Origin of the sequence: Streptomyces sp. NPDC005423 (assembly GCF_040606415.1) — a bacterium.
Lineage (GTDB): Bacteria > Actinomycetota > Actinomycetes > Streptomycetales > Streptomycetaceae > Streptomyces.
The window spans coordinates 56,779-114,449 of the sequence record NZ_JBEXET010000003.1 but is presented as its reverse complement, the minus strand read 5'-3'; the positions used below and the strand labels follow the sequence as shown (position 1 = coordinate 114,449).

At 72.6% G+C, this 57,671-nt stretch carries 49 protein-coding genes and 1 pseudogene (2 of these 50 only partly in view); 17 read left to right on the top strand and 33 right to left on the bottom strand.

Annotation, left to right across the window (positions count from 1 at the left end; translation table 11 throughout):
* From ABZT12_RS06780 to ABZT12_RS06745, 8 genes are all read right to left on the bottom strand, one after another.
* Positions 1-236 carry the 5' portion of a hypothetical protein gene (locus ABZT12_RS06780; protein ID WP_356378408.1) on the bottom strand. It extends 118 nt beyond the left edge of the window, so the window shows 236 of its 354 coding nt (coding positions 1-236); the start codon lies at positions 234-236; the stop codon falls past the left edge of the window.
* A complete protein-coding gene (locus ABZT12_RS06775; RefSeq protein ID WP_356378405.1) occupies positions 223-2,049 on the bottom strand; it encodes a hypothetical protein in 1,827 nt (608 codons plus the stop codon). Before ABZT12_RS06775 ends, ABZT12_RS06780 begins: the two co-directional genes overlap by 14 nt.
* Before the next feature lie 252 nt (positions 2,050-2,301).
* Positions 2,302-3,240, bottom strand: coding sequence for a hypothetical protein (locus ABZT12_RS06770; protein ID WP_356378403.1), 939 nt, complete (start codon positions 3,238-3,240; stop codon positions 2,302-2,304).
* A gap of 140 nt (positions 3,241-3,380) precedes the next feature.
* Positions 3,381-4,370 carry a malate dehydrogenase gene (locus tag ABZT12_RS06765; RefSeq protein ID WP_356378401.1) on the bottom strand — a complete coding sequence of 330 codons (990 nt, stop codon included), beginning with the start codon at positions 4,368-4,370 and terminating at the stop codon, positions 3,381-3,383.
* A 408-nt stretch (positions 4,371-4,778) separates the two neighbouring features.
* Positions 4,779-5,801, bottom strand: a complete 1,023-nt coding sequence (locus ABZT12_RS06760; RefSeq protein WP_356378399.1) for a DUF2690 domain-containing protein — start codon at positions 5,799-5,801, stop codon at positions 4,779-4,781.
* 108 nt (positions 5,802-5,909) lie between these two features.
* Positions 5,910-6,455, bottom strand: coding sequence for a helix-turn-helix transcriptional regulator (locus ABZT12_RS06755; RefSeq protein WP_356378397.1), 546 nt, complete (start codon positions 6,453-6,455; stop codon positions 5,910-5,912).
* Positions 6,456-6,713: 258 nt separating this feature from the next.
* The gene (locus tag ABZT12_RS06750) at positions 6,714-7,157 is read right to left on the bottom strand and encodes a DUF3017 domain-containing protein (protein WP_356379018.1); all 444 of its coding nucleotides are present in this window, start codon (positions 7,155-7,157) and stop codon (positions 6,714-6,716) included.
* Between the two features lie 61 nt (positions 7,158-7,218).
* A complete protein-coding gene (locus ABZT12_RS06745; protein WP_356378394.1) occupies positions 7,219-8,073 on the bottom strand; it encodes a bifunctional methylenetetrahydrofolate dehydrogenase/methenyltetrahydrofolate cyclohydrolase in 855 nt (284 codons plus the stop codon).
* A 233-nt stretch (positions 8,074-8,306) separates the two neighbouring features.
* On the opposite strand from ABZT12_RS06745, the gene ABZT12_RS06740 reads away from it, so the two are divergent.
* Positions 8,307-8,897, top strand: a complete 591-nt coding sequence (locus ABZT12_RS06740) for an RDD family protein (RefSeq protein ID WP_356378391.1) — start codon at positions 8,307-8,309, stop codon at positions 8,895-8,897.
* Positions 8,898-9,040: 143 nt separating this feature from the next.
* On the opposite strand, the gene ABZT12_RS06735 is transcribed toward ABZT12_RS06740, so the two are convergent.
* Both ABZT12_RS06735 and ABZT12_RS06730 read right to left on the bottom strand, forming a co-directional pair.
* Positions 9,041-9,217, bottom strand: coding sequence for a DUF397 domain-containing protein (locus tag ABZT12_RS06735; protein ID WP_356378388.1), 177 nt, complete (start codon positions 9,215-9,217; stop codon positions 9,041-9,043).
* A 1-nt stretch (position 9,218) separates the two neighbouring features.
* Positions 9,219-10,070 (bottom strand): helix-turn-helix transcriptional regulator, encoded by an 852-nt coding sequence (locus tag ABZT12_RS06730; RefSeq protein WP_356378385.1) that lies wholly within the window; start codon positions 10,068-10,070, stop codon positions 9,219-9,221.
* 127 nt (positions 10,071-10,197) lie between these two features.
* On the opposite strand from ABZT12_RS06730, the gene ABZT12_RS06725 reads away from it, so the two are divergent.
* Entirely contained in the window at positions 10,198-10,407 is a 210-nt protein-coding gene (locus tag ABZT12_RS06725; protein ID WP_356378383.1) for a hypothetical protein, read from the top strand.
* Positions 10,404-10,844, top strand: a complete 441-nt coding sequence (locus tag ABZT12_RS06720) for an ATP-binding protein (protein ID WP_356378380.1) — start codon at positions 10,404-10,406, stop codon at positions 10,842-10,844. Before ABZT12_RS06725 ends, ABZT12_RS06720 begins: the two co-directional genes overlap by 4 nt.
* Here the strand turns inward: ABZT12_RS06720 and purH are convergent.
* Positions 10,816-12,405, bottom strand: a complete 1,590-nt coding sequence (gene purH / locus ABZT12_RS06715; protein ID WP_356378377.1) for a bifunctional phosphoribosylaminoimidazolecarboxamide formyltransferase/IMP cyclohydrolase — start codon at positions 12,403-12,405, stop codon at positions 10,816-10,818. The two genes, ABZT12_RS06720 and purH, sit on opposite strands and share 29 nt — an antisense overlap.
* Entirely contained in the window at positions 12,402-13,031 is a 630-nt protein-coding gene (gene purN / locus ABZT12_RS06710) for a phosphoribosylglycinamide formyltransferase (protein WP_356378374.1), read from the bottom strand. The genes purH and purN overlap by 4 nt, the downstream gene beginning before the upstream one ends.
* Before the next feature lie 280 nt (positions 13,032-13,311).
* Here purN and ABZT12_RS06705 point away from each other — a divergent pair, with 280 nt between their 5' ends.
* Positions 13,312-14,175: a hypothetical protein gene (locus ABZT12_RS06705; protein ID WP_356378371.1), complete on the top strand. Its 864-nt coding sequence runs from the start codon at positions 13,312-13,314 to the stop codon at positions 14,173-14,175.
* Positions 14,176-14,202: 27 nt separating this feature from the next.
* On the opposite strand, the gene ABZT12_RS06700 is transcribed toward ABZT12_RS06705, so the two are convergent.
* Complete coding sequence (locus ABZT12_RS06700; protein WP_356378368.1) at positions 14,203-16,041, bottom strand: DUF6350 family protein; 1,839 nt, start codon at positions 16,039-16,041, stop codon at positions 14,203-14,205.
* Positions 16,042-16,137: 96 nt separating this feature from the next.
* Here ABZT12_RS06700 and ABZT12_RS06695 point away from each other — a divergent pair, with 96 nt between their 5' ends.
* Entirely contained in the window at positions 16,138-17,316 is a 1,179-nt protein-coding gene (locus tag ABZT12_RS06695; protein ID WP_356378364.1) for a sigma factor-like helix-turn-helix DNA-binding protein, read from the top strand.
* A 101-nt stretch (positions 17,317-17,417) separates the two neighbouring features.
* Here ABZT12_RS06695 and sucD read toward each other — a convergent pair whose 3' ends face one another.
* From sucD to ABZT12_RS06660, 7 genes are all read right to left on the bottom strand, one after another.
* Complete coding sequence (gene sucD / locus ABZT12_RS06690; RefSeq protein WP_356378361.1) at positions 17,418-18,302, bottom strand: succinate--CoA ligase subunit alpha; 885 nt, start codon at positions 18,300-18,302, stop codon at positions 17,418-17,420.
* Positions 18,303-18,323: 21 nt separating this feature from the next.
* Entirely contained in the window at positions 18,324-19,502 is a 1,179-nt protein-coding gene (gene sucC / locus ABZT12_RS06685) for an ADP-forming succinate--CoA ligase subunit beta (protein ID WP_356378358.1), read from the bottom strand.
* 438 nt (positions 19,503-19,940) lie between these two features.
* Positions 19,941-20,195, bottom strand: a complete 255-nt coding sequence (locus ABZT12_RS06680; RefSeq protein ID WP_356378355.1) for a hypothetical protein — start codon at positions 20,193-20,195, stop codon at positions 19,941-19,943.
* Between the two features lie 124 nt (positions 20,196-20,319).
* Positions 20,320-21,048, bottom strand: coding sequence for a hypothetical protein (locus ABZT12_RS06675; protein WP_356378352.1), 729 nt, complete (start codon positions 21,046-21,048; stop codon positions 20,320-20,322).
* A gap of 712 nt (positions 21,049-21,760) precedes the next feature.
* A complete protein-coding gene (locus tag ABZT12_RS06670; protein ID WP_356379015.1) occupies positions 21,761-22,939 on the bottom strand; it encodes a VWA domain-containing protein in 1,179 nt (392 codons plus the stop codon).
* A 244-nt stretch (positions 22,940-23,183) separates the two neighbouring features.
* Positions 23,184-25,742, bottom strand: coding sequence for a DUF5682 family protein (locus ABZT12_RS06665; RefSeq protein ID WP_356378349.1), 2,559 nt, complete (start codon positions 25,740-25,742; stop codon positions 23,184-23,186).
* A 262-nt stretch (positions 25,743-26,004) separates the two neighbouring features.
* The gene (locus ABZT12_RS06660; protein WP_356378346.1) at positions 26,005-27,159 is read right to left on the bottom strand and encodes an AAA family ATPase; all 1,155 of its coding nucleotides are present in this window, start codon (positions 27,157-27,159) and stop codon (positions 26,005-26,007) included.
* A gap of 133 nt (positions 27,160-27,292) precedes the next feature.
* Between ABZT12_RS06660 and ABZT12_RS06655 the strand changes: the two genes are divergently transcribed.
* The gene (locus tag ABZT12_RS06655; protein WP_356378343.1) at positions 27,293-28,645 is read left to right on the top strand and encodes an SWIM zinc finger family protein; all 1,353 of its coding nucleotides are present in this window, start codon (positions 27,293-27,295) and stop codon (positions 28,643-28,645) included.
* Positions 28,646-28,746: 101 nt separating this feature from the next.
* Positions 28,747-30,351 carry a DUF5691 domain-containing protein gene (locus ABZT12_RS06650; RefSeq protein ID WP_356378340.1) on the top strand — a complete coding sequence of 535 codons (1,605 nt, stop codon included), beginning with the start codon at positions 28,747-28,749 and terminating at the stop codon, positions 30,349-30,351.
* Positions 30,352-30,641: 290 nt separating this feature from the next.
* Here ABZT12_RS06650 and ABZT12_RS06645 read toward each other — a convergent pair whose 3' ends face one another.
* The gene (locus ABZT12_RS06645) at positions 30,642-31,058 is read right to left on the bottom strand and encodes a cobalamin B12-binding domain-containing protein (RefSeq protein ID WP_356378337.1); all 417 of its coding nucleotides are present in this window, start codon (positions 31,056-31,058) and stop codon (positions 30,642-30,644) included.
* A 467-nt stretch (positions 31,059-31,525) separates the two neighbouring features.
* Between ABZT12_RS06645 and ABZT12_RS06640 the strand changes: the two genes are divergently transcribed.
* A complete protein-coding gene (locus ABZT12_RS06640) occupies positions 31,526-32,392 on the top strand; it encodes an alpha/beta fold hydrolase (RefSeq protein ID WP_356378334.1) in 867 nt (288 codons plus the stop codon).
* A gap of 219 nt (positions 32,393-32,611) precedes the next feature.
* Positions 32,612-34,186, top strand: coding sequence for a M23 family metallopeptidase (locus ABZT12_RS06635; protein ID WP_356378331.1), 1,575 nt, complete (start codon positions 32,612-32,614; stop codon positions 34,184-34,186).
* 36 nt (positions 34,187-34,222) lie between these two features.
* Here ABZT12_RS06635 and pcrA read toward each other — a convergent pair whose 3' ends face one another.
* Positions 34,223-36,781, bottom strand: a complete 2,559-nt coding sequence (gene pcrA, locus ABZT12_RS06630) for a DNA helicase PcrA (RefSeq protein ID WP_356378328.1) — start codon at positions 36,779-36,781, stop codon at positions 34,223-34,225.
* Positions 36,782-37,279: 498 nt separating this feature from the next.
* On the opposite strand from pcrA, the gene ABZT12_RS06625 reads away from it, so the two are divergent.
* Positions 37,280-38,497, top strand: coding sequence for an NlpC/P60 family protein (locus ABZT12_RS06625; RefSeq protein WP_356378325.1), 1,218 nt, complete (start codon positions 37,280-37,282; stop codon positions 38,495-38,497).
* A 175-nt stretch (positions 38,498-38,672) separates the two neighbouring features.
* Here the strand turns inward: ABZT12_RS06625 and ABZT12_RS06620 are convergent, their stop codons facing one another.
* A complete protein-coding gene (locus ABZT12_RS06620; RefSeq protein WP_356378322.1) occupies positions 38,673-39,026 on the bottom strand; it encodes a hypothetical protein in 354 nt (117 codons plus the stop codon).
* 433 nt (positions 39,027-39,459) lie between these two features.
* Between ABZT12_RS06620 and ABZT12_RS06615 the strand changes: the two genes are divergently transcribed.
* Complete coding sequence (locus tag ABZT12_RS06615; RefSeq protein WP_356378319.1) at positions 39,460-40,539, top strand: C40 family peptidase; 1,080 nt, start codon at positions 39,460-39,462, stop codon at positions 40,537-40,539.
* Positions 40,540-40,660: 121 nt separating this feature from the next.
* On the opposite strand, the pseudogene ABZT12_RS06610 reads toward ABZT12_RS06615, so the two are convergent.
* From ABZT12_RS06610 to ABZT12_RS06600, 3 genes and pseudogenes are all read right to left on the bottom strand, one after another.
* Positions 40,661-40,753: pseudogene (locus tag ABZT12_RS06610) on the bottom strand (MarR family transcriptional regulator); the annotation flags it as partial.
* Positions 40,754-40,812: 59 nt separating this feature from the next.
* Positions 40,813-41,541 carry a response regulator transcription factor gene (locus ABZT12_RS06605; RefSeq protein WP_356378316.1) on the bottom strand — a complete coding sequence of 243 codons (729 nt, stop codon included), beginning with the start codon at positions 41,539-41,541 and terminating at the stop codon, positions 40,813-40,815.
* Positions 41,538-42,830, bottom strand: coding sequence for a PspC domain-containing protein (locus ABZT12_RS06600; RefSeq protein ID WP_356378313.1), 1,293 nt, complete (start codon positions 42,828-42,830; stop codon positions 41,538-41,540). The genes ABZT12_RS06605 and ABZT12_RS06600 overlap by 4 nt, the downstream gene beginning before the upstream one ends.
* Before the next feature lie 168 nt (positions 42,831-42,998).
* On the opposite strand from ABZT12_RS06600, the gene ABZT12_RS06595 reads away from it, so the two are divergent.
* Positions 42,999-44,384, top strand: coding sequence for a PspC domain-containing protein (locus ABZT12_RS06595; protein WP_356378310.1), 1,386 nt, complete (start codon positions 42,999-43,001; stop codon positions 44,382-44,384).
* On the top strand, positions 44,371-44,604 hold the full coding sequence (locus ABZT12_RS06590) for a hypothetical protein (RefSeq protein ID WP_356378307.1): 234 nt from the start codon (positions 44,371-44,373) through the stop codon (positions 44,602-44,604). The genes ABZT12_RS06595 and ABZT12_RS06590 overlap by 14 nt, the downstream gene beginning before the upstream one ends.
* A 115-nt stretch (positions 44,605-44,719) precedes the next feature.
* Here ABZT12_RS06590 and ABZT12_RS06585 read toward each other — a convergent pair whose 3' ends face one another.
* Complete coding sequence (locus ABZT12_RS06585; RefSeq protein ID WP_356378304.1) at positions 44,720-45,250, bottom strand: TQO small subunit DoxD; 531 nt, start codon at positions 45,248-45,250, stop codon at positions 44,720-44,722.
* A 742-nt stretch (positions 45,251-45,992) separates the two neighbouring features.
* Complete coding sequence (locus ABZT12_RS06580) at positions 45,993-47,270, bottom strand: hypothetical protein (RefSeq protein ID WP_356378301.1); 1,278 nt, start codon at positions 47,268-47,270, stop codon at positions 45,993-45,995.
* A 247-nt stretch (positions 47,271-47,517) separates the two neighbouring features.
* Between ABZT12_RS06580 and ABZT12_RS06575 the strand changes: the two genes are divergently transcribed.
* The gene (locus ABZT12_RS06575; protein WP_356378298.1) at positions 47,518-48,405 is read left to right on the top strand and encodes a DUF4429 domain-containing protein; all 888 of its coding nucleotides are present in this window, start codon (positions 47,518-47,520) and stop codon (positions 48,403-48,405) included.
* On the opposite strand, the gene ABZT12_RS06570 is transcribed toward ABZT12_RS06575, so the two are convergent.
* Positions 48,398-49,192: a class II aldolase/adducin family protein gene (locus ABZT12_RS06570; protein ID WP_356378295.1), complete on the bottom strand. Its 795-nt coding sequence runs from the start codon at positions 49,190-49,192 to the stop codon at positions 48,398-48,400. The two genes, ABZT12_RS06575 and ABZT12_RS06570, sit on opposite strands and share 8 nt — an antisense overlap.
* A 154-nt stretch (positions 49,193-49,346) precedes the next feature.
* On the opposite strand from ABZT12_RS06570, the gene ABZT12_RS06565 reads away from it, so the two are divergent.
* Both ABZT12_RS06565 and ABZT12_RS06560 read left to right on the top strand, forming a co-directional pair.
* Complete coding sequence (locus ABZT12_RS06565) at positions 49,347-49,820, top strand: hypothetical protein (RefSeq protein ID WP_356378292.1); 474 nt, start codon at positions 49,347-49,349, stop codon at positions 49,818-49,820.
* Positions 49,821-49,875: 55 nt separating this feature from the next.
* Positions 49,876-50,349 (top strand): pyridoxamine 5'-phosphate oxidase family protein, encoded by a 474-nt coding sequence (locus ABZT12_RS06560; protein ID WP_356378289.1) that lies wholly within the window; start codon positions 49,876-49,878, stop codon positions 50,347-50,349.
* A gap of 3 nt (positions 50,350-50,352) precedes the next feature.
* Here ABZT12_RS06560 and guaA read toward each other — a convergent pair whose 3' ends face one another.
* Complete coding sequence (gene guaA, locus ABZT12_RS06555) at positions 50,353-51,930, bottom strand: glutamine-hydrolyzing GMP synthase (protein ID WP_356378286.1); 1,578 nt, start codon at positions 51,928-51,930, stop codon at positions 50,353-50,355.
* A 248-nt stretch (positions 51,931-52,178) separates the two neighbouring features.
* Between guaA and ABZT12_RS06550 the strand changes: the two genes are divergently transcribed.
* Positions 52,179-53,228, top strand: a complete 1,050-nt coding sequence (locus tag ABZT12_RS06550) for a cell wall protein (RefSeq protein ID WP_356378283.1) — start codon at positions 52,179-52,181, stop codon at positions 53,226-53,228.
* A 139-nt stretch (positions 53,229-53,367) separates the two neighbouring features.
* Here the strand turns inward: ABZT12_RS06550 and ABZT12_RS06545 are convergent, their stop codons facing one another.
* The 3 genes from ABZT12_RS06545 to ABZT12_RS06535 all read right to left on the bottom strand — a co-directional run.
* Positions 53,368-55,173 (bottom strand): GMC family oxidoreductase, encoded by a 1,806-nt coding sequence (locus ABZT12_RS06545; RefSeq protein WP_356378280.1) that lies wholly within the window; start codon positions 55,171-55,173, stop codon positions 53,368-53,370.
* A 50-nt stretch (positions 55,174-55,223) separates the two neighbouring features.
* Positions 55,224-56,855, bottom strand: coding sequence for a succinic semialdehyde dehydrogenase (locus tag ABZT12_RS06540; protein ID WP_356378277.1), 1,632 nt, complete (start codon positions 56,853-56,855; stop codon positions 55,224-55,226).
* Between the two features lie 103 nt (positions 56,856-56,958).
* On the bottom strand, positions 56,959-57,671 hold the 3' portion of the coding sequence (locus ABZT12_RS06535; protein ID WP_356378275.1) for a serine/threonine-protein kinase. 556 nt of this gene lie beyond the right edge of the window; 713 of the gene's 1,269 nt are visible here — the last part of the coding sequence; the start codon falls outside the window, past its right edge; the stop codon is at positions 56,959-56,961.

The following is a 57,671-nucleotide window of genomic DNA, read 5'->3' as shown; positions in this document are numbered from 1 at the left end:
CGGGTGATCTCGTCCTCGGTGTCCGCGAGGGCGGTGGCCAGGGTCGCCGTGCCGTCCGTGCCGCGCACTCTCGCCAGATCGGCGCGGAGTTCGCGTACCGCCCTGAGCAGTTCCTCGGTGGCCTCGTCGCGCCGCGGGCCGGTGCCGTGATGGCTCTCGGCGTGCGCGTGGCTGCCGATCGCGAAGGTGCTCCGGGAGACGTCCCCGATGGAGACGTTCGGCTCATCCGTTGCCATCGTTGAGGGGTCCCTTCGTGGAGTCCACCGCGTAAGCGGGGGCGGCCGGAGTGGCGGGGGCGGCGGGGGGCGCGGCATCGGCGGGGTCCGTGTGGTGCGTCGAGGAGGCGGAGGCGTGGTCGCCGACCGCGAAGGTGCTGCCCTCCACGTGCTCCAGGTTCACCCCGCCGTTGCTGATGTTGACGATCTTCTGCACGAACTCGCCGGTGCGGTAGCCGGCTTCGGCCAGCGCGGTCGTCACCCCGTGGGCGACCCGGTCCTGCACGTTGCGCAGATAGCGGGAGACGTCCATCTCCTGGAACAGCGACCCGGCCGGCGCCGACCCCAACTCCCGTACGGACAGAGCGGGTCCGTCGGGCAGCGCGCCCGCGTAGCCGCCGGTCAGCAGCCGCCAGCCGTACCGCAGGGCCCTGCCGACGACGACCAGCGCGCCGATCGCGGAGCCGGGCAGCCGGGCGAGCGCCCAGGCGGTCTTGCCGAGGGCGTGGTTGTTGCGGAAGCGGTGGGCCGTACGGTCGGCGTCCTTGAAGTCCTCGCGGACCGGCAGCAGGACGTGCGGGGCGATCTCCAGGGTGAGCATGCGGCCCTGGGTGTGGACGCGCACGTAGACCGTGACGACCAGCTCCTCCTCCCAGCCGCCGACCCGGATGCGCAGGAAGTGCCGCCGTTTCTCGGCGCCCTCCTCGATCGCGCGCGCCCGGTGGTCCTCGAAGTCCTGTGGCCGGTACGGCGCTTCCTCGCGCCGCAGCAGCCCCTCGACGGGCAGGAAGACGCACTCGTCGATCTCCAGCCGGCGCAACCGGTCCCGTCCGGTGTGCTCGGCGTGCGCCGCGGGCAGCCGCAGCTGTTCGAGCAGCGGCCGGACGGTCTCCAGGACCGTGCGGTTGCTGAGCGGCCGGGGCTCCTTCCTCGCGGGGTCGGGCCGCAGTTCGACGGCGAGCACCCAGGTCTCGTAGGGCACGCCCGCCCCGCAGAACGGTCGCGCCTCGTGGTACATGACCAGCGGCGCGTGCTGTTCGATACGGATCCGGTTCTTCAGCCGCTGGAAGCGCCGGCCCTCGGCCCGCTCGGCGGGGTCGCCGGCCGCGTTCGGGAAGTGGACCGGCGAGAGTTCGGCGGTCAACGCCCGTGCGGACTGGGCGCGTTGGGCGACCAGGCAGAGCGTGATGAGCGCAAAGACAACCAGCGCGACCCCGGCCTGCCAGGGCCTGGCCAGATCGCCGAGGCTGCCGGAACCCGAGCCCGGCAGCAGGACGTCGGACGGCGAGGAGGCGTCCGAGAACCCGTCGCCCGTCGAACCGTAGGCCGGCGTGCCGCCGTCGCTCCCGCCGCCGAACAGCACGACCACCGTGACGATCAGCAGGAAGGCGAAGAGGAGCCGGCCTCCCCAGCGGAAGAGGAAGGCGAACACCAGGCGGTACAACGGCGGTTGCTCGGCCCGGCCCCTGATCCAGCGGCCGAGCGCGAGGTACACCCCGGCCACCATGAAGTACCCCACCAGGTCGTGGGTGAGGAGCGTGCCCACCACCCACAGGCCCAGGATCGCCCCGGCCCACTGGAGCTCCTGGCGCCGGGCCCGCAGCGCGTGCGCGAGCACCCGGGCGGCGTCGAAGCCGAGCGAAGGGGCCACGATCCGCTGCTCGTTGAGGTGCAGCTCCTCGATGACCCGGTCGCGGTAACCGGCGTCCAGATAGGTGCCCGCGCACAGCAGCCGGGTGGCCTCACTGGCGTGCGGATGGGCGGGCGGTAACGCGGGCGGCACGCCGTTGGTACCGGGCGGCGACGGTTGCGGCGGCACGAAAGCGGTACTCACGCGACTCCCCCGATGCGTGAAAAGGAACAGCTGAACAGCGCGCGGCCGGACGGCCGGTCCGATCCGGCGGACGAATTGCCCTGATCCGGGCGCCAGTTGACTGGTCATCAGCATAGGGGGGCGAGTGTGGCCGGGGAAAGCGGTTTGTCAAGAGGGCAGCGGTGTGACCCGGGCCGCTCCCGGGGGCGTACTGCGGTCCCCGGCCGGTACCGGGGTCCCGTCGTGCGGAGGAGGCCGTCGGGTGAGGCGGCGCTACGGGCAGTGCGTGTCCGCCGGGCAGAAGGAGCCGACCGCTGTGACGAGCGGTCCGCGCACCAGGGCGGCCGGGAGGGACTCGGGGCCGCTGGCACGGATCGCGTAGAGCGTGCCGTCCGGGGCGGCGAAGCGGTGGTCGACGACCTGGCGGGCGCCGTGGTCCCCGTCGTCGTAGCGGTAGGTGAGTTCGGCCCAGGTGGGGCCGTGGGCGCGGCCCAAGGGGCGGAAGCCGGGCCGGCGGGCGAAGCCGTAGCCGGGGTCGCGCTCGGCGAGGTCGAGGGAGGCGGCCGGGGTCGCTTCGGAGACCCGGAAGATCTGGAGCCGGCGGCCGTCGCGGGGGGACGTGTAGGAGACGAGCGGGGCCTTCTGGCCCTGCCGCTCGCGGCGGGTCCAGCCCCGGGGGACCTCGACGGTGTAGCCGACCGGGTCCCGGGCCGTGCGGTAACCCGCGGCGGAGGGGGACGCCGCGGCGCCGCTCGCGGGCGTCGCGCCGCCGCTGGCGCGGGCTCCGGCGACGGTGTGCGGGGCGCCGGTGTGGTCGCGGGTGACGTACCAGAACCCGCCGCCGGCGGCCGTTCCGAGCACGACCGTCGCGGTGAGCGCGGCGAGCAGGCGGCGGACGCCGTGCGGGGCGGCCGGTGCGGGGGCCACCGGCCGGTGCGGGGGCGGGGCGGCGGCGGGCGCCGGCCACGGCGGGAGGAAGCGCGAGGTCTGGGTCTCGGCCGACGCCCACGACGGCGGCGACGACGACGGCGATGGCGATGGCGACGATGGTGATGGCGACGGCAGCGATCCGGGCTCGGGCGCCGACCAGGAGGCCCGGCCGCGCTCCTCGCTCGGCTCGTGCCAGGCCCCGGAGCCGGAGCCGGAGCTGTGCCCGTAGCCATGACCGTGGCCGTGGCCGTCGTTCTCGCCGTGACCGTTCCCACCGTTCATCGCGAACCCCCCGATTCACCCCACCTGGTACCGCTTCCGACGGTAGGGGCGGAAAAGGGAACGGGCCCCGTCCCGGCGGAAACCGGAACAGGGCCCGAGCAGACTCGTGACGGGGCCGTCGAAAAGGGGCCGCGGACGGCTCAGATGAGGCCGAGCGAGCGGACCGCCTCGCGCTCCTCCGCCAGTTCCTTCACGGACGCGTCGATGCGGGCGCGGGAGAACTCGTTGATGTCCAGGCCCTGGACGATCTCGTAGACGCCGTCCTTGGTGATGACCGGGAAGGACGAGATGAGGCCCTCCGGGACGCCGTAGGAACCGTCCGACGGGATGCCCATGGAGGTCCAGTCGCCGTCCGCCGTGCCGTTGACCCAGGTGTGCACGTGGTCGATGGCCGCGTTGGCGGCGGAGGCGGCGGAGGACGCGCCCCGGGCCTCGATGATCGCGGCGCCGCGCTTGGCGACGGTCGGGATGAAGTCGTCGGCGAGCCACTGCTCGTCGTTGACGACCTCGGCCGCGTTCTTGCCGGCGACCGTGGCGTGGAAGATGTCCGGGTACTGGGTGGCCGAGTGGTTGCCCCAGATGGTGAGGCGCTTGATGTCGGCGACCGTGGTGCCGGTCTTCTTCGCGAGCTGGGTCAGCGCGCGGTTGTGGTCGAGGCGGGTCATCGCGGTGAAGCGCTCGGCCGGTACGTCCGGGGCGGCGGCCTGCGCGATGAGCGCGTTGGTGTTGGCCGGGTTGCCGACGACGAGGACCTTGATGTCGTCCGCCGCGTTGTCGTTGATGGCCTTGCCCTGCGGCTTGAAGATGCCGCCGTTCGCGGAGAGCAGGTCGCCGCGCTCCATGCCCTTGGTGCGCGGGCGGGCGCCGACGAGGAGGGCGACGTTGGCGCCGTCGAAGGCGACGTTCGGGTCGTCCGTGATGTCGATGCCCTGGAGCAGCGGGAAGGCGCTGTCGTCCAGCTCCATCGCGGTGCCCTCGGCGGCCTTCAGCGCCGGCGTGATCTCCAGGAGGCGGAGCCTGACCGGCACGTCCGCGCCGAGCAGCTGGCCGGAGGCGATGCGGAAGAGCAGGGCGTAACCGATCTGGCCGGCCGCGCCGGTGACGGTGACGTTCACGGGAGTGCGGGTCATGGCGTTCTCCGTATGGCAGCTGTCGGCGGGGCGTCCCTGCCCCGGATGCGGGACGTACAAATGATCGATCTCTTGGTGTCAAGAGAGATCCACCGGTCAGGCTATCGCGCATCCGGGATCCCGCACGGCCGCCCCCGTGTGGCCCGTCCCACAGAGTGATCCACAGGGTGACGCGCTGGGTGATCCACTGGGTGCCGCGCTAGGTGATCCGCTGAGTGATCCACAGGATGTCCCGGAGAAGGCGGCCGTCCGGTCCGGGGGAACCCGGGGGAACCGGTGAAAGGGGACAGGGCGGCCGCCGTGGGGGCCGGTACGCCGGACTCCCGTGGGGGTGGCCAGTGCCTGCCCCGGATCGGGGACGGCCATCCGCCTGCCCCCGATTCCTTCACATACTCCGCACCGTTGCGGCTACTTGGCGCACCCGTGGGCTCCGGAGGCCAGGGTCACGCACGCGGTCGCCCCGGCCGCGTCCCGCACGGCCAGCATGGGCGTGTAGGCGAGGGTGTCGCCGGCCGCGGTGACGCTCCCCGTCTCCTTGGCGCCGCCCGCGGTCACCTGGACGACGTCGCCCGGCGCGGCGCCGGTGATCCGGCCCCAGGCGGCCTCGCAGACCTTGCTGTAGCGGACCTCCACGACGGTGGTGCCGACGATGGCGGTCCGTACGGTGCGCACCGCGTCGGCGTCCTTGGCGCAGCCCATGGCCACCGCGTCCTTGCCGCTACAGCTCGCCCCGGCGCACCGCACCCCGGCCGGCTGAGCGGCGTCGGTACGTGCCGACGGCGTGGCCGAGGCCGCGGCATGGGCCCCTGTGGTCTTCGAGTCGTGGTGGACGCCGGTGAACAGGAGCAGGGCACCCACCACGACCAGCACACCGCCCAGCCCCGCCGCGAACATCGTCAGCCGGCGCCGGACACCGCCCGCTTCGCCCAGCCGTCCCGAGACCGCCGGGGGCGGGCCCGGCTCGTCGGCGGAGGGCGGCGCGGGGGTGGCCGTGGCAGCGTCGGCGCCGTTCCCGCGGGCCGGCCTGTTCCGCTTGACGTCGGCGGGGGGCGGGCCGTTGACGCGCGGCCCGGCGTCGGCCGGGGGCGGGCCGAACTCGCCCAGCGCGGCGCGCGCCTGCGAGATCCGGATCGCCTCCATGGTCGAGTCGTGGCGCAGTTCCGAACGGCTCCAGGCGCGCTCGGCCAGCTCCCACAGGGTGATCAGATGGACGGGGTGGGCGCCGGTGACCTCGGCCAGGGCGACGACCGCGCCCTTGGGGGCGAGGAGCCGGCCGTCGAGGTACCGGTACCAGGAGGTCCTGCCGTAGCCCGTGCGGTCGGCCAGCGCCGCGACGCTCAGGCCGCTGCGGTCCACGAGCCGGCGCAACTGGCCCGCGAACTCCCTTACCTGCGGATCGAGTTCATCCGGCAAGGCCTTCCAACGCGGCATCGTTCCCCCCTTTTGTCCGCGGCCTGTACCGCTCTTTCCCGCCTTTTCCGTCGCTCCGTGCCCCACCCCCGCTTTCCCCCGGTACGGGGCGGTCCACCCCGGTCCGGGTCAGCGGAGGGCGGTCACGGCGACGAGCGCCGCGAGCGCGAGGAGGATCGTCAGCAAGAGCAGCAGCGCGGCGAACAGGAGCAGCCGCCCGCCGGGACCGCGAACCGTCTCCCCGGTCGCGCCCACCTCCCCCGCCTTCTCCGCCTTCTCCGCCTTCTCCGCCTTCTCCGCCTTCTCCGCCTTCTCCGCCTTCGAGGTGTCCCACCACGGGAGCGTGGGGTCGTCCTGGTACCCGTCGTGCCCGTCCGTCCCCTCGGCCGGCCCCGGTACCGCTGCCGGTCGGGGCCAGGCCTGGACGGCCAACTCCCAGCGCACGCCGATCCGTTCGGGGTCGACGCCGGCGACCCGGCAGAGCGCGACGACGGCCTGCCGGGGCGGTGGCTGGGTGGCGTTGAGATAGCGCTGCCAGGACGACTTGCTGTACGCGGTCCGCGCGCCCAGCGCCACCAGACTGAGCCCCGTACGGTCTTTGAGGAGCCGCAGCTGCTCCACGAAGTGCCGTACCTCGGACGGCAGTTCGTCCGGCAGCGGCTGCCAGCCGCCCATCGCACCTCCAAGGCGCCGTCGGTTGCTGGGTCTGAGCGGAATGACGACGTCGGACGGGGAACGGTTCCGCGTCGGGGCGGGGTGCGGACTCCGTGGCGGAACGGTCACTTCCGTGCCACAGCGTTCTGACAGGCGTTGAAGCGCCCGCGCGCGGTGCAGCAGGGTGAGTGGCGACGGCGGTCCGTCCTCGCTCGGGGGAGAGGGCGGGCCGCCGTCGTGACAACGGCCCGGGGACCGCCTGGGTAGGGCTGGTTGCCGCTAGTTGCTGTTGACGGTGTAGTGCAGCGTGTCCTTGAGGAACGGGATCTCCAGCCACGGCCGGGGCTGCGCCATCATCGCCAGCAGGACGATCGCGAGGCCCAGTACGCCGTACGTGACGATGTCCGTGAAGCGGGAGCGGACGGCGAGCATGCCGACGTCCGGCATGAGCCAGCGCAGCACCGCGCCGGCCAGCAGCGCGGCCCCGATCAGCAGGGTGCCGAGGCGGACGACGTCGAAGGCGACGAACAGCAGGCCGAGTCCGACCGCGCCGAGCACGGTGAGGATGGGCCACTGCCGGGCGGGCGCCGGGGCCTCGCGCGAGGCGGCCCCGCCGCCGCCCTCGGGGCGCGCCGTGTCGCGGGTGAAGAGCGGGAAGCGGCGGGTGGTGCGGCGCGGCTTCCCGTCGGCGTCGGGCGCGCTGACCGGGTCGGTCACCTCGATCTCGTCCGGACCGGTCGGCCCGGCGGTGCCGGTGGTCTCCTCGGTGCTGCGGGGCTTCTTGTCAGTCGACACTGCGCTCCGCCGCCTCGACCACGTTGACGAGCAGCTGGGCGCGGGTCATCGGGCCGACGCCGCCGGGGTTGGGGGAGATCCAGCCGGCGACCTCTGCGACGCCCGGGTGGACGTCCCCGACGATCTTGCCGTCCGCGTTCCGCGAGACGCCGACGTCGAGGACGGCGGCGCCCGGCTTCACGTGCTCGGGCCGGACCAGGTGGGCGGAGCCGGCCGCGGCGACGATGATGTCGGCGCGCCGGAGATGTGCGGCGAGGTCGCGGGTGCCGGTGTGGCACTGGGTGACGGTCGCGTTCTCGCTGCGCCGGGTGAGCAGCAGCGGCATCGAACGGCCGATGGTGACCCCGCGTCCCACGACGACGACCTCGGCGCCGTTGATCTCGACGCCGTGGCGGCGCAGCAGGGTGAGCACGCCGTTGGGGGTGCAGGGCAGCGGGGCGGGCTCGTTGAGGACCAGCCGGCCGAGGTTCATCGGGTGGAGCCCGTCGGCGTCCTTGTCGGGGTCCATCAGCTCCAGGACGCGGTTCTCGTCGATGCCCTTGGGGAGCGGCAGTTGGACGATGTAACCGGTGCAGGCGGGGTCCTCGTTCAGCTCCTGGACGGCCGCCTCGATCTCCTGCTGGGAGGCGGTGGCGGGCAGTTCGCGCTGGATGGAGGCGATGCCCACCTGGGCGCAGTCCCGGTGCTTGCCGGCGACGTACTTCTGGCTGCCGGGGTCCTCCCCGACCAGGATCGTGCCGAGGCCGGGCGTGACGCCCTTCTCCTTCAGCGCCGCCACGCGGGCGGTCAGGTCGGACTTGATCGCGGCTGCGGTGGCCTTGCCATCGAGAATGTGGGCGGTCATGGACCCATCCTCGCGGATGACGCCCCTCGGGTTCCAATCCGGGGGGAACCCCATGATCAGTGAGGTTGCGCTTGCACAACACCTGGGGAATGCGGCTGGACAAAATATCGCCGCAGCTAGAACCATGAACTCGCAGTACCGCGGTCCGTGTTGGGGGGCAAACCGCTCATTTTCGTGCTTTACCTCCGCGCATACCCGCGTAGTCCCCGCAGTTGCCTCGGAGGAAGTCCGCCATGAGCTACGACCCGAACAATCCCTACGGCCAGCCGCAGCAGAATCCGCAGCAGGGGGGCTACGGGCCGCCGCCGCAGGGCCAGCCCGGTTACGGATACCCGCAGGCTCCGCAGGGCGTGCCGCCCCAGCAGGGCTACGGCTACCCCCAGCAGCAGGGCGGCTACCCCGGCTACCCGGCGCAGGGCGGCTACCCGGGCGCCGCCCCGTCGTACGCGAACTGGGGACAGCGCTTCCTCGGCACGCTGGTCGACGGGCTCATCTTCGTGGTGCCGTACGTCCTGATCATCCTCGGCCGCAAGGTGGCGGTGCTGATGGTGATCGGCGTCCTCGCGATCCTCGGTGTGGCCATCTGGCAGCTGATCCAGGAGGGCCGTACCGGCCAGACGATCGGCAAGAAGGCGTTGGGTATCCGCCTGGTGCGCGAGGCCACCGGCCAGCCGCTCGGCGTCGGCATGGCCTTCGTCCGCCGCCTGGCCCACTTCCTCGACAGCATCGCCTGCTACCTGGGCTGGCTGTGGCCGGCGTGGGACGCCAAGCGGCAGACGTTCGCGGACAAGGTGTGCGGTTCGATCGTGATCCGCACGCAGTAGCCGGTCTTCGCTGGTCGCCGATCCGGTCGGCGGGCGGGGTAGCCCTGCGTAGCTGAGAAAGCGTGACACTTTCGCGAGGAGTGTCACGCTTTTTTGGATGGGGGTCCCGCCGGAGGCGCCCGCGGCGGCTACCGACTCTCGGGTCAGCCGACCCAGTCGACGAAGGACGCCCAGGCAGGGGCGGGGACAAGAAGCATCGGCCCGTCGGCAACCTTGGAGTCACGGACGGGAACGACACCCGGGAGATCATCCCTGACCTCGACGCAGTCTCCGCCGCTGCTGTTGCTGTAGCTGCTCGTGCGCCAAAGCGCAGTGCTCATGTCAAGCCCTGTGCTGTCCATTTCTGTGCCCCTCCGCCGCCTGCTCGATCATGTGTAGTGACTCATCCGGTGGTAACGCCGCGGCCCTGAGCAGATCGTACGACCTGCGGTAGTCCTTCACGAGGGCTGGATAGTCGATCAGTTGGCCGCTGTGAAGGCCCTCCGTATACACCACGGGCGGTGCGTCCGGGAAGGTCATCACCTTGATCATGCCCATCATCAGCGGGTAGGCCGCAACAGTTTCCGGAAGGATTTGCAGAACACCCTGCGTGGAGCGGATCACGTGGGCGATGTGCTTCAGCTGGGCAGCCATCTCCTCGGGTGGCAGCAGCGGCTTGCGGATCAGCTCTTCGCGGACGATCGCCCAGAACGACGGGCGTTCCTCTCGTCCCCAGAGTTTCGCACGCGCGATGCGGGCCTTGACCTGCTTTTCCACGGTGTCGGACCGCAGCCACGGGCTGCCCGTCCGGACGACCTTCAGGGCGTACGACTCGGTCTGCAACAGCCCCGGAAGCAGGGCCGGCGCCCACTCCTCGATCGACTCCGCGTGCTGCTCCAACTCCGCCACATCCGCGAAGTACTCCGCATGCCCCGACTGCCTCGCCTTCCGGGCGTCTTCACAACGGCGCTCGAAAAAGCCGTCCGTGCCGAGCACCTTGTCGACGTGCCGGGACAGATCCAGCGGCATCCGCCGCTCACCCCGCTCGATCTGGCTCAGGAACGGAACGCCCCGATAGCTCCCCTCCGCCAACTGTTCGAGCGTGAGGCCGGCCGCCTCCCTCTTGAAGCGCAGCTCGGCGCCGTAGAAGGAGGGGACGTTCGCCGACGCGTCGGTGTCCTTGCGTGGAGGCACAACTCACCACCGTCTTTTGCCAGTTCCCGGGTGCAACCCGAACCACTGTCACGGTACGAGATTTCACGCCACTGTGTGAGCAATTCGTCACAGCGCGCACACGGCGCACAGGGAAAGGTGTACGGCCATGATCAGTCCCCGGTTCCCCGAGGCTTCCAGTGAAGTAGCCGATCTGCGGGCCGCGTTGGAGGCGAACGGGATCACCCTGCCGTCCCTCGGCCTCGACCTGCCCTCGGTCGTCCAGACCTACGGCGCCCCGCTCGTCGAACTCGGGAACTGCAACCTCGACACCGCCAGGGCCCTCACCACCGCCCTCCGCAAGGCGGCCATCCGGTGACTCCGCTCCACCTCGAACTCCTCGCCGCCGCCAAGGCGGTACCGGAAGCCCGCCGTGCTGTACGCGAACACCTCGGCGTCCCGTGCCCCGAAGTCCAGTTGTGCGTCAGCGAGTTGCTGACCAACGTGATCAGACACCTCGGCGAGGGCACCCCGGTGACCCTGCGGGTGACCCGCGCCGACGGCCGTACCCGGGTCGCCGTGACGGACCCGGAGCCGTACGCCTGGCTCGTCGTACGGCGGCCGGGACCGGACGAGGAGAGCGGGCGCGGCCTGCTGCTGCTCGACGCGCTCGCCCTGCGGTGGGGCGTGGAACAGGGACCGGAGGGCAAGACGGTCTGGTGCGAACTGCCACCGTCCGAGCCGGCCCCGGCCCCTGCTTCACCTCCCGCTCCCGCCCCCGCGGATCTCAGTGGAAGAAGTGGCGCGTCCCCGTGAAGTACATCGTGACGCCGGCCTTCTTCGCGGCCTCGACGACGAGTTCGTCGCGGACCGAACCGCCGGGCTGTACCACGGCCTTGACGCCGGCCTCGACCAGGATCTCCAGCCCGTCCGGGAACGGGAAGAAGGCGTCCGACGCGGCGAACGCGCCCCGCGCCCGCTCGGCACCCGCCCGCTCGACCGCCAGCTTCGCGGAGTCGACGCGGTTGACCTGGCCCATACCGACGCCGACCGAGGCACCGTCCTTGGCGAGCAGGATGGCGTTGGACTTCACCGCACGGCAGGCCTTCCAGGCGAAGGCGAGGTCGGCCAGCTCGGACGCGGAGAGCGCCTCGCCGGTCGCCAGCGTCCAGTTGGCCGGGTCGTCGCCCTCCGCCTGGAGCCGGTCGGTGACCTGGAGCAGCACACCGCCGTCGATCGCCTTGACCTCGACCGGGTTGGCCGGACCGCCCTCGGCCTTCAGCACCCGCAGGTTCTTCTTCCGGGCGAGCGCCTCCAGCGCGCCGTCCTCGTAGCCGGGCGCGACGATGACCTCGGTGAAGATCTCGGCGACCTGCTCGGCCAGCTCCCTGCTGACCGGACGGTTGACCGCGATCACACCGCCGAACGCCGACAGCGGGTCACAGGCGTGCGCCTTGCGGTGCGCCTCGGCGACATCCGAACCGACCGCGATACCACAGGGGTTGGCGTGCTTGATGATCGCGACGCACGGCTCGTCGTGGTCGTAGGCGGCCCGGCGGGCGGCGTCCGTGTCCGTGTAGTTGTTGTACGACATCTCCTTGCCGTGCAGCTGCTCGGCCGTGGCCAGACCGCCGCCGTCGGCGTCGACGTACAGGGCGGCCGGCTGGTGCGGGTTCTCGCCGTAGCGCAGGGTGTTCTCGCGCTGCCAGGTCGCGCCGAGGAAGTCGGGGAACGCCCCCACGGCGGAACCGCCCTGGGGTACGGCGTCCACGGGCGCGTAGCTGCTCGCGAACCAGCTCGCGACCGCCACGTCGTAGGCGGCCGTGTGCTGGAAGGCCTCGGCGGCGAGCCGCTTGCGGGTGGTGAGATCGAAGCCCCCGTCCTGGACCGCGCCGAGAACGTCGGCGTACCGGGCCGGGCTGGTGACGACGGCCACCGAGGGGTGGTTCTTGGCGGCGGCGCGCACCATCGACGGACCGCCGATGTCGATCTGCTCCACGCACTCGTCGGGAGAGGCGCCGGAGGCGACGGTCTCCCGGAACGGGTACAGGTTGACGACCACCAGGTCGAAGGGGGCCACGCCCAGCTCGTCGAGCTGCTGCCGGTGGCTCTCCAGCCGCAGGTCGGCGAGGATGCCGGCGTGCACCTTCGGGTGCAGGGTCTTGACCCGGCCGTCCAGGCACTCGGGGAAGCCGGTCAGCTCCTCGACCCTGACGACCGGGACACCGGCGGCGGCGATCCGCGACGCGGTGGAACCGGTGGAGACGAGCTCGACACCGGCCGCGTGCAGCCCGCGCGCCAGCTCCTCCAGACCGGTCTTGTCGTAGACGCTGACCAGCGCGCGGCGGATGGCTCGCTTGTTGCTCTCGGCGGTCACTGGATAACTACCTTTCGTCCCTCGATGCGATAGCCGTTGCGGGCGAGCCGCCCCACGACATCGACGAGCAGCCTTCGCTCGACTTCCTTGATGCGCTCGTGCAGAGCGCCCTCGTCGTCCTCGTCCCGGATCTCCACCACGCCCTGCGCGATGATCGGCCCGGTGTCGACGCCGTCGTCGACGAAGTGGACGGTGCAGCCGGTGACCCGCGCGCCGTACGCGAGCGCGTCCCGTACGCCGTGGGCTCCCGGGAAACTGGGCAGCAGGGCCGGGTGCGTGTTCACGAAACGCCCGCCGAAGCGGGCCAGGAACTCCTTGCCGACGATCTTCATGAACCCGGCGGAGACCACGAGGTCGGGCTCGTGGGCCGCGGTCGCCTCGGCGAGGGCCGCGTCCCACTCCTCCCGGCTCCCGTACTCCCTGACCGCGCGGACGAAGGTCGGCAGCCCGGCGCGCTCGGCGCGGGCGAGTCCCTCGATGCCCGCGCGGTCCGCGCCGACGGCCACGACCTCGGCTCCGTACGCCTCGGCGCCGGCGGTCGCGATGGCGTCGAGCAGCGCCTGCAAGTTCGTACCGGATCCGGAGACCAGCACGACAAGGCGCTTGGCCACGGGGTTGGCGGCCACGGCGGGGCCCTTTCTCGGGGAAGCGTCTGTACGCCGGCTCATATGTTCATACGAATGCTTCGCGCCCCGGGATACGGGGAACTCTACGAAGCGGCCGGCCGTCAGCAACGATACCGGCACACCGGACGGCCCCCACGGGACGGGGGCGGGGCCGGAAGGTAGCGTCTGCGGAGAACGGGCCCGGGAACGCGGTTGTCGTGCGGCGCGTTCACGGAGTGACAGCTCATGTCGGACAGAAGTGTCCACCAGGACATATCACCAAGGGGAAGACGCTCACTTGATGCCGGACCGCAGCCTGCGACTTGTCACGCTCTCCCCGCAGTCGGCGCGGGGAGGGGAGCGCGTCACCGTGCTGCTCCGCGAGCGGCCGGCGTCCGCGCCGGACGCGCCGTCCGATGACAAGGACGCGCCCTCGGACAAGGACGTGCCCTCGGACCGGAAGAACGGCGAGGGGCAGGACGGGACCCCCTCGGACGACAACCCGTTCGCGCCACCGCCCGAGGGGACCCCGGACCGGCCGTGGCAGCCCCGGCGCCCGGCCGGCGGCGAGGGTTCCGACGGCGGGCACGGGGACGGCGGGCACGGGGACGGCGGCCACTCCCCGTGGGGCAGCCAGTGGAGCGACCAGCAGCCCGGGCGTTCCTCCGGCGGCTTCGGCGAGCGCCCCGGTAACGGCGGCGGGCCGGGCGGCGGCCAGGGCGGACCCGAGGGTTCCGGCAACGGTTCCGGCCCGGGCATGCGCTGGGACCCGACGGATCCGGCACAGCGGCGCGCCCGTTACGCCCTGCTCTCCGGCATGTGGGCCTTCTTCTTCGCCCTGTTCGGCTGGGCACCGGTGGCGCTGCTGCTCGGCGCGCTGGCCATCTACTGGGGCGGCAGCGCCCTGCGCGCCAAGCCCCACGCCGCGACCCCGGACGCCCCGCCGGCCCCGGAGCCGCCGGGCCACCCGCTGACGACGGCCGCGATCAGCGGTCTGGTCACGGCGACCCTGGCGATCGTCCTGGTCGCGGGCCTCTTCGTCGCACAACTCGTCTACAGCGACTACTACACCTGCGTGAACGACGCCCTCACCAACGAGGCCAAGCAGTCCTGCGACCAGCATCTGCCGAACGACCTGCGGGGCCTGCTCGGCACCAAGAACTGACGGGTACCGCACGGCAGTTGGGCCGGTTCAGCCGGTCTCCGGCGGTTCCGGTTCGGCCGCCTCCCGCCGGGCCGTCGAGCGCGCCTCCCGGGAGGCGTTGCCGTACCGGCCGTCGTAGCGGGGGGTGTCCGCGGCCCCGGGGACCGGGTCGGCGGGGAGGAAGTCGTACGGGTCGAACGTGGAGTCGTGGTCGCAGGGGACGGCCGGGCCCTCGACGACGGGGAGCACGGCCGGGACCGGCTGGGCGGGCGGGACCGGATCACTCTTGATGCGCGGCTCATCCTGGGCCCACGCCCGACGGGGGAGGCGAAACCGTCCCTTCCCGACCAGGGACGGGAATCCGAACCCGCGGCGGGGCGACTCGGCACGGACGGCTTCGGAGGCGGGCGCGGGCTTGCGGGCGGACGCGGGGGCGGGCGCGGGGGCCGGCACCGCGGCGGACGGGACGCGCTCGCGGGGCTGCCGCAGCCGCCAGGCGCGCAGACCGACCGCCGTCGGTACGGCGACCACCGCGACCCAGACCAGCGCCGCCGCCCCCGCCTGCCACCACACCGGTCCGAAACGGGCGAGCGCGGCGACGCCGAGCGGCCCACCGGACCATTCGGCGAGCAACGCGAAGGCGAGCGCGCAGAGAAGGGCGGCCAGCGCCGCGTTGGCTGCGGTGCGGCCCGGGGTCCAGGGGTCCGCCGAGGGGTAACGGGCCTTCCTGGAAAGGGAGTTGGGGCGGCGCGGGACGAAAGCCGGCGGCCGGGTCGGAAGCGGGGCCGGGGTCGCGCGGGTCGCGGTGAACCAGCCCACCGTCACACCGGCCGCCAACGGCACCAGTCCCGCCAGCCAGTTCAGGGGCGTACCGGGCCCCGCGTCGGGGACCGCCGCCAGCAGCGGGAACGGCGGGAGCAGGGCACCGGGGGCCGAGGAGAGCGGGGCCGCCGCATGGCTCACACCGAGCGCGAAACCGGGGCCGAGACCGTACGAGGCAGCCCACACGGCCGCATTGGGGACCAGCGCGAGACAGAGCAGCAGCACGGCGAACCGGCCCGACACGCCCTCGGTCAGATGCTGGAAGGACGCCCGGGCCGCACCCCCGTGCCACAGCAGCGAGACCCCCAGCAGCAGCGCGCCGCCGCCGACGAGCACCGCCGTGCCGGCGCCCGCGGCCCGCGCGGCGGTGCCGAGCCGCAGCCGGGCTCGCTCTCCGCGGAGCAGCCGTCCGAGAAGCAGCCGTCCGAGCCCGGCCGGCAACAGGGCCAGCACGTTGCGCACCGGCTCGCTCGGCCGCCCGTACGCCGTCCACACCCCGGCTCCGGCCACGCCCGCCACCAACGACGGCAGGCACAGCACCGTCCGCCACGACGGACTCAGTGCACCGCCGGACGCGTAGAGCGCGGCGGCGGTGCCGACGGTGAGATAGCCGAGGGTGACGCCCGTCCAGGCGGTGCGGGCCGCGACCGGCGGCGGCCCCTCGGAGTCGTCCGCACCGCCCGCACCGCCCGCACCGTCCATGCCGGCCGTCGCCTCCCGGGCTGCCCGGTGCACCAGCCAGACCGGCGGCGCGAGGAGGAGCAGTGGGGTGACGCCCAGCGGCGCGGGGACACCGGAGGGGGTGTGGGTGCGGAGCAGTTCGACCCCGTGCGCGAGCAGCCACAGCGCGGCGGCGACGTGCAGCGCGCCGCCGAGCCCGCTGTCGGGGTACGGCGAGCTGATCCAGAGCACGATCACCAGGACGGCGAACGCGCCGAGCCCGAGCCCCGCCGCGACGGCGCCGCCCAGGAAGCTCGCGGACAGTCCGGGCGACCGGTCGCGCAGCCGGGCGAGCAGGGGCGACAACGACGGCCTGCGGTGGGTCATAGGGATCACGACCGCCATGCTCCCAACGACACGCGCTTTCTCGTCGTAACAGGCGAAGCTCGGAAGTGTCGATCAATATGCGTTTATGTTCTTTTTCGTACGAAGGGGTGTCCTGTGACGCTCAGCGCCCCGAACCCGCTCCCCCCACCCAAGGAACGCCGGCGCCTGCGCGAGGCCCACGCGCTGACCCAGGCCGAACTGGCCTCGCTGGTGGGCGTCACCCGCGAGACGGTGCGGGCGTGGGAGACCGGCCGCACCACGCCACGCGGCCGGAAACGGGAGACGTACGCGAAACTGCTGCTCACCTTCGCGACGGAGGCGAAGGCGGCAGCGAAGGCAGCCGCCGAGGCCGGCCCCCGGACGGCCGTCCGCCAGGAGGAGTTCGTGACCCACGCCGTCCCCGCCCCCCTCCCCGCCCCCGTCGACGCCGGCAGCCCCGTACCGACCGCGGAACCGGTCACCGGGGCCGGTCCCGAACCTGCCGGACCGACCGCTCCCTCGACGCCCACTCAGGCCTTCGACGCGCTGTACACGTTCTGCACGCCCGCCCTCGTACGTCAGGCGTACCTGCTCACCGGGCGGCGCGACCTCGCGCGCGAGTCCGTGGAGCGGGCCTTCCAACTCGCCTGGCAGCGCTGGCCCGAGGTGGCCGTCGACCGGGACCCGGCCGGCTGGGTGCGCTCGACGGCGTACGACTTCGCCCTCTCCCCCTGGCACCGCTTCCGCCCCCGGTACCGCCACCCGGAACCCCCGCCGCCCGACCCGTCCGACCGCGCCCTCCTCGACGTACTGCTGAAACTCCCGCCGTCGTACCGCCGCACCGTGCTGCTCTACGACGGGATCGGCCTCGGGCTGCCGGAGACCGCCGCCGAGACGGAGGCGAGCACCCCGGCCGCCGCGAACCGGCTGCTTCGCGCGCGCGAGGCGATCGCCGTACGGATCCCGGAGCTGGCGGAACCGCCCGCACTGAGCCGGCGGCTGGCCGAACTCGCCACCACGGAACGGCTCCGGGCCTCCAGCCCGCCCGCGGTACGGACCGACGGCGAGCGCCGCGCGCGCCGCTGGACCCGGGCCGCGATCGTCTGCACGGCCGGCATCATCGGCGCCACGTCCCTCACCCTGCGCACCGCCCCGACACACTACGAGCCCCCCGTGGCGCCCGGCGCCGCAGTGCAGGGGCTGCCGCGGCCGGTGGCGCAGGGCGCGCTGTCGGAGGAGGAGGCGGCCCTGCGCGCCAAGCTCCGCGCCGAGAGCCAGCAGGGTCCCGAAAGGGTGCTTCCCGTGCTCCGCTGAACGCACGGGGGCCCGCCCCTCTCGCGAGGTGCGGGCCCCTGTGATGGTGCGGAGACGTCAGCCGACGAGGCTGCGCCCAACTGCCGGGAACGGCACCCGGGTCAGCTGCCGAGAATGGCGCGCGCCAGCTTCGCCGTCTCGGTGGGCGTCTTGCCGACCTTGACTCCGGCGGCCTCCAGGGCCTCCTTCTTGGCGGCGGCCGTGCCGGAGGAGCCGGAGACGATGGCTCCGGCGTGGCCCATGGTCTTGCCCTCGGGCGCGGTGAAGCCCGCGACGTAACCGACGACCGGCTTGGTCACGTTCTTCGCGATGAAGTCCGCGGCCCGCTCCTCGGCGTCGCCGCCGATCTCGCCGATCATGACGATCAGGTCGGTGTCGGGGTCGGCCTCGAACGCGGCGAGCGCGTCGATGTGCGTCGTACCGATGACCGGGTCGCCACCGATACCGACGGCGGACGAGAAGCCGATGTCACGCAGCTCGTACATCATCTGGTAGGTCAGCGTGCCGGACTTCGAGACCAGGCCGATCCGGCCCGGCTTGGTGATGTCGCCCGGGATGATGCCGGCGTTGGACTGGCCCGGGGTGATGAGACCGGGACAGTTCGGGCCGATGATCCGGGTCTTGTTGCCCTGGGACACGGCGTACGCGTAGAACGCGGCCGAGTCGTGGACGGCGATGCCCTCGGTGATGACGACCGCGAGGGGGATCTCGGCGTCGATCGCCTCGACCACGGCGGACTTGGCGAAGGCCGGCGGCACGAAGAGGACCGACACGTTCGCGCCCGTCTTCTCGATCGCCTCGGCGACCGTGCCGAAGACCGGGATCTCGGTGCCGTCGACGTCCACGGTCGTGCCCGCCTTGCGCGGGTTGACGCCACCGACGATGTTCGTGCCGTCGGCGAGCATGAGCTTGGTGTGCTTCATGCCCGTGGAGCCGGTCATGCCCTGGACGATGACCTTGCTGTCCTTGTTGAGGAAGATAGCCATGGCTGTTTAGTCCCTCGTCCCTTACTTCGCAGCCGCGAGCTCGGCGGCCTTGTCGGCCGCGCCGTCCATGGTGTCCACGCGCTGGACCAGCGGGTGGTTGGCGTCGGAGAGGATCTTGCGACCCAGCTCGGCGTTGTTGCCGTCGAGACGGACGACCAGCGGCTTGGTGACTGCCTCGCCCTTGTCGGCGAGCAGCTGGAGCGCCTGCACGATGCCGTTGGCGACCTCGTCGCAGGCGGTGATGCCGCCGAAGACGTTGACGAAGACGGACTTGACGTCCGGGTCGCCGAGGATGATCTCCAGGCCGTTCGCCATGACCGCGGCGGAGGCGCCGCCGCCGATGTCGAGGAAGTTGGCGGGCTTGACGCCACCGTGCTTCTCACCGGCGTACGCGACGACGTCCAGGGTGCTCATGACGAGACCCGCGCCGTTGCCGATGATGCCGACCTCGCCGTCGAGCTTGACGTAGTTGAGGTTCTTCTCCTTGGCGGCGGCCTCCAGCGGGTTCGCCGCGTCCTTGTCCTGGAGGGCGTCGTGCTCCGGCTGACGGAACTCGGCGTTCTCGTCGAGGGAGACCTTGCCGTCGAGAGCGATGACGTCACCGGAGGCGACCTTGGCCAGCGGGTTGACCTCGACGAGGAGCGCGTCCTCGGCGACGAAGGTCTTCCAGAGCGTGACGAGGACGTTCGCGACCTTGTCGGCCACCTCGGCCGGGAACTTCGCCGCCGCGACGATCTCGCGGGCCTTCTCGGGGGTCACACCCTCGTTGGCGTCGATCGGCGTCTTGGCGACGGCGTCGGGGCGCTTCTCCGCGACTTCCTCGATCTCCATGCCGCCCTCGACGGACGCGATGGAGAGGAAGGTGCGGTTGGTGCGGTCCAGGAGGAAGGAGACGTAGTACTCCTCCAGGATCTCCGGGGCGGTCTCGGCGATCATCACCTTGTGGACCGTGTGGCCCTTGATGTCCATCCCGAGGATGTCCGTCGCGCGGGCGACGGCCTCGTCCGGAGTGGCGGCGAGCTTCACGCCGCCGGCCTTGCCACGCCCGCCGACCTTCACCTGGGCCTTGACAACGGACTTGCCACCGAGCCGCTCGGTGGCTGCGCGGGCCGCCTCAGGCGTGTCGATGACTTCACCGGCCAGCACCGGTACATCGTGCTTGGCGAAGAGGTCCCTCGCCTGATACTCGAACAGGTCCACGCGCTTCCGCCCCTATCAGTGATCTCGCGGTTCGTTGGATGCGTGGGCGTGCCGCGAAGGGCAACGTGACGTCCGCTAGTCACAGGGGAGGCGCACACGGTGTCCGAGCGCGCGGCATGTCCGCCTCGCAGGTTATCGCCGGTGACCGGGGGTCTCTAAATCGCGGGTCACACCTGAGCGGTGATACCTGTCACATGATGCCGGGATCGGTGACACGCAGTGCCGCCTGGGCGGGGGCCCCACCGGGTTGGGGTTGGCCCGGTGGGGCCCCTGGTTCAGCCCCTCGGGGGCTCGGGGCGCACGGTCCACCCGAAGGGGGGACCGTGCGCCCCGTCCGCGAGGCTCGGCCCGGACAGCCGACGGCTTTCGGCCGTCCGGGTCCGCCACCTCACGAAGTCGTGCACGGGACGGTGCGAGTGGGGCGCGTCGCGGCGGCGCTCAGACGCGGTGCGCGCCACCGCCGCCGTGCGCACCACCGCCGTACGCGCCGCCGCCATACGCGCTACCGCTGTGCTGCGGGGTGCGGACGGGGGGCGCACTCTGCCTGTTCCGTGCGCAGGCGATACGGGCGGCCCGGGCGCCCTGGATCCCCCGGATCGCGGCCGCCCCCCTGACGGTGGTGCGGTCCGCGGTCGGGACGGTGATCTGGGCGGCGATACGGGCGGCGGCCGGCGTGAAGACGTTCTGGTTCATGGTGGCGTCAGATCCTTGGGGGTTCCACGAGAGGGCGAACCGGACGTCCCGTGCCGGACCGAAGGGTCGACGGCAGCGGGCCCGGCCCGTACGGGCAGGACTTCGGCTTTCGGAACGGTCTTCCCTAACCGGGAAAGACCGGCACGTCCCGGTACCTGTCCCGCGTCCCGGCCACGTCCGCGCCCGCGGTCGCCCCTGGTACGAGCCGCGACGGCGCCCTGAAATCCACGGCCACCGCGTGCGTGACCGGATGGCGCGCCCCGCAGTTGTCGACGGCCGACTGGCTGCCCGACGCCCCGCCGGAGTCACCACCGGGCGCCCGCGGGGTGGGCGGCGCGTACCGCACGGACCAGGCGGCCCGCACAACCGCACCGCTCTCGGCACCCCCGCCGGTCTCCCTGGCGACAACGCGCGGCCCGTAGGCCCCGGCCGCCACCGCTCCTACGGCCGCCCGTGCGGACCCGCCCGCATCGAAGTCGGCGTTCGCGGCATCGGCGTTCGCAGAGTCGGCCTTCGCCGCCGCGTCGTCCGCGGGCCGCGTCACCGACCCACCGGTCCCGGAGACCGGCGCCTGCCCGGCGGGCACGGAGGGCGCGGAGGGGAGAGACGGAAGGGCGGGAACGGTGGGGAAGGACGGCGGCACCGTCGGGACGGTCGGCGAGGGCAGTCCGGGAAGGGTGGGCGGAGCGGGAAGCGTGGGAACGGCGGGGAGTGTGGGGACGGCGGGGAGGCTGGGGACGGCGGGGAGCGTGAGCTCGGTGGGGAGCGGCGGCAACTGGGTTTCCGCGTTGGCCAGCCCCGTGGTCACCGCCCCGACCACGTCTCCGGCCGACCGCACGACCTGGTCCGTCACGAACCGGTCCGTCACCGGCCTCAGCACCCGCCGCGTGACCACCGCGACCGGCCGCCGGGGAGGCACCGCGTGAGACGCCCTCGCTCCGGACGGTCCTACGACGGTCCCGGCCGCCGACGCGGGAGCAGCACCGCGGGCCGGCGCAGGGGCGGCGCCGCCGTGGGCCGCCGACGCTGCGCTGACGCTGGGGACCGGCGAAATAGCGGAACCAGTGCGGGGCGGCGAAGTAGCGGTACCAGTGCGGGACGCCGACACGGCGGTGCCGCCGTGGGCCGCCGACGGGGCGCGGCCCGGAAGCGACGGTGCCGGGGTGCCGACGGTGATACCGACCGTGACCGACACCGCCGGTCCGTCATGCCTCGGGCCGCCCTCCGCCGCCTGGGCCCGTTCCCCGCAGAGGAAGCCCAGCACGAGCAACCCGCCCAGCAGCAGCGCCAGTTGGAACACCCTGCCCGGCGCACGCCGTCCAACCGCCGTACGCGGAAGGCGCAGAGCGGCACCGGACGAGGCGACCGGCCAGATCAAGGCGAGGAAAACCCTTCCGTGCGGCGGCAGTCGAGTACGTGTGGAGCGGGGCGACGATCACGCACCGCCCGCAAGAGGTCGAACCTCGCATGAGCTCCCAACGTCGCGCAAGCCCCCTGTTACCGATGGGTACCCATGTCCGGTATGCCGGGGCTGCTACTCGGTGCCTGGTATCGGGCTCCTGGTGTCACGCCGTGTCGGGTATCGGGAGCGGACGCTTCTCGATCGCCGCCGCCATCACCTCCGGGAACAGGTCGGGCGTACAGGCGAAGGCGGGTGCCCCCAGCGCGCCCAGCGCCGCCGCGTGCTCCCTGTCGTAAGCGGGCGCCCCCTCGTCGGAGAGCGCGAGCAGCGTCACGAACTGCACCCCGGACGCCTTCATCGCCGCGACCCGCTTGAGCATCTCGTTCCGTATCCCCCCTTCGTAGAGGTCGCTGATCAGCACGACCACCGTCTCCGCGGGCCGGGTGATCTGCGACTGGCAGTAGGCGAGCGCCCGGTTGATGTCCGTACCGCCGCCGAGCTGTGTCCCGAAGAGCACGTCGACAGGGTCGTCGAGCTGGTCGGTGAGGTCGACCACCGCGGTGTCGAAGACGACGAGCCGGGTGCTGATCGACCGCATCGACGCCAGCACCGCCCCGAACACGGAGGCGTAGACGACGGAGGCCGCCATCGACCCCGACTGGTCAATGCAGAGGACGACCTCCTTCTTCACGGACTGGGAGGCGCGCCCGTACCCGATGAGCCGTTCCGGCACGATCGTGCGGTACTCGGGCAGGTAGTGCTTGAGGTTGGCCGCGATCGTGCGGTTCCAGTCGATGTCCTGGTGGCGCGGGCGGCTGACCCGGGCGCTCCGGTCGAGGGCACCGGTGAGGGTGGCCCGGGTGCGGGTGGCGAGCCGCTTCTCCAGGTCCTCCACGACCTTGCGCACCACCGCCCGCGCCGTCTCCTTCGTGGTCTCGGGCATCGCCTTGTTGAGGGAGAGCAGCGTGCCGACGAGGTGCACGTCGGCCTCGACCGCCTCCAGCATCTCCGGTTCGAGCAGCAGTGCGGAGAGTCCGAGGCGGTCGATGGCGTCGCGCTGCATGACCTGCACCACGGAGGACGGGAAGTAGGTCCGGATGTCACCGAGCCAGCGCGCGACCGAGGGTGCCGAGGCCCCGAGCCCCGCCGCGCGGTCCCGGTCGTTCCGGGGCCGGTCCCCCTTGCCGTAGAGCGCGGCGAGCGCCCCGTCCATCGCCGAGTCCCGCCCGGAGAGCCCGCAACCGATGCCGTCCGCCGTGTCTCCCCCGAGCACCAGCCGCCACCGCCGCAGCCGCTCCTGGGCGGGGTCCGCACCCGAATTCGGGGCCGTCATGTCCGTCATGTCCGTCGGGTCCGTTGTGTTCGGCGCGTCCGTCGCGTCCGTCGCGTTCGTGTCCGTCGTCATCCGCGTGCCTCCGTACGCACCCGGTCCCAGAGCGGCACCACCCGCACGGCGCCCGTCGCGCCGCCCCCACCCCTGCCCGTGCTCACCGTCTGCCGCCTCTCCCCGGTTCGCCCCGTGCCGTTCCGCGCGTTCCTCGCGTTCGTCGCGTTCGTCGCGCCTCTCGCGTTCGGTCCGTCGGTCGTCATCTCGTCGCCCCCGCAAAGTTGTTGCCGTTGTCGGCGTTCTCCGCCGCTTCATCGAGTCCCAGCAGCAGGCGCAGCACGGGCAGTACGGCGTGCGCGCGGCCGGTGTCGAGGTCCGGTGCGAAGCCGGGGACCCCGGCGACCCCGCCGGGCGTCCTCCCCCGCGCCGCCGGCCCACGCCGGACCAGCTCGCCGAGGGTTCTGCGTACGCCCGGTTCGTACGCCGAGAAAGTGCGCCGCAGCAGTGGCAGTACGTCGGTGAACGCCTCGGCCGGTACCTCCGTCAGCCACGCGTCCACCAATCCGAGCAGCCGCTCGTCATGGACGAGGAGCATTCCGCCCCCGCCACCGCCACCGACGAAGCCCTCGATCCACGCGGCCGCGTCGGCCGGTGGTGTGCCGGGAGACAGGACGAGCCCCATGAGCAGCGCCGCCTCGTCCGGCCCCAACTCCCCTTCGTCCAGCAGGAGTCGTACCGCCCGGCCGCGAATGACCCCCGGCACGCTGTCCCGGGCGGTGAGGCTCCGGAGCACCGCGCGCCAGCGCACCCGCAGGTCGTCGCGGTCCGGGACCGACCCGTGCTCCGGGCCGGTCCGCGTCCCGGTCTCGGTCCCGGACGCCGCCCCGGTCTCGGTCCCGGACGCCGCCCCGGTCTCGGTCCCGGACGCGGCAGGGACAGCGGGGGTGGACGCTGTCGTCGGCGTCGGCGTCGGCGTCGGCGTCGGGGCCTCGGCGAGGAGGCTCACCGCTCCGTGCACCGCGTCCACATGGCGCCGCATCTCCTCGGCGCCGTCGGCGTCGAGCGAGGTGCAGGCCGGCGGCAGGCCGACGAAGACCCGTTCCGCGAGGCCCGCGGCGACCTCGGCGAGCGCCCGGGTGTCGGTGCCGCGTACGTCGCCGTAGCGCAGGGAACGGACCAGGGCCGGGAGCGCCTGGGCAAGGTGGCCGACGTCCGCGTCGAGTGCCGCGCGGTCGGCGAGGACGCGCATCACCACGGGCAGCGCGTCCGGGAGTTCGGCGAGCAGGCACTGCTCGGCGAGCGCGGTGACCTCGGCGAGGTGCCGCGCCGCGACGGCGTCGGCCTCGGCCTTGGCGGTCGCCGCCGCCGGCACGGTCGTGCCCCACACTCCCGCTTCCGCGACCCGTACGGCCAACTCCGGCTCCCAGCGCAGCCGCCAGGTCTCCCGGAACGTACCCGTACTCCCCCGCGACGCGGCCGGCTCGCCCCACTCGACGCGCAGCAGCCGCAGCCGGTGCAGGAGCCGGCTGCGCCCGGCGTCGGTCTCCTTGCGCAGGTCGAGCTCCAACTCCCGTTCCAGCGCCTCCGGTTTGAGCCGCAGCCGGCGCTGCGACCGGTCGAGGTCACGCTGCAACGGCACCGCGGGCGCGCCGCGCGGCACCTCGCCCAGCACCTCCCCGACGACGAGCCGGTCGTGCACCAGTGAGAGCGGCACGTCCGAGCCGTCGCACATCACCGCGCGCACCGCGTCGGTGGTCTCGCCGAGGCCCGGCAACGGCCGGCCCCGCATCGCGGCGAGCGTCTCCGCCAGCCGTACCGCCTCGATGACGTGGGCCGGGGAGACGATCCGGTCCTCGTCACGCAGCAGCCCCGCCACCTTGGTCATCCACCGCTCGATGGGCCGGTCCGGTACGCCGAACAGATGCCCGTACCACCCGGGCGACTCGATGCCCGCCCCGTAGCCGCTGGCCCGGGCGAGCCGGCGATGCGTCCACGGCACCCAGGTCAGCTCGGCCTTGACCTTGGGCAGCCCCTTGAGCAGCGCGCGGTCGGCGGCGACAGCCGTCCTCCGCCGCAGTGCGGGCACATGCCAGGCCCCGCAGACCACGGCCACGTCGTCCCCGAACTCGCGCCGCGCGGAACGTACTTGGAGCCGCATGTGCGCCTCCCGCACGAGATCCCGGTCGTGCCCGCCGACTCCGTACGCCTCGCGCAGCGCGCCCATCGCCTCCTCCAGCACGGTGAACGGCGCGAGCGCGTCCCCCTCCCCCGCGCCCCGGTGCTCGACGACGTCCTCCCACCAGCGCTCGGGGTCGTCGTAGCCGGCGGTCTCGGCGAGCACGGCGAGCGGATCGATCCGGAGGCCGGCCGCGGCGGGGTGTCCGACGGGCTCGGGCCCCTGGGGCGCCGGCTGCTCCGTCGGTTCCGGCCCGGGTGGCTCGGCCGGACCGGCCTCGTCGTCCCGGTTCCACGCGAGCGTGTGGACGGCGGGCAGGTCGATGAAACGGGCCGGGACCCCGTGTTCCAGGGCCCACCGGATCGCGACCCACTCCGGGGAGAACTCGGCCAACGGCCAGAACGCCGAGCGGCCGGGTTCGTCCACGGCGTGCGCGAGCAGGGCGACCGGCGGCCGCATGTCCTCGTCGGCGGCGAACGGGATCACCGCGTCGGCCTCGGGCGGCCCCTCGATGAGCACGGCCCGGGGCCGAACCGCCGTCAGCGCCGCCCGCACCGCGCGTGCCGAACCCGGCCCGTGGTGCCGCACCCCGAGAAGCCACGGCCCCGCGCCGGAGTACCCGCTTCCGTCACTGCCTGCCACGTCGTCCCCCTCCCCTGACCGAACCCGCCGTACCGAACTCGTCATACCGCCCCCGCCGGACCGGACTCGCCGTACGAACGCCGCCGTACCGACCCCGCCGGACCCGACTCGTCATCCCGACCCCGCCGTACCGGAACCAACGCACTGGACCACCGCACTGGCCCACGGAGCCGAACCGCCGAGCCGAACCGGACCACCACTCCGCCCCGCGACTCCGGACCACCGCTCCGAACCCCCGCTCCGAACCGCCCCCTGCCGCTGCTCACCCGTTCACTTCCCGGCAGGCGCGGTAGAAGTCCTTCCAGCCGTCGCGCTCGCGGACGACCGCCTCCAGGTACTCCCGCCAGATGATCCGGTCGGCCGCCGGATCGCGGACGACGGCCCCGAGGATGCCCGCGGCCACGTCGCCGGGTCGCAGTACGCCGTCGCCGAAGTGGGCGGCCAGCGCCAGCCCGTTGGTGACGACGGAGATCGCCTCGGCCGTCGACAGGGTGCCGCTGGGCGACTTGAGCTTCGTACGGCCGTCGGAGGTGACGCCGTCGCGCAGCTCGCGGAAGACGGTCACCACCCGGCGGATCTCGTCGACGCCGTCGGGCACGGACGGCAGGTCGAGCGAGCGGCCGATCTGGTCGACGCGGCGCGAGACGATCTCCACCTCGGCGTCGGCGCTCTCCGGCAACGGCAGCACCACCGTGTTGAAGCGGCGGCGCAGGGCGCTGGAGAGATCGTTGACCCCGCGGTCGCGGTCGTTGGCCGTGGCGATCAGGTTGAAGCCGCGGACGGCCTGCACCTCCTGCCCCAACTCCGGTATCGGCAGCGTCTTCTCCGACAGGATCGTGATCAGCGTGTCCTGCACGTCGGCCGGAATGCGGGTCAGCTCCTCGACCCGGGCCGTCATCCCGTCCGCCATGGCACGCATGACGGGGCTGGGCACCAGAGCCTCACGGCTCGGGCCGTGCGCGAGGAGCCGCGCGTAGTTCCAGCCGTAGCGGATCGCCTCTTCCGGGGTGCCGGCGGTGCCCTGGACGAGGAGGGTCGAGTCGCCGCTGACCGCCGCGGCGAGGTGCTCGGAGACCCAGGTCTTCGCGGTGCCCGGCACGCCCAGCAGGAGAAGGGCGCGGTCGGTGGCGAGGGTGGTGACGGCGACCTCGACGATGCGGCGCGGGCCGACGTACTTCGGTGTGATCACCGTGCCGTCCGGCAGGGTGCCGCCCAACAGGTACGTCGCGACCGCCCACGGCGACATCCGCCAGCGGGCCGGGCGCGGCCGGTCGTCCTGCGCGGCCAGCGCGGCGAGTTCACCGGCGAAGGCGGCCTCGGCGTGCGGGCGCAGCTCCTCCGTCCTCTCGCTCGGGTCCACGGTCGTCGGCCCTGCGGTCGTCGGGTCCACGGTCTTCGGGTCTACGGACACAGTCATGGCTGAGGCCCCCTCCAGCTCGGCCGGTTCGGATCTGGTGTCCACCGTGCACCACGCCACTGACAATCCGTCCTGACCTGCGGAAACGTACGCGCACGACCGATTGTCAGTGGGGGGATCTACCTTCGATGACATGACTCAGCAGGGGGTGCGCTGGACGGCGGAGCAGGTGCTGGCACTGGCGCCTGACGCGGCGTCGCGCAAGGCGGGCAGCAGACTCGGCGCGGCCGGACCGTGGTCCGAGACGGGCGGTTCCGGGGAGGGGACGGTGTGGGGGCTGTGCGCGGGCAGTGGCAGCAGGCCGTATCAGACGGTCGTCGACCTCGCGGGCGTGGCGGGGCCCGCGTACAAGTGCAGTTGTCCGAGCCGTAAGTTCCCGTGCAAACACGCGCTGGGCCTGCTGCTGCTCTGGTCGGGCGGGGCGGACGCGGTGCCGGCGGGGCAGCCGCCGGACTGGGCCGGGCAGTGGCTGGCGGGGCGGCGCGAGCGCGCGGAGCAGAAGCGGGAGGGGGGCGCGTCCGGTTCCCCGTCGGGCGGGGATGCCGAGGCGGCGCGGCGCAGGGCGGAGCGCCGGGCCGAGCGGATCACCGCGGGGGCGACGGAGCTGGAGCAGCGGCTGGCCGATCTGCTGCGCGGCGGCCTGGCCTCGGCGGAACAGGCGGGGTACGGGATGTGGGAGGAGACCGCGGCCCGCATGGTCGACGCGCAGGCACCCGGACTGGCGGCGCGGGTGAGGGAGTTGGCGTCGATACCGTCGTCCGGGCCGGGCTGGCCGGTGCGGTTGCTGGAGGAGTGCGCGCTGGTCCATCTCCTCGACCAGGGCTGGCTGCGCCGGGACAGCCTGCCGGACGGACTGGCGGCGACGGTCCGCTCCCGCGTCGGCCTGCCCGGCTCGGCGGACGGCCCGCCGGTGCGCGACGACTGGCTGGTCCTCGCCCAGTACGACACGGCGGACGCGAAACTCACGACGCGCCGCATCTGGCTGTACGGCACCGCCTCGCGCCGCACGGCACTCCTCCTCTCCTACGGCGCCGCCGGCCGCGCCCCCGAGCTGGCGCTGCCGGTGGGGCTGGCCCTGGACGCGGAGGTGGCCGCGTATCCGGGCGCGGGGCAGTCGCGGGCGGCCCTGGGCGAGCGGTTCGCCGGGCCCGCGCCGACGGCGCACCGCCCGCCGGGGACGACGACGGCGCAGGCGGTCGCGCGGTACGGCGAGGCGCTGCGGGACGATCCCTGGCTGGACGCGGTGCCGGTGACGCTGGACGCGGTGATACCGACGCCGGACGGCGACGGGTGGCAACTGGCGGACGCCGGCGCGGACTCGGCGCTGCCGCTCACCCCGGGCGCCCGTTCCCGGCCGGGGCTGTGGCGGCTCGTCGCGCTCTCCGGCGGCGCGCCGGTCACGGTGTTCGGCGAGTGCGGCCACCGCGGCTTCACCCCCCTCACGGCCTGGCCGGAGGGGACCGGAGAGGCGGTCCCCCTGTGCTGACCGACCACCCGTCCCCTCCGCGGCACCCGGCAGAAAGGCAGCGCATGAACAGCACCCCCGTTCCGGCGGAACCGTCCCCGGCCGGCCGCTGGGAGGAACCAATGCCGCAACAGGCACTGGTCACCGTGGCGCTGCTCGGCACGGACCGGCGGACGCCACCGGCGGGCGGCCCGGCCCGGGAGGCGCCGGTCGCGCTATTGGACGCGGCCGCCCTGGAGACCGTACGACGGCGGGCGGGACTGCGGGCGGCGCCGGCCGCGAAGCTTCCCCCGCGGGCCCCGCACGATCCGCGGCCGGCGCTGCCCGCGGCGGCGGCCCGCAGACTCGCGATGCTGCTGGCCGACCGTCCGGGCTCGGCCGGCGGTGGCCGCCGGGGCTCCTCGCCGGACCTGATGGAACTGCTGCCCCAGTGGCTCACGGCGGCGAACGGGCACGGTTTCGCACCGCCCCCGGCGGCGCTGCCCGCGCTGCTGGACGCGGCCCGGGGACGGACGGATCTGCGGCCCGCCGCCCTGGAGTTCGCGGGGCCGCGCGCGCTGTGGCTGGCCCGCTTCAACCCCGACTGGCGGTTCGCCCTGCGGGCCACGCCCGGTGGTGGCGCGGCGCTGCCGGACCTCGACGACCAGGAGGGGGTGCGCCGGCTCTGGGAGGAGGGGCTGTTCGCGGAGCGGGTCGCCCTGCTCACCGCGGTACGGGCCCATCGGCCGCCGCACGCACGCGAGTTGCTCGCCACGACCTGGCCGACCGAGCGCGCCGAGGACCGGCTGATGTTCCTCGACTCGCTGCGGACGGGACTGCACGCGGCCGACGAGCCGTTCCTGGAAAGGGCGTTGACGGACCGCAGCCGCAACGTACGGGCGACGGCGGCGGAGTTGCTGTCGGCGCTGCCGGGCTCGGCGCTCGCCGCGCGGATGGCGGTGCGGGCCTCGGCCTGCGTGGCCGTCGACCGCACCCGTGCGGACCCGGCGCTGACAGTCGAGGCGCCGCACGAGTGCGACGCGAGCATGGAGCGAGACGGTGTACTCCCCAAGGCTCCGGCGGGACGGGGTGAACGGTCGTGGTGGTTCGGCCAGTTGGTGGAGGCGACACCGCTCGGAACGTGGACGCGGCGGCTCGGCGGACGGACGGCATGGGAGATCGTGGCGCTTCCGGTGGCGGACGACTGGCAGGGCGAACTGCATGCCGCGTGGTGCCGGGCCGCCGTCCGGCAGCGGGACCCGGAGTGGTCCCGGGCGCTGCTCGGAGTGCCGTCGGCGCCCGAGGCGGGCGGCCCCGGGGCGGTCTCCCTGGCGGAGCGCGCCAAGCTGCTCGGCATGCTGGACAGCGGCGAACGGGCCGAGTGGGTGGCCGGATTCATCGCGACCCACGGTCTGTCGGAGGCGTTCCAGCTGCTCGGTGTGTGTGCGGTGCCGTGGGCGGCGCCGCTGGGGCGGGCCGTGGTGGACGCGCTCGACATCGCGCGGGACGCGGGGAGTTACCCGTGGAGCTTCAGTGGGGTGATGGGGCTGGCCGAGCGGTGCCTCGATCCGGTCGAGGCGAGCCGGTTCGACGCGCTGCTGGCGGTACCGGCCGAGGGCGAGGACGCGGCACCGGGAGCGGGGGGTTACTGGGCGGAGGCGTTCCAACGACTGGTGACGACGTTGCGGCTACGGGCGGCGATGGCGGCGGAGCTGGAGGCGGAGGCCACGGGCTCGCGAGCACCGTAGGCCGCCGGCCTGCGCACGGGGGACGCCACCGGGCCGCGGGCGGCGGAGGCCCCCAAGTCGCGCGCGGCGCGGACCACCGAGCCGCGCGCGGCACCGGCCGCCGGGCCGGGTGCGCCGTGAACCGCCAGGCTCCGGGCACCGTAGGCCACCGGCCTGAGGGGCGCCGGGCCGGGGGTATCGCAGGCCGCCAAGCGAGGCGCGCCGCGGGTGGCGTAGCAGCGCGGGGGGCGCAGGCTCGGGTTGTCTTTCGGGCGGCGGAGCCGCCGTGGTCGCCGTGGCCGCCGCGGGCATCACGCGCTGGCCGGCTGGCCCACGTTCTGTCGTACCCAGTCCACGACCGTTCCGGTGGTCGCCCCGGGCGTGAAGATCTCCGCGACGCCCTTCTCCTTCAGCGGGGGGATGTCGGCCTCGGGGATGATGCCGCCGCCGAAGACCAGGATGTCCTCGGCCTCGCGCTCCTTGAGGAGGTCGAGCACGGCCGCGAAGAGCGTGTTGTGGGCGCCGGAGAGGATGGAGAGGCCGATCGCGTCGGCGTCCTCCTGGATCGCGGTGTCGACGATCTGTTCGGGGGTCTGGTGCAGGCCGGTGTAGATGACCTCCATACCGGCGTCCCGCAGCGCCCGCGCGATCACCTTGGCCCCGCGATCGTGACCGTCGAGCCCCGGCTTGGCCACCACTACGCGGATCGGACCGGCTGCCACACCCATCACTGCCTCCATGAAGCGACTGCGTCCATCCCTACCGACAGGTACTGGCGTACCCGCACCGACCGGGGAAGTGAACGAACGTTATCTCCAGCATCCCGCAACCGGCAGTTTCGCGGTGGAGACCGAGGGGGAAATCACACAATGGGACACGTTCACCGCGCACCGTTCCAGCGGGAACAGGCGCACCGGGAGCCGCAACGAGGTCGCCGCAGGCACGAAGGGCACGCACGGCGAGTAGAGCAGGCACGGCAGGTACGACAGGCACGGCACGAAAACGGGGAACCTCGTCGCCACACCGGCAGGGAGCCTCGACCCGTGACAGGCGTCACCGGCGTCACCACCGACGCCACGCCCCGCGCCCCTGCCGCACCGGCCGCTCGCGCCCCGTCCACGGTCCTCGCCGTGACTTCCACGGAGTGCACACAGGGGACAGGGCCGTCCGTTCGTGTGTGGACAGGAGGCCGGCCATGAAGGTCACCGAGGCGGCGACGCCCCTTCTCCCGCTCTGTCGGCGCCTCCTGCCGAGCAGCCTGACGGGCCTGTCCATGACTCTCCTGAAGGCCACCGCCCTGGAGATCGCGATTCTCACCGGGCACCTTCTCCTCTATCCCTCCGGCATCGCCCAGGAGCGCCGGGCGCTCCCGGCCCCGCTCGCCGCACCGGAGGGCACCGCGCAGCTGCCGATCGAGGCGAAACCGCCGGTCGTGCTGTTGCACGGGTTCATCGACAACCGCTCGGTCTTCGTGCTGCTGCGCCGCTCCCTCGCCCAGCACGGCAGGCAGCAGGTGGAATCGCTCAACTACTCCCCCCTGACCTGTGACATCCGCACCGCGGCGGAGCTGCTGGGCCGGCACATCGAGGAGATCTGCGAGCGCACCGGCAGCCGCGAGGTGGACATCGTGGGGCACAGTCTCGGCGGTCTGATCGCGCGGTACTACGTGCAGCGGCTCGGCGGTGACCTGCGGGTCCGTACGCTCGTGACGCTCGGTACCCCGCACGCGGGCACCCGGGTGGCGCCACTGGCGAACGCGCACCCGATCGTCCGCCAGATGCGACCGGGTTCGGAGGTGCTGGCGGAGCTGGCCCGGCCGGCGCCCGGCTGCCGTACGCACTTCGTCAGTTTCTGGAGCGATCTGGATCATCTGATGGATCCGCTGGAGACGGCCTGTATCGACCACCCGGACCTGCTAGCGCAGAACGTGCAGGTCAGCGGGGTGGGCCATCTCGCTCTGCCGGTCCATCCGGCGGTGGCGACCGGCATCCGCGAGGCACTCGACACTCCCGGAACCGCGGCCCCGGCCGTCGCGCGCACCGGCGGCCTGACCGTCGCGTGAGCACGGTTCACAGCTCCGTTCACAGCGCTCACCCATCCCACTGACATCGAACGCTATTCGAACGCAAGGCCAAACCCGGTCCCGCCGTCCCCCCAAACACCACCGAATGCCCCTTTCGGCGAGCGGGAAACCTGGCGAAGATTGTCGCGCCCGCATACCGCCGGGTACAGTCGCCGCACTGCTCTGGCAGCCCCTGTTGTCGAGGCGAAAGAGAAGTTGGTGAACGACCGTCACCCGTCGGGGACCATGACCACCCCGGCCCCGGCTTCGTCAGCCGCCCCGGCGCACCAAGCGCCGTACGGCGGCCACGAGGCCCAGTACGGCGACTTCACCACGTACGACCCCTACCAGACCAACGGTTTCGACCCCACCGGTCAGACCACGTCGACGTTCGCGGTCGATCCCCTCTTCGGCGAACTGCCGGGCGGCGGCCAGAACCCCGGTGCGTACGACACCTCGGGCTGGCCGACGGATGGTCAGCAGCCCACGCAGTGCGACCCCTACGCGGCCCAGCCTCAGGCCGTCTACGACTCCGGCGCCTACGACACCACCGCCTGGACGAGCGGACACCAGCAGCTCTCCAGCATCCCCCCGCAGTCCGGGGGCGCCGACGTGAGCGGCGAGTGGGAGACGAACTCCTGGGTTCAGCCCGGCACTTCGGACTCTCCGGCCGACCGGACCCAGCACTGGGACTGGGGCACGCAGACCTTCGACACCGGCACGTACGACGCCACGCAGTGGAACACCGGCGGCTGCGACGCACCGGCACAGGTCGGACACGAGGGGCCGTACGACGGATCGTACGAAGGGCCGTACGAAGGGCCGTACGACGGTGGCAACAACCCCTCCTCCGACGACACATACAGCGAACACCTCTCGGACGGCGGCGAGTTGACCGCTACCGGCGAAATGCCGGCCGTCACCGACCAGTTGGACCAGCCGGTCCAGTCCGACCGGCTGCCGCAGCCGGATGCGTCGGGGGGGTCGGAGCACGAACTCCTCGATGACGAGGAGGAGTTCACGCCGGCCGTCGGCTCCCGTACGGCGACGCGCGGCGCGGGCCGTTCCCGGCGGCGCACTCCGCCGAGGCGTTCCGCGCTGCTGACCATCGCCGTCCCGTCCGCGTGTGTGATGGGTGTGGCCGGGATCGCCGCCGCCTCGATCGGCACGCTGACCGGCAGCGGTGAGACCACGGCCTCCGCGTCGGACGCGACCACGGTGCAGCCGTCCACCGCCAACAACAAGCTGGACGCCCAGATCAAGAGCCTGTCGGCCGGCGCCGACGACTTCGCCGACCGGGCCAGCCGTACGCAGGAGCGCATCGACCTCAAGGCCGAGCAGGCCGCCGAGAAGAAGAAGGCGGCGGCGGAGGCGGCCCGCAAGGAGCGGCTGCGCCCCAAGTACGTACTCCCGGTGACGCAGCGGGGCCTCAGCGCCTACTTCGGTCAGGCCGGCGTCAACTGGATGTCCGTGCACACGGGCATCGACTTCCCGGTCTCGTACGGCACGACGGTGATGGCCGCGACCGACGGCGTCGTCAGCACGAAGTGGAACAGCGCCTACGGCAACATGCTGATCCTGACCGAGAAGGACGGCACGGAGACCTGGTACTGCCACCTCTCCAGCTACCGCGTGCCGTCGGGCACGACCGTGCAGGCCGGCCAGCCGATCGCGTACTCCGGGAACTCGGGCAACTCCACCGGCCCGCACCTGCACTTCGAGGTCCGCCCGGCCGGCGGGGCGGCGATCGATCCGCTTCCCTGGCTGCGCAGCCACGGACTCGATCCGACGTAGCGGCGCGGCCCCCGCTGGAGCGGGAGCCCTACAGCCCTACAGCTTCTCCACCGGCGCGTACCGCAGCAGCAGGCGCTTCGGCTTGGCTTCGCCGAAGTCGACCGTGGCCTCCGCGTTCGAACCCGTGCCCTTCACGTCGACCACCGTGCCCAGACCGAACTGGTCATGGGTGACCCGGTCCCCGACGGCCAGCGCGACCACCGGCTTCTCCGACGCCCTGCGGGTGGCGAAGCCCGCCGCGCCCGACGCCGAGGAGCGTGAGCGGGACGAGGAGAGCGAGGCCGCGATGCCCGACGCCGGGCCCGAGGAGAGCGGCGCGGAGGTGCCCCCGGTCCGCTTCCACTCCACGTGCACGGCCGGGATCTCCTCCAGGAAGCGCGAGGGCGGGTTGTACGACGGCTGGCCCCAGGCGCTGCGCAGTGCCGACCGGGTCAGGTACAGCCGCTCGCGCGCGCGGGTGATGCCGACGTAGGCCAGGCGGCGCTCCTCCTCCAGCTCCTTGGTCTGACCGAGGGCGCGCATGTGCGGGAAGACGCCGTCCTCCATGCCGGTGAGGAAGACGACCGGGAATTCGAGGCCCTTGGCGGTGTGCAGGGTCATCAGGGTGATGACTCCGGAGCCGTCCTCGCCCTCGTCGGGGATCTGGTCGGAGTCGGCGACCAGGGCCACCCGCTCCAGGAACGCGGCGAGTCCGACCGGCGCCCCGCCGTCCCCATCGACCTCACCCGCACCCTCGCTTTCGCCGTCGGCGTCCGCGTTCTCCTGCTCGAACTCCAGGGCCACGGCGGCGAGTTCCTGGAGGTTCTCGATGCGGGTCTCGTCCTGCGGGTCGGTGGAGGCCTGCAACTCGGCGAGGTAGCCGGTGCGTTCGAGGACGGCCTCCAGGACGGTGGCCGGTCCCGCGCCGGACTCGACGATGGTACGGAGGTCCTCCATCAGCGTGTTGAAGCGCTGCACGGCGTTGGTGGAGCGCGCGGCCATGCCGTACGCCTCGTCGACGCGCTTGAGCGCCTGCGCGAAGCTGATCTTCTCGCGCTGGGAGAGCGCGTCGATCATCGCCTCGGCGCGCTCGCCGATGCCGCGCTTGGGCACGTTCAGGATGCGGCGCAGCGGGACGGTGTCCTCCGGGTTGGACAGCACCCGGAGGTAGGCGAGGATGTCCCGGACCTCCTTGCGCTCGTAGAAGCGGACTCCGCCGACGACCTTGTAGGGCAGGCCGACGCGGATGAAGATCTCCTCGAAGACACGGGACTGCGCGTTCGTCCGGTAGAAGACGGCGACGTCCGCGGCCTTCGCCTCGCCCGCGTCGGTGAGACGGTCGATCTCCTCGGCGACGAACTGTGCCTCGTCGTGCTCGGTGTCGGCGACGTAGCCGGTGATCCGGGCGCCCTCGCCCGCGTTGGTCCACAGGTTCTTGGGGCGGCGGGACTCGTTGCGCTCGATGACCGCGTTGGCGGCGCTCAGGATCGTCTGGGTGGAGCGGTAGTTCTGCTCCAGGAGGATCGTCGTCGCGTTCGGGTAGTCCTCCTCGAACTGGAGGATGTTGCGGATCGTCGCACCCCGGAAGGCGTAGATCGACTGGTCGGCGTCGCCGACGACGCAGAGTTCGGCGGGCGGCAGGTCGTGCTCCGCGGGCGGCACGTCGACCGGGTGGTCGGAGCTGCCGACCAGCTCGCGCACGAGGGCGTACTGCGCGTGGTTGGTGTCCTGGTACTCGTCGACGAGGACGTGCCGGAAGCGGCGGCGGTAGTGCTCGGCGACGTCCGGGAAGGCGCGCAGCAGGTTGACCGTCGTCATGATCAGGTCGTCGAAGTCGAGGGCGTTGGCCTCGCGCAGCCGCGACTGGTACATCGCGTACGCCTGGGCGAGGGTCCTCTCGAACCCTCCCCCGGACTCCGTCGGGGAGGTGCCCCCGGTGGCCTGGGCCGCGAACTCCTCCTCGTCGATCAGCTCGTTCTTCAGGTTCGAGACCTTGGCGCTGAAGGACTTGGGCGGGTACCGCTTGGGGTCGAGGTCCAGGTCTCGGCAGACCAGGGCCATCAGGCGCCGGGAGTCGGCGGCGTCGTAGATCGAGAAGGAGGAGGTGAAGCCGAGCTTCTTCGATTCGCGGCGCAGGATGCGGACGCAGGCGCTGTGGAAGGTCATCACCCACATCGCGTTGGCGCGCGGGCCGACGAGCTGTTCGACGCGCTCCCGCATCTCGCCCGCGGCCTTGTTGGTGAAGGTGATCGCGAGGATCTGACCCGGGTGCGCGTTGCGCTCGCCGAGCAGGTGGGCGATGCGGTGGGTGAGCACGCGCGTCTTGCCGGAGCCGGCGCCGGCCACGATGAGCAGCGGGGTGCCGGAGTGGACGACGGCGGCGCGCTGGTTCTCGTTCAGCCCGTCCAGGAGCGCCGCCGGGTCGAGGGCCGGGCGGGGGGCGCCGCCCCGGTAGTAGGCGTCCCGGCTCGGCGGCACGTCGAACTTCCCGCCGAACAGGTCGTCCGGAACCGGGTCCGGCCCGTGCTCGTCCTCGGGCGGCGGCGGGGGCTCTTCCTCGTGGGCCCGAGGGGCCTGGAGATCCGCCAGGAAGCTGTCGTCAAAGAGGCTGCTCATCGCTCTACGAGTCTAGGGCGCCCCACTGACAACCGGCCGCCACCCCGGAAATCCGACGGGAATCCCGGGACTTGCTCACTCTGCGTCCCCCATCCGCCACCTACAGCGACACTTCGTGACAAGTGCGGACAGAACTACACCCAACGGCCATGGCGGGCAACGGACATGACCCAGGTCACGAAAATGTATCGGGCATATCACCCATCAACCTTCACAGAAGGCGCACGGGTTGGTTAGCGTTCGAACAGGTCGCACGACCCCCACCGGCGAACGTCGCCGGGCCGCGCGGCCTCCGCCACATCCGGTACGCCCAGGCGGCCGGAGCCGGGGACTCACACCGAACCCCTGGGGGATCGGGCCCAACTCCCTTTCGGGAAGCGGATCGTGGGGCAACCCTTCCGGACCACCCGCCCGAACCCGGCAGCCGACCCGGCACGCCGCACGGCAGGCGACCCGGCCGGCGACTCGGCAGGCGGAGCACGGAAGGAGTCGCCTGCTTTGGCGTCGTCGCACCGCAAAACGCGTTCCCCGGGGACGCGCATCGCAGGCATACGAACCCCCGTCCTCGCCGCGGCGGCCCTCACCTCCGTCGCCCTCCTCTCCCAGACGGCCGTCGCGGCCCCCTCCGCCGACGACGGCAAGCCGAGCGTCGAAGAGGTCGGGAAGAAGGTCGACGACCTCTACCGCCAGGCGGAGTCGGCGACCGAGAAGTACAACGCGGCCAAGGAGAAGACCACCCAGCAGCGCAAGCACGTCGACTCGCTCCGCGACGACGTGGCCCAGCGCACCGAGAAGCTCAACTCGGCGCGGCAGGAACTCGGTACGTTCGCCGCCGCCCAGTACCGCACCGGCGCCTCCGCGCCCGACACCGCGACCTTCCTGCTCGCGGACACCCCGCAGGACTACTTTGATCAGGCGCAGTTGATGGGCAGGCTGACCGACCGCCAGAAGAGCGCGGTCGACGACTACGTCACCGAGCAGTCCGCCACCATGAAGAAGCGTCAGGAGGCCGCCCGGAGTCTGGAGTCGCTCGACTCCGCGCAGAGCGACCTGCGGACGGCGAAGTCCACCGTCCAGAAGAAGCTCGCCGACGCCCGCGGGCTGCTGTCACGGCTGACCGCCCAGGAGAAGGCGCGGCTCGCGGCGATCGAGCGGAAGAAGCAGCGGGAGGCGGCGGCCGAGGCGGCGGATCTCGCCGCGCGGCAGAAGGCGCGGGCGGCGCAACAGAGCGCGTCGGGCTCCACCGGTTCAGCCGGCTCGTCCGACTCGTCGTCGGGTTCGTCCGACTCATCGGGGTCCTCCGGGTCGTCGGGGTCGTCCGGGTCATCGGCGGGGTCCGGCAGCTCCTCCTCGTACGCCGCCAAGGCGGCGAAGGCGATCGCGTTCGCCCGCGCCCAGATCGGCAAACCGTACGTCTGGGGCGCCACCGGCCCCGGCTCGTACGACTGCTCCGGCCTCACCCAGGCCGCCTGGAAGGCCGCCGGCGTCACCCTCCCGCGCGTCACCACCGCCCAGGTCGACGCCGGCACCACCGTCTCCCTCGCCGACGCCCAACCCGGCGACCTCGTCTTCTTCTACGGCGACGTCAGCCATGTGGGCGTCTACATCGGCGACGGCATGATGATCCACGCCCCGAAGCCGGGGGCGTACGTCCGCGAGGAGTCGATCTACTACGGCGGCGCGTCGATCATCCACAGCGTGGTGCGCCCGGCCTGAACCGTCGCCCGTGCACCTCCTCGGGGCAAGCGCGGGTGCGGCTCTCTCGGCCCGCGCGCACACGGGGGGCGCGCCCGTCAGCGGCCGGGGCCTCAGTCCTGGAGGTCTTGGCGGTCCCGGCAATCCGGCCGGGACTGGCGGGCCCGCTTCGGCCTGTGTCAGGTGACGGCGGGCGTCACGTCCACAAGACTGCGATGAAGATGTTGACCGTGGTGAGCAGACCGACCAGCCCGAACAGGCGCTTGTCGATCTTCTCGTCGTCCCGTTTCACGTAGACGAGACCCAGGATCACGATCAGGAGGGCCAGCTTCACACCGATCTTCACGGTGTTGACGTGCTGGTCGTCCGCCTGGTTGAGACCGACCAGGATCGCGCCGGTGATCAGCATGGTCAGCGCGCCGTGCAGCATCCCCGGAACGAAGCGGGCGGTGCCCCTGCCCATCGCCTTCATCTGGGTCAGGAAGCCGCCGAGGAGCGCGGCGATGCCGACGATGTGCAGGGCGACGAAGAGATGGATGAGTACGTCCATGAGGCCGGAGCCTAGCCAGAGGCGCGGGGACGCCCCGACACCGCCCCTGCCCGGCACCGCTTCTCAGCGCCGCGCCCGGCCCGCTGCATATATGCGGCCGTAGCACCGCGCGTCCCGCCCCCGCCCGTTAACCCGCGCTTCGGTCAGCGTCCTGCCCGAAGTCGGCGGCCCCAGACCGGAACCCCGGTCACATGAGGTCACCCCACGAACACCTGAAGCCACTTCCGTACAAGCTGTCACCGCGCCGACACGGTCCGGTTTAGCGTCCTCCTCCAGGTGGCCGGCTCCCCACCGCCGTCCGGACCAGGGACGGCAGTCGGACACCACCGCCGAGAGGTCCGGCGGCGGTCCGTTCCCCCTGTGCGGGCCGTCGCCGGACGCGCGGACACCCGGCCGCGCCCCGGCGGTCGTACGAAAGGACGTGCAAGTCGACGTGCCAGCGCACCGCAAGCCCCGACAGCGCTCGCTCAGCGGCCACACAGCGCGAACGGCCGCCACGATCGCCCTCGCAGGCGCCGCGACCGCGACGGGTTTCGACGGCATCTCGCACGCCGGGCCCGACCTGACACCCACTCAGGTCAAGACCCAGGTGGACAGCCTCTACCAGGAGGCGGAGGTCGCCACCCAGAAGTACGACGGAGTCAAGGAGAAGGCCGACGCGGCCCAACGGCGCCTCGGCACGCTGCAGGACGAGACCGCACGCAAGACGGCGCGTCTCAACTCGGCGCGGGAGAAGCTCGGTTCGGTCGCCGCCGCACAGTACCGGGGCGGTGGTCTCGATCCCGCCGTACAGCTGATGCTCTCCGACCACCCCGGGCGGTACCTGGACGGCGTCCAGTTCGCCGACCGGGTGGGGCACCAGCAGGCGTCGGCCGTCACGCGTGTTCGTCAACAGCTGCGTGAAATCGCGCAGTTGCGTGGGGCCGCCCACATCGAGCTGACCTCCCTCGCGTCGCGCCGGGCGGAGTTGCGGCGGCAGAAGAAGACGATCGCCGGGAAACTGGACCGGGCCCGGCGGCTGCTGGCCGCGCTGACCCCGGAGCAGCGGGCACAGGCCGGGGTGGACAACGGCGTTGGCACCGGCCGCGCTTCCCGCTCGTCGACGGCGGGACACGGCCCCCTGGGCTCGCCCGCCCTCTCCGCGGCCACGGCCGACGCCCCGGACTCCCGTGCGGCAGCGGCCGTTTCCTACGCCTACCAGAAGCTCGGCAGCCCCTACATCTGGGGTGCCACGGGCCCCAACGCCTTCGACTGCTCGGGCCTCGTCCAGGCCGCCTACCGCTCCGCCGGCGTCTCCCTCCCCCGCACCACCTACGCCCAGATCAACGCCGGCCGACGCGTCTCCCGAACCGAACTGCGCCCCGGCGACCTGGTGTTCTTCTACTCCGGCGTCAGCCACGTCGGCATCTACGTAGGCAACGGCGAGATGATCCACGCCCCCAACCCAACGGCCCCGGTACGCCTGGCCCCGGTCGACGAGATGCCGTTCGCTGGGGCGACACGGGTGGCGTGAGCCGTACGACGACACCCGCCCCGCCCCGCCCGCCCGGTGTCGCGTGCCCAATTCGGGCCGTTTGGAAGCCCGTTGGACTGTAGATCGCGAGCACACGGGGACGCGGGCATGTGGGTAAGTGGACTTGCTCGGGCAGCCCGGCGACAAGGGAGTGCGTCAGGTGATCCACGGTGGCACCACGGGCGAGCCACGCGGAGGCGAGCGCTTCGAGGGCGTCGTCACAGTCTAGCCGCGCGCACCGCCACGCACCCGCGCTTCACCGGCGGCCCCGCGTCACACCAGTCGGCGTGCCGTGGCCCAGCGGGTCAGCTCGTGGCGGTTGGAGAGCTGGAGTTTGCGGAGGACCGCCGAGACATGGGACTCGACCGTCTTGACCGAGATGAAGAGCTGCTTGGCGATCTCCTTGTACGCGTACCCCCGGGCGATCAGGCGCAGGACCTCGCGCTCGCGCTGGGTGAGCCGGTCGAGGTCCTCGTCGACCGGCGGGGCGTCGGTCGAGGCGAAGGCGTCGAGGACGAAGCCGGCCAGCCGCGGAGAGAAGACGGCGTCGCCCTCCTGCACGCGGAAGACGGAGTCGACCAGGTCCGTGCCGGTGATCGTCTTCGTGACATAGCCGCGCGCACCGCCCCGGATCACCCCGATCACGTCCTCCGCCGCGTCCGACACGGAGAGGGCGAGGAAGCGGACCGGCTGCTCGGCGTCGCTCATCAACGGAGCGCAGCGGCGCAGGACTTCGACCCCGCCGCCGCCCGGGAGGTGGACGTCCAGCAGGACCACCTCGGGGCGGGTCGCCGTGATGACGGTGACCGCCTGATCGACGTCTGCGGCCTCGCCGACCACCTCTACGCCGGTCTGCTCGGTCTGGCCGATCTCGGCCTGCACGCCCGTACGGAACATGCGGTGGTCGTCGACGAGGACCACGCGCACGCGACGCCCGCCCGCGCTTCCGCCCGGAGACTCCGGTGCCCCCGCCGTGCCCTTCGCCTGGGTCGAGTCGCTCATGACGTCTTCTCCGCCCTCTCCATCTCCAGCTCGACCTCGGTACCGCCCCCGGGAACCGCACGCAGGCGTGCCGTACCTCCGTGGCGCTCCATGCGGCCGATGATCGATTCTCTGACGCCCATGCGGTCGGCGGGTATCGAGTCGAAGTCGAAGCCGGGGCCGCGGTCACGGACGGACACGAAGACCTTCTTCCCCTCGACTTCGGCGTAGACCTGTACGGCGCCGCCGTCGCCACCGTACTTCGCGGCGTTCACCATCGCTTCGCGCGCGGCCTGCATCTGGGCGCCGATCCGTTCGTCGAGCGGGCAGTCGCCGACCACCACGACCTCCAGCGGAACGCCGTGCTTGTCCTCGACCTCCGCCGCGCTGCGCCGCACCGCCTCGGCCAGGGTGCTGGGTTCGTCGGCGTCGTCCTTGCCGGTGCCCTGCGGTTTGTAGAGCCAGGCGCGGAGGTCGCGCTCCTGGGCGCGGGCGAGACGGCGGACCTCGTTCGGGCTCTCCGCGTTCCGCTGGATCAGGGTCAGGGTGTGCAGCACGGAGTCATGGACATGGGCCGCGACCTCGGCGCGCTCCTGGGCGCGGATGCGCATCAGCCGCTCCTCGGAGAGATCCTGTGTCATCCGAACGAGATAGGGGCCGGCGAGGAGCGTGATGCCGACCAGGACGGCGAGAGCCGCCTGGAGGACCGAGCCGAGGTGGGCCGCGGACCCCTGGAGCACGAAGATCGCGGTGACGCCGGCCGTGACCAGCAGGACGCCGCCGCCGGAGCGCAGCAGCGTGAGGGTACGGCGGCGGCGGCCGACCTCGGCCCAGCGGGCGCGCCGGGCGTTGTCCGCCTGGCGCCAGACCAGGGCGACGCCCGCGCCGACGAGCACGGTCGGGAAGAGATAGGCCTTGGCTCCGGAGCCGAGTTTCACGTTGCCCACGAAGACCAGCGCCACGACGACCATGAGGAGCAGGGCGACGATTTGGCCCTTGTCCGGCTTGCGGGCGACGAGTCTGCGGCGGCCGTCGGGCGAGGTCTCGGTGGAGACGAGCGAGGGTGGCTTCTGGCCGGCGACGCCGCCGACGCCGAGCGGGACGAAGAACCAGAACGCGGCGTACAGCAGGGCACCGAGGCCGTCGGAGAGGAACAGTCCGGCGAAGACGAGCCGCACCCAGACCACGGGCAGCCCCAGATGCCCGGCGAGGCCCCGCGCCACGCCACCCAGCCAACGTCCGTCGCTGCTGCGGTAGAGCTTGCGCGGCGGCCGCGGGTCGTCGAGGGGCACTGCTGCGGCGTCCGGCATGTCAACGATGTTCACACGGGCCGTCGCGGGAGGCATCAGGGTCGACCCCCGATACACCCCTGATCTTCGGACGGGCCGCACGCGCGGCACCGTCTCAGGGCCGATCTCAGGGTTCGGCCAGGGTTGTTCCGGCTGCCGCTCGGGCCGTGCGCCCGTCACCATAGACGCATGACAGATCAGCAGCGCGCCGCAGCGGGGCCGCCACCCGGCCTGGAGCCGGGCGACGGACCGCAGGACGCCGTGCCCGCGGCGGACGCCGGGCCCGCCGCCGGTGCGGGCGCCGCTCCGCTCCGCTTCCGCCGGGACCGGCGGTTCAAGGTGCTCGCCGGGGTGTGTTCCGGGCTCGGGCGGCAGTGCGACATGGACCCGGTGATTTTCCGGATCACCCTCGCCGTGCTCTCCGCGACCGGCGGCATCGGCCTCATCTTCTACGGCTTCGCATGGCTCCTCGTCCCCTACGAGAACGAGGAGGAGAACGAGGTCCGCAAGCTCTTCACCGGCCGCGTCGACGGCCAGGCCCTCGCGGCCGTGCTGTTCGCGCTGGTCGGCTGCGGGGTGTTCCTGTCGATGCTGGGCAACGGCAGCGTGCTCACCTTCGCCGTCGTCCTCTCCCTCCTCCTCGCGGGCGCCGGGTACTGGTCGCAGCAGCGCGACGCCCCCGACCCCGACCCGCTGGCCGCGCAGGCCGCCGCCGACGCGCCGCCGGAGGCGCAGGCACCGCCGGTGCCCTCCGCGTTCCCGTCCTGGTGGCGCGATCCCATCGTCAAGGACGGCACCCACGTCGGCGGCACCGGCTACCTGTGGGGGCCCCGCGACTCCCGCGACCTGGACGTGGCGGCCGCGGTCAACATCGGTCTGCGTACGGCCGCTTCGGACCGCGAGTCCATACGCGTGCCGCGCCCGGCGGTTCCCAGACCGCGCGGTCCGCGCTGGATCGGTGGCTGGGTGTTCCTGCTGGCCCTCTGCGCGGGCGGCCTCACCACCTATCTGCACTGGGACGACCAGGCGCTCGGCAGCAGCCTGCAGCCCGGCCTGGCCTGCGCGTTGGTCGTCTTCGGGCTGGGGATCGCGGTCAGCTCCTTCCTGGGGCGGACGGGAGCCGGCTCGGTCTTCCTGGCGATCGTCACCGCGGGCCTGCTCGCCGCCTCGGTGGCACTGCCCAAGGACATCTCCACGCACTGGGAGCGCACGACGTGGCGGCCCGCCGCGGCGACGGAGGTGGCGGCGAGGTACGACCTCGGAACCGGTGCCGGCACGCTCGACCTGACCCGGCTGAAAGTGGCCGGAGGGCAGACGGTGACCACCTACGCCGAAGTGGGGGTGGGCCGGTTGCGGGTGATCCTGCCGCCGGACGGGACGGTGCGGCTGAGGGTGAACGTCGGAGTGGGGGACATCCAGTTGCCGGGCGACGACAAGAAGGACGTGGACGTGCAACCGGACAGGCACCAGGAGGTCACGCTGAAACCGAAGACGGGCGCTGGGAGTATCGGCTCGCTCACCCTCTCTCTGCACGTCGGCGCGGGACAGGTGGAGGTGAGCCGTGCTGCGTCATGAGTTCCAGCCGGGAAAGCTGGTCGCCGGCCTGTTCCTCACCACCGCGGGCGTGGTGTACGCCGGTGACGCGGGCGGCCTGTGGCGGACACCGTGGTTCGCGGTGATCCCCCTCGTCGTCGTCGGCCTCTTTCTGGCCGGGGTGGCGGGGATGGTCGCCCGGAGCATCCGCAGACGGCGCCGGTCCGGCCGCGGCGGCACGGCCGGACCCACCTGGACCTGACCGGCTGACCGGCTGACCGCCTGACTAGCTGAGCGGCTGAGCGGACGGGACGCCCGCAGGCGTCCGCCGCCCGGCAACCGGGTCGATCGGTGTTCCGCCCCGGGGCCCGGGTCGGTTACCGGTAGCCGCCGGACCGTTGCCGTCTCCGTGCTCGGAGCGCCGCGTCCAGGGAGAAGACCGAGGCGCCCGCGAGGACGAGGGGCAGCCAGGCCATGAGATAGGCGAGATCGTTGCCGTAGTAGTACGGGGAGTTGGCCCAGCTCACGGTCAGCCAGAGGCTGAGCGAGATCAGCGCGCCGCCGAGAGCGGCGAGGCGGGCCAGGAGACCGATCAACGTGCCGATGCCGACAGCGAGTTCACCGAGGGCGATGGCGTAGCCGAAGCCGACCGGGTTCTTCAGCGACAGGTCGACCAGGGCCGGGATGGCCGAGGAGTCCCGGACCGCGCGCATCGTCTCGCCGATCGAACCCGCGCCGGAGGACTTCATGAACGCGCTGTTGGTGAGCTTGTCCAGGCCGGCGTAGATGAAGGTGACGCCCAGGAAGACGCGGAGCGGGAGGAGCGCGTAACGGGTCGCGGTGTCCCGCCAGTTGCGGTCGCCGTCGAGATAGGGGGGTTGCGTGTCCGTACGAATGCCGTGAGTCATCGCCCTTAGCCGCCTCTCGCCGCGTACTCGACCCCTCAACAGACCATACGTACGCCTGCGCGAACCCGCTCAACCATGGTTCGGCCAGTTTTCCCGGCCCCGGCGGCGCGGCCCCGGCCCGTAGCACGGGCGACACGGGCCGACCGTCGTCGCCCCGACCGACCGCCCCCCGCCAGCCACCACCCGCCCGGTCACCCCTCACCGCCCGGCCGATCGACCCCGCCCGGCCCCGCAGTCCCCGCAGTCCCCGGCTGTCCCGCCGCCGCCAACGCGGCCACCACCCCAGCGCGGCCCACACTCTCCAACCTGCCGGCCGTCCCCGGCCAGCCATCACAGCCCGGCCGATCAACCTCGCCCGGCCCGCAATCCCCGCCCGGCCCGCGGCCAACGCGGCCCTCGACCCCCAACGCGCCCGCAGTCCCCGCCCGGCAGACCACCCCCGCCCGGCCCGCCGTCGCCAACACAGCCCGCCGCCCGACACGGCCCGCCCACCGTCCCCGACTCCACCCGCCGCCCCAGCGCGGGCCTGCCCGCCGCACCCAACGCGACCGCTCCCCAACTCCACCCGCCGCCCTACCCAACGCGGCCCACCCACCGCGCCAACTCGCCTGCCGTACTCAACTCCGCCCGCCGCACCCGACACCGGCCCGCCCGTCATCCCGACGCGGACCCCGCCGTCCCCGGCGGCCCGCCGCCCCCGGCGACCTCCATCCCCGGCGGCCCGGTGGCCCTCCGGCCTGGGTCAGTCCGTCACGTCGATCGTGCAGGCGTTGGTCTCCACGCCGGCCGCGGTCACGACCTGTACGTCGAGGCGGCCCGGTTCGACGTCGGCCGGGACCGGGACGGTGAGGAGGGTGTCCGTGGGGTTGGAGAAGCCGCCGGCGACCGGGACCAGCGGGACGTGGACGTTGACCGGGCCGATGCGGACGACCATGCGGGAGAGCCGGTCGGCGCTGTGGGCGCCCGGGGGGACGAAGCCCGCGCCGCGGATCTCGATGTCGTCGCCGGTGCGGATGGGGGCGTCCAGGTCGCCGGCCTCGCGGGCGCGGACCACGGAGAGGATGACCGGACGGCCGCCTTCCGCGTACTTGCCGGCCAGGTAGGTCGCGGCGGAGATCAGCACCACCACGGCGAGCCCCCACGGCAGGTCGGGCAGTTGGTCGGGGCGGCGGGCCAGGCGGACGGCCGCGAAGGCGAGGGCGACGGCGCTGACGACGACGTACTGGATGTCGGCGAAGGTGCCGCGGCCCGCGTCGTCGGTCAGCAGGTCGGCGGCGCGCGGCCGGTCCGCGGGGAGCTTCTGCAGGCGCTGGCCGAGGACGCGCAGCCCGACCACCCGCCGTACCAGGACGGCGATCGTGCAGACCACGGCGAGGACGGTCAACACCCCTGCGCCGCGCGCGAGTTCGAGCCCGTCGAGCAGGGCGTCGCGCTCGGTGTGGCCGGAGGCGGCGGCCAGGCGGCCGGCCAGGACCAGGACCGCGTACGCCACGAAGAGCACCCAGGCCACGGCCACGGCACGGGAGGTGGACAGCCGGTTGTCCTCGCCGATCACCGGCGCGAGCACTCCGCCGCGCGCCCGGTGGAACCAGGAGGCCGCGGTCAGCGCCCCGGCCACGACGAGCGCCGCCAGCAGCCCGGCGGTGCGGGCGGCCGTCCAGCCCGCGCCGATCGCGGTGAGCGACTGCGTCAGGAGCAGCAGGACGAACGCGCCCCACACCACCGCCGCGGTCCGCCCCTGGAGCCGGGCGAGCCAGGCCCCGCCCTCGGCGCGGGCGCGGGCGGCGACGGCGTCGGCGGACTGGGTCAGTTCGTCGGAGACCCACTGGCGGGAGGCCGACGCCGAGTGCGCCACCGCCGCGGGCAGCCCCTGCCCGGCCGCGAACCCGTCCCGCTGCGCCAGGAACGCGGCGACCGCGCGCCGATGCCCCGCACGCGCTCCGTGCGGACAGTCCCCGCAGGTGCAGCCGCCTCCGTGGACGCCGTCCCGCTCGTCCTGTCTCGCCTCCTGCACCGCCACGCCGTATGCCCGCCTTCCCCGCCCCACGGCCTCGCGACCTTCGCGACGCCACACTGCCCACCCACACTGTCCACGGCCGACCGGGCACCCGCGAGCCGGTCGGCTCTCGCCGTACGACTTCGGTGCACGCAACTCCCGTGTGACAACAGCGGATTGTGCCCTACCTGGCGCCCTGGATGCCTCGCAGGTCCGCTCGCGGCGGGTGATGTGGCGACCGCCGTGTTGACCCGGCTGCGAGAATTTCCGTATGGCCGAGATCATCCAGCGCGACGGGACCTGGGCGTTCGACGGCACCACGGTCCGGATCACGCCGGGGCTCCACCGTTCCGTGTCGCTGTTCCGGCAGACGTACGGGGAGATCGCCGTGCCGCTGGAAGCCGTGTCGGGGATCGTCTACGAGCCGGAGCGGCGGCGTGGCCGGCTGCGGATCAGGCTGCGCGAGGGCGCCGACCCGCTGCTCCAGGCGACCGGCGGCCGGCTGCCGGAGGGGGCGGATCCCTACCGGCTGACCGTGGACCTGGACCGTTCCGGGGTCGCCGAGTACGTGGCCGAGGAGATCCGGCACGCCCTGCTCCTCGACGAGATCCCCCAGGCCCCGGCGACGGCGTATCTGCTGCCGGGGCCGCCGGTGCCCGTCTCGGTGCGGTCGTCCGACGGCACGGTCTCCTACGACGGTGCCCAGGTGCGGATCGACTGGGCCGACACCTCCGAGCGGGTCAAGCGCGCGACCGGCCCGCGCATCATCGCCGTGGCGGATCTGGTGGGGGTCGAGTGGCTGCCCAACTCCGGTTACGAGGACGGGTTCCTGCGGTTCGTGACGCGGGAGACGGTGTTCGCCAAGCTGCCGCCGGAGAAGGACCCGTACACGCTGGATCTGTGGGGCAGCGCCCGCCGTGATCTGCTCACCGCGCTGGTCGCGGCCGCCGTCACCGCGCGGCTGCCGCACCCGTCGGCGCGGGACGGCGGAGAGCGCGCGGACCGGCCTCCGGCGGTGGCCGGGGTGCCGCCGCCTGCCGACCATCACGACGTACTGCTGCGCAGGCTCCGGGAGTTGGGGGAGCTGTACCGGGACGGGGTGCTCACGGACGAGGAGTTCGCGATGACCAAGTCGGCGGTGCTCAGGGGCTTCAGCTGAGGAGGTCCGGTTCGCTGCGGCTGATGTCCTGCCACAGGGGCTGGTAGTTGATCCACGCGACGAGGTCGCCGCCGGCCTGCTCGCGGGTCGCGACCGCCTGCCGGTGGTCGATGAGGAGGGGCCGGCCGGCCGCCTTGGCGAGCAGTTGGACCTGGCAGGACCGTTCCATGGAGAGGAACCACCAGGCCGCCGCGTCCACCGAGTCGCCCACGGTCAGCAGGCCGTGGTTGCGCAGCACCAGCGCCTTGCGGGAGCCGAGCGCGGACGCGATCCGCTTGCCCTCCTCGGCGTCGACGGAGACGCCGCTGTAGGCGTCGTAGACCGCGTGGTCCTCGTAGAAGGCGCAGCTCTCCTGGCTGATCGGGTCGAGGAAGTCGCCGAGCGCGGAGAGCGCGCGGCCGTGCACGGAGTGGCAGTGGGCGACGGCGACGACGTCGGGGCGGGCGGCGTGCACCTGGGAGTGGACGGTGAACGCGGCCTGGTTGACATGGTGGCCGCCCTGGAGGACCTGTCCCTCGGAGTTGGCCAGCACCAGGTCGCTCACGGTGACGTGCTTGAACGGCATGCCGAACGGGTTGACCCAGAAGCAGTCGCTGAACTCGGGGTCGCGCGCGGTGATGTGGCCCGAGACGCCGTCCTCGAAGCCCAGCCGTCCGAAGAGCCGCAGGGCGCCGGCGAGGCGTTCCTTGCGGTGCCGGCGTTCGTCCTCGGTGGACTCGTGCATCGGCGGCATGGCGAACCGCAGCCGGTCGGTGGGCAGCGGCTGCGGTGGGGTGGGCCCGTGCATTCGGCCTCCAGCACTGGCGTGTTCGGTACGGAGCGGAAGTTACCCCCGGTCAGTGCAGGAGAACAGAGCAGTTCGGTGACGAAAGAGGCACAACCGTGTCGAGGGGGCACTTGTCTGTCTGGGCAGAACGGTGCCGGAGAGCCGGGAGGCGGCCATGAAGAGTGCGGAGCGGCGGATCCTCGCCCTGCTGCGGCAGCTCGCTGAGCGCGACACGGCCGTGCTCAGCGACCGGGGCGGCTCGGCGCGCCGCCTCGCCCCGCTGGTGTACGTGGCCGAGCTGCACGGTTTCCGCTACGGCGAGACCCACCGGGTGGGGCGGTCCCTGGAGGTGCGGGTCGTACGGGCGGAGACGGCGCCGGCGCTGCCGGCCGCGCCGGGGCCGGAGGCGGTGCGGGCGGTCCGGCGGCTGCGGGACCGGATCGAGCTGGACGCCCTGTCGGAGGAGCTGCGCGCGCCGGTCCGGTCGGTGATCATGACTGTCTGCGCGCTCTTCCTGGGTCTGCTCCTGCGGCTCGGCTCGGGCTGGGGGGCGGCGCTGGTCGGCTTCGCCCTCGCGGAGGCGCTGTTCCTGGGCTTCCTGTACGTGCAGTCCGTGCGGCGGCGGAGGCTGGCGCGCAGGGTCCGGTGAGGGCCGCCGGCAAATCCGGACAGGAGATGTCGGGTATTGGCGCGACACTGCCCCCATGACATCGAACTGGGCGGCCTTCGCCGCAGCCGAGCCGGAGTTCGCCCGGACCGTCGAGGAGCGCTTCGGCGGCTTCACCCATCACGTCCTCGCCACCCTGCGCGGGGACGGCTCACCGCGCACGAGCGGGCTCGAAGTGCGGTTCCTGAACGGCGAGTTGTGGTTCGGGATGATGCCCGGCTCGGTCAAGGCGCTGGATCTGCGCCGTGACCCGCGCTTCGCGCTCCAGGCGAACCCGGGGCCCGGTACCGGGATGGGCGGCGGCGACGTCCGGATCGGCGGCCGGGCGGTCGAGGTGGACGATCCGCTGATCAGGGCCGCGTACGTGGAAGAGGTGGAACCGCCGCAGCCGTTCCACCTCTTCCGCGCCGAACTGACGGAGGTCGTACGGACCCGCGTCGAGGACGACACCTACCTGGTCGTCGACGTCTGGTCGCCCGGGGCGCCGGTGCGCACCGTCAGGCGGACGTGAGGACTACTCCCACTCGATGGTGCCCGGGGGCTTCGAGGTCACGTCGACGACCACCCGGTTGACGTCCGCGACCTCGTTCGTGATCCGCGTGGAGATCTTCGCGAGCACGTCGTAGGGGAGCCGCGACCAGTCGGCGGTCATGGCGTCCTCGGAGGAGACGGGGCGCAGCACGATCGGGTGGCCGTAGGTGCGGCCGTCGCCCTGGACGCCGACGCTGCGGACGTCCGCGAGGAGGACCACCGGGCACTGCCAGATCTCCCGGTCCAGACCGGCCGCCGTCAGCTCCTCGCGGGCGATGGCGTCGGCGTCGCGGAGCAGGTCGAGACGGTCCTTGGTGACCTCGCCGACGATCCGGATGCCGAGGCCGGGGCCCGGGAACGGCTGGCGCTGGACGATCTCCTCCGGCAGACCCAACTGCTGGCCGACCATCCGCACCTCGTCCTTGAACAGCTTGCGCAGCGGCTCGACGAGCTGGAACTCGAGGTCTTCGGGGAGGCCGCCCACGTTGTGGTGGGACTTGATGTTGGCGGTGCCGCTGCCGCCGCCGGACTCGACGACGTCCGGGTAGAGCGTGCCCTGCACCAGGAAGGCGACCTCGGGCCCCTCGTCCGCGATGATCTCGGCCTGGGCCTGCTCGAAGACCCGGATGAACTCGCGGCCGATGATCTTCCGCTTCTCCTCGGGGTCCGAGACGCCCTTCAGCGCGGTGAGGAAGCGCTCCTCGGCGTCCACGACCTTCAGCTGTACGCCGGTCGCGGCCACGAAGTCCTTCTCGACCTGTTCGGTCTCGCCCTTGCGCATCAGCCCGTGGTCGACGTAGACGCAGGTCAGCTGGGAGCCGATCGCCTTCTGGACCAGGGCCGCGGCCACGGCGGAGTCGACGCCGCCGGAGAGGCCGCAGATCGCGCGCCGGTCACCGACCTGCTCGCGGATCAGGGCGACCTGCTCCTCGATGACGTTGCCGGTCGTCCACTCCGGGGAGAGGCCCGCGCCCCGGTACAGGAAGTGCTCCAGGACCTGCTGGCCGTGGGTGGAGTGCAGGACCTCCGGGTGGTACTGGACGCCGTAGAGCCGTCGCTCGTCGTTCTCGAAGGCGGCGACCGGGACGACGTCGGTGGACGCGGTGACGGTGAAGCCGTCGGGGGCGGCGGAGCAGGCGTCGCCGTGTGACATCCACACCGACTGCTCCTCCGGGGTGCCCTCGAAGAGGGTGGAGCGGGACCCGTCCGCGGTGACGTGCAGGGGCGTACGGCCGTACTCCCGCGCCCCGGAGTTGTCGACGGTGCCGCCGAGCTCCGTCGCCATCAGCTGGAAGCCGTAGCACATGCCGAAGACGGGGACGCCGGCCTCGAAGAGCGCGCGGTCCAGGCGAGGGGCGCCCTCGGCGTAGACCGAGGAGGGGCCGCCGGAGAGGATGATCGCGGCCGGCTTCTTGGCGAGCATCTCCGCGACCGGCATGGTGCTCGGCACGATCTCGCTGTACACCCGGGCCTCACGGACGCGGCGGGCGATGAGCTGGGCGTACTGCGCGCCGAAGTCGACGACCAGGACGGTGTCGGGGGCGGGGGTCGCTGCTGACACGGGGGCCTTCCGGCGGTGGGGCGGGGGTCTGTGTCTCTCAATTCTAACGGGGCCGGCGCGGGAACCCCCGCCGTCCGCCGGCCGCTCCCCCCGTGACCGCGAACGGGGCTGTGACCCAGGCCACGCGGCCCACGTAAGAAATCTGTGAGAAGTGGCGCAACCCTTCGCGCCCCTCGCCTGTCACACCTCGTGAATCAAGGGCCACAGCCGCGCCCCACACGCGGAGCCCCTCCGCCCAGCGTGCTGCGGTGCCGCAGCACACCGGACTTCTTGAGGACTTCATGAAGCTTCGCCGTGCCATGGCCGCTGCCGCCGCGACGGCCGCCCTCGCGCCGCTCGCCCTGCTGTCGGCTCCCGCCGCGTTCGCGGAGGACTCTCCGAGCGCGACGCCGACCGAGACGGTCAGCGAGTCTCCGTCCGCGTCACCGAGCGACTCGGTCTCCGCGTCGCCCAGCGACTCGGCGGGGCCGACCAGCAGCACCCTGCCGACCTCCCCGGCCACCTCCTCGTCGCCCTCCGCGACCACCAGCGCGAGCCCGTCCGATGCGCCGACCGCGTCGGCCGAGCCGAGCGAGGAGCCGACCGACCCGTCCGTCCCCTACTGCGAGGACCTGGACGAGGACTTCTCCACCGCCAAGGTGTCCGCGGAGATCAAGGGCCTGCCGGGCAAGATCGTCGCGGGCGACGGCTTCCACGGCTTCCGGCTGACCGTCACCAACGAGTCGAAGACCACGGTCGACGGTGTCGCCTTCTACGCCGAGATCGAGAACTACGAGCTCGACGAGTCGAAGTACCTGAGCCCGTACGTGGACCTGGAGTTCAAGAACCCGCAGACCGGTTCGTGGGACCGCGTCGGCACCGACGAGTGGGCCGGTGACTACTTCTTCTACGTCGACGAGCTGAAGTCGAAGGCCGCCAAGACCGTCGACCTGCGGGTCGCCATCGACGCGAAGGCCCCGGCCGGCGACGCCTACTCCTTCGGCTCCGGCGCCTACCTGGACAACGTCAAGGGCCAGGACTGCATCGCCGAGGGCTGGGCCCAGTACGACTTCGAGGTGCTCAAGGCCGGCACCGCCAACCCGCGGCCCGGCACCGCCACGCCGGACGACGACACCGGCGGCAAGGGCTCCGTGAAGAAGCCCCAGGGCAGCGTCTCCGAGCTGCCCACCGGCAACCTCGCCGCGACCGGTTCCAGCTCCGCGCTGCCCGTGATCGGGCTCGTGGGCGGCGCCGCGGTCGTCGCGGGCGCCAGTGCGGTCGTCATGGTGCGCCGGCGCAAGGCCGGGGCGGGCGCGTAACCGGCGGCCCGCTCGACAGGCGGGCAGCCGCGCGGACACGCGGACACGGACAAGCGGCAGGACCTGCGCCTGGAGGGGGGCGCAGGTCCTTCCGCTTGTCCGTGTCCGGCGTGTGTCATCAGCTTTCCGGCATCCGGCGTCAGCTCTTCGGCGGGACCGCCGGCATCCCCAGGAACGGCAGCCGCAGCGCGCCGAACGCCTCGGCGGGGACGGCCGGTCGACGTGGCTCCACCGGTGCCAGGCGGGCGTACGGCTCCCCCTGGGCCGGACGCTGGTCCGGCTCGCCCTTGTTGGGCCAGAACGACATGGCGCGCTCGGCCTGGGCCGTGATGGTGAGCGACGGGTTGACCCCGAGGTTGGCCGAGACCGACGACCCGTCGACGACCGAGATGCCGGGGTGGCCGTAGAGGCGGTGGTACGGGTCGATGACGCCCGTCTCGCGCGAGGCGCCGATCGGGCAGCCGCCGAGGAAGTGGGCGGTGAGCGGGGTGCCCATCAACTCCCCGACGTTGGAACCGGCGAACCCGTTGATCTCCTCCGCGATCACCGTGGCGCCCCGTGAAGCCGCCCTGATCTGCTTGGGGTTGGGAGCACCGTGACCCTGACGGGCCGTCAACAGGCCCTTGCCGACACCGTCCGGCTTCAGGTACGTCGTCAGGGAGTTGTCCAGCGACTGCATCACCAGGCCGATGATGGTCCGCTCCGACCAGCGGCGGTTGGAGAGCGAGCGCAGCATGAGGAGTGGATGCCGGGCCGCGTTCGCCAGCCAGGCCATCGCCCTCGACGAGCCCTCCGCGTACGGGACTTGGAGGATGGAGAGGCTGCCCATCGAGTTGGAGCCCCGGCCGTAGCGGACCGGCTCGATGTGGGTGTTCTCGTCGGGGTGGATGGAGGAGGTGATGGCGACTCCGCGGGTGAAGTCGACCTTGGCCGCCCCGGTGACCCGGCGGTAGCGGCGGTCGTTCGTCTGGGCGCCCACCAGCGCCTCGGAGTTGGTTCGGGTCAGCTCGCCCAACTTCTGCGATATGTACGGCAGTTGGTGACCCGCCTTCATCCGGTGCAGCAGGGTCTGGGTGCCGTAGGTGCCGGCGGCGAGGACGACCCGGCGGGCGGTGAAGGTGCGCCCCGCGCCCTTCCTGCCGTCCGTCGGCAGCGTGGCGACGGCGTACCCGCCGCGTGAGTCGTCCGTCAGGGAGACGACCGTCGTCATCGGGTGGACGGCCGCGCCCGCCTTCTCGGCGAGGTACAGATAGTTCTCGTTGAGGGTGTTCTTCGCGCCGTGACGGCAGCCGGTCATGCACTCCCCGCACTCGGTACAGGCCCTGCGGGCCGGCCCCGCGCCGCCGAAGTAGGGGTCGGGAGCCTGCTCGCCGGGGCTGGCCTCCGCGGTCCCTCCGGCATCCTCGCCGTCACCGAAGAAGACGCCGACCGGCGCCATATGGAAGGTGTCGCCGACGCCCATCCGCTCGGCCGCCGCCTTGAGATGGACGTCCGACGGGGTCATCGTCGGGTTGAGCCGCACCCCGAGCATGCGCCGGGCCTGGTCGTAGTACGGCGTCAGCTCCTCCTCCCAGTCGGTGATGGACCGCCACTGCGGGTCCTCGAAGAACGGCTTCGGCGGTACGTAGAGGGTGTTGGCGTAGTTGAGGGAGCCGCCGCCGACGCCCGCCCCGGCCAGCACCATCACGTTGCCCAGCAGATGGATGCGCTGGATGCCGTACATGCCGAGCTTGGGGGCCCAGAGGTAGTTCTTCAGGTCCCAGGAGTTCTTCGGCAGGGTGGCGGGGGTGAAGCGGCGGCCGGCCTCCAGGACACCGACGCGGTAGCCCTTCTCGGACAGGCGCAGGGCGGTGACGGAACCGCCGAAGCCGGAGCCGACGACGATCACGTCGTAGTCGTACGCAGAGTCGTCGTCCTGTTCCGGGACGGAGTTCTCCTGTGACACGTGCTCTCCTCGTCGAGAGTTGGTGCGATCGAGCTGGTGCTGTCACGGCGCTAGCGGAGACGGAGCGCCTTCATGGCCTTCAGGCTCCGGCTCATGAACCGCGCGTACGCCTCGTCGTCCATTCCCAGCGAGGGCGCCATCGGCAGCAGCCGCTGCTGGGCGATCGTCTGGGCCTCGGTGTACTTGAGGATGCCCTCGGAGCCGTGGCGGCGGCCGAGGCCGGAGTCCTTCATGCCGCCCATCGGGGACTGGACGCTGCCGTAGGCGGCCGCGTAGCCCTCGTTGACGTTGACCGTGCCGGTGCGCAGCCGGGCGGCGAGGGCGCGACCGCGACCGCCGTCCTTCGACCAGACGGAGGAATTGAGGCCGTACGGCGTGGAGTTGACGAGCTCGACGGCCTCGTCGTCGGTCCTGAACCGGTAGACGGAGACGACCGGCCCGAAGGTCTCCTCGCCGCAGACGGCCATCGGCGTCTCGACGCCGTCGAGGATGGTGGGCTCGAAGAAGTACGGGCCGATGTCGGGGCGCGCGACCCCGCCCGCGATCACCCGCGCGCCCTTGGCCACGGCCTCCGTCACATGCCGGGTGACGGTCTCCAGTTGCCGTTCCCCCACCAGCGAGCCCATGTCGGCGCCGTAGGCCAGGGAGGTGCCGAGACGCATCGCCTTCGTGCGGGTGGCGAACCGTTCGAGGAAGGTGTCCGCGATCGACTCGTGGACGTACAACCGCTCGATGGAGATGCAGAGTTGGCCGGCGGAGGAGAAGCAGGCGCGGACCGCGCCGGCCGCCGCCTTGTCGAGGTCGGCGTCTTCGAGGACCAGCATGGCGTTCTTGCCGCCGAGTTCGAGGGAGACGCCGACCAGCCGGGCGGCGGCGCCCTGCGCGACCTCGCGACCGGTGCGGGTGGAGCCGGTGAAGGAGACGTAGTCGGCGTGCCGGACGACCTCCGGGCCGACGACCGGGCCGTCACCGAGGACGACCTGGAAGACACCGGCCGGCAGGCCCGCCTCGATCAGCAGGTCGCGCGCCCACAGAGCGGTCAGACAGGTCTCGGTGTCCGGCTTCATGACGACCGCGTTGCCCGCGACGAAGGCGGGCAGCGCATCGCCGACGGAGAGTTCGAGGGGGTAGTTCCAGGGGGCGATCTGGCCGACGACCCCGCGCGGATGGCGCAGCTCGGTGACCTTGGTGAGGGTCGGCACCGCGCCGGTGTGCCGCTTGGGGCGCAGATAGGCCGGGGCCTTGCGGCCGTAGTGCCGGGCGGCGACCGCGACGGCCTGGACCTCCTCGTGGGCGTGCAGCCGCGCCTTGCCGGTCTCCAGCTGGATCAGGTCGAGCACCTCGGCCTGCCGGGCGAGGACGAGATCGTGGAAGCGGAGCAGCACGGCGGCGCGCTGCCGTACCGGCGTCCGGGCCCAGACGGCCTGCGCGGCGCGGGCCGCGTCGAAGGCCTCCGCAACGTCCTGCGGTGTGGACTCGGGCAGGTCGGCGAGCTTCTCACCGGTGAACGGCGTGTGGTTCGCGGTCCGGCCGGAACCGACCACGCCCCTGGTGAGCTGGGCGACCAGCTCGGGGGTGACCACGTCGGCAGCGGTACGGGCGCCCGCGGGAGCCGGGGCGAGGGGGTTCGTGCCGGTCGTCGTTTCCGTGCCGGTCTTCTCCGGGGCCTGCGAGTCGGTCATGAGGCGCAGGGTATTCCGGCGCGCGGCCTTTGGGTACCCGTCGGTAACAGGATTCACCGAGTACCCACACAACGCCAGTGATCACTGGCAACAAACCCACTGATCAGCGAGTTGTGGGACGGGACGCCACGACAGTACCGACGACGGGACCGGTGCGGACGAGAAGGCCGAGAAGGCCGACGAGGCCAAGGATGCCTAGGAGACCGAGGAGACCGAGGAAGAGGTCACGCAGACGGCGGCCGACGGGGCCGGACGCGGGAGACGGCTGCCGACCGGCCGGCCCGGACGGTACGGCATCGGGGGCGGCGGGGTCGGTGAGGTCGACTGGTCCGGACTGCGCCGGGGCGGCGCCGGGTGCCTCCGCACGGAGGTTCTCACCGGGATCCGCGTCGAGGCTCGCGTCAGGGTCCGGACCGGGATCCGCGTCGAGGTGCGTACTGAGGTCCGGACCCGGGCGGCTCTCCGAGTCGTCCCGCGTGTCCGGTCCCTCCGCCCGCTTCGACGCGTCGGGCAGGTCGGGCACCGGCCCGCCGGTCGCCACGGCTGTCAGGACCGCGGCGGCCTCCTCCGCGGCCGGTCTCTCCTCGGGATTCCGCGCCAGCAGCCGCAGGAGCAGCGGGCCGAGGGGTCCGGCGCGCCCGGGTTCGGGCGGGTCGTCGGCGAGGATCGCGTCGAGCGTGGCCGCGGCGGTCGTACGGCGGAAGGGCGACGCCCCCTCGACGGCGGCGTGGAGGAGTGCGCCGAGGGACCACAGGTCGGAGGCGGGGCCCGCGCCCGTGCCCGACACGCGCTCAGGGGCGACGAAGTCCAGCGCGC

Coding starts and splice junctions, on each gene's coding strand:
- ABZT12_RS06770 (WP_356378403.1), bottom strand. CDS start 3,240: ATGAACGGTGGGAACGGTCACGGCGAGAACGACGGCCACGGCCACGGT.
- ABZT12_RS06765 (WP_356378401.1), bottom strand. CDS start 4,370: ATGACCCGCACTCCCGTGAACGTCACCGTCACCGGCGCGGCCGGCCAG.
- ABZT12_RS06760 (WP_356378399.1), bottom strand. CDS start 5,801: ATGCCGCGTTGGAAGGCCTTGCCGGATGAACTCGATCCGCAGGTAAGG.
- ABZT12_RS06755 (WP_356378397.1), bottom strand. CDS start 6,455: ATGGGCGGCTGGCAGCCGCTGCCGGACGAACTGCCGTCCGAGGTACGG.
- ABZT12_RS06745 (WP_356378394.1), bottom strand. CDS start 8,073: ATGACCGCCCACATTCTCGATGGCAAGGCCACCGCAGCCGCGATCAAG.
- ABZT12_RS06740 (WP_356378391.1), top strand. CDS start 8,307: ATGAGCTACGACCCGAACAATCCCTACGGCCAGCCGCAGCAGAATCCG.
- ABZT12_RS06735 (WP_356378388.1), bottom strand. CDS start 9,217: ATGAGCACTGCGCTTTGGCGCACGAGCAGCTACAGCAACAGCAGCGGC.
- ABZT12_RS06725 (WP_356378383.1), top strand. CDS start 10,198: ATGATCAGTCCCCGGTTCCCCGAGGCTTCCAGTGAAGTAGCCGATCTG.
- ABZT12_RS06705 (WP_356378371.1), top strand. CDS start 13,312: ATGCCGGACCGCAGCCTGCGACTTGTCACGCTCTCCCCGCAGTCGGCG.
- ABZT12_RS06700 (WP_356378368.1), bottom strand. CDS start 16,041: ATGGCGGTCGTGATCCCTATGACCCACCGCAGGCCGTCGTTGTCGCCC.
- sucD (WP_356378361.1), bottom strand. CDS start 18,302: ATGGCTATCTTCCTCAACAAGGACAGCAAGGTCATCGTCCAGGGCATG.
- ABZT12_RS06680 (WP_356378355.1), bottom strand. CDS start 20,195: ATGAACCAGAACGTCTTCACGCCGGCCGCCGCCCGTATCGCCGCCCAG.
- ABZT12_RS06670 (WP_356379015.1), bottom strand. CDS start 22,939: ATGACGGACATGACGGCCCCGAATTCGGGTGCGGACCCCGCCCAGGAG.
- ABZT12_RS06660 (WP_356378346.1), bottom strand. CDS start 27,159: ATGACTGTGTCCGTAGACCCGAAGACCGTGGACCCGACGACCGCAGGG.
- ABZT12_RS06655 (WP_356378343.1), top strand. CDS start 27,293: ATGACTCAGCAGGGGGTGCGCTGGACGGCGGAGCAGGTGCTGGCACTG.
- ABZT12_RS06650 (WP_356378340.1), top strand. CDS start 28,747: ATGCCGCAACAGGCACTGGTCACCGTGGCGCTGCTCGGCACGGACCGG.
- ABZT12_RS06645 (WP_356378337.1), bottom strand. CDS start 31,058: ATGGGTGTGGCAGCCGGTCCGATCCGCGTAGTGGTGGCCAAGCCGGGG.
- ABZT12_RS06640 (WP_356378334.1), top strand. CDS start 31,526: ATGAAGGTCACCGAGGCGGCGACGCCCCTTCTCCCGCTCTGTCGGCGC.
- pcrA (WP_356378328.1), bottom strand. CDS start 36,781: ATGAGCAGCCTCTTTGACGACAGCTTCCTGGCGGATCTCCAGGCCCCT.
- ABZT12_RS06620 (WP_356378322.1), bottom strand. CDS start 39,026: ATGGACGTACTCATCCATCTCTTCGTCGCCCTGCACATCGTCGGCATC.
- ABZT12_RS06605 (WP_356378316.1), bottom strand. CDS start 41,541: ATGAGCGACTCGACCCAGGCGAAGGGCACGGCGGGGGCACCGGAGTCT.
- ABZT12_RS06600 (WP_356378313.1), bottom strand. CDS start 42,830: ATGCCGGACGCCGCAGCAGTGCCCCTCGACGACCCGCGGCCGCCGCGC.
- ABZT12_RS06595 (WP_356378310.1), top strand. CDS start 42,999: ATGACAGATCAGCAGCGCGCCGCAGCGGGGCCGCCACCCGGCCTGGAG.
- ABZT12_RS06585 (WP_356378304.1), bottom strand. CDS start 45,250: ATGACTCACGGCATTCGTACGGACACGCAACCCCCCTATCTCGACGGC.
- ABZT12_RS06575 (WP_356378298.1), top strand. CDS start 47,518: ATGGCCGAGATCATCCAGCGCGACGGGACCTGGGCGTTCGACGGCACC.
- ABZT12_RS06570 (WP_356378295.1), bottom strand. CDS start 49,192: ATGCACGGGCCCACCCCACCGCAGCCGCTGCCCACCGACCGGCTGCGG.
- ABZT12_RS06565 (WP_356378292.1), top strand. CDS start 49,347: ATGAAGAGTGCGGAGCGGCGGATCCTCGCCCTGCTGCGGCAGCTCGCT.
- ABZT12_RS06560 (WP_356378289.1), top strand. CDS start 49,876: ATGACATCGAACTGGGCGGCCTTCGCCGCAGCCGAGCCGGAGTTCGCC.
- ABZT12_RS06540 (WP_356378277.1), bottom strand. CDS start 56,855: ATGACCGACTCGCAGGCCCCGGAGAAGACCGGCACGGAAACGACGACC.